Raw genomic sequence first — 55,242 nt, 5'->3', positions numbered from 1 at the left:
CGCCCGCCATGCCCGAGATCCAGGCAGAGGTGAGAATCACATCGTCGCCAAACCAGTCCCAGCGCGGGCCTTCTTCCAGCGTGTACTGCAGACAGCCGAGAAACAGCGCCATCAGCGTCATGCCGAGATAGTCGGCGCCGCGCACCAGCGACCAGTTGGGCTGGTCCACGCGCACCAGCAGCGGCACCGCCACCGTGATGAAGATGCCCGGCACCAGGTTGATGAAGAACAACCAGTGCCAGGAGTAGTTGTCGGTGATCCAGCCGCCCACGGTGGGCCCGAGCGTGGGCGCCAGCGAGGCCAGGGCACCGATGGTGGCTGCGGCAATCACGCGCTGCTTGCCGCCGAAGAAGGCGAAGGCGGTGGTGAACACCAGCGGAATCATCGAGCCGCCGAGGAAGCCCTGCATGGCGCGAAAGGCGATCATGCTCTGGATGTTCCAGGCGAGGCCGCACAGCAGGCTGGTCAGCGTAAAGCCCGCCGCCGAAACGGCAAACAGCCAGCGTGTGGACATCACGCGCGACAGCCAGCCCGACAGCGGAATCACGATGATTTCGGCGATCAGGTAGCTGGTCTGCACCCACACGGTCTCATCGGTGCCCGCCGACAACCCGCCGCCGATGTCGCGCAGCGAGGCCGAGACGATCTGGATATCCAGCAAGGCGATGAACATGCCCACGCACATGGTGGCAAAGGCCAGCACCTTGGCAGCCGTGCTCATGGAGGCCGCGGAATACGCCGGCGCAGACGGCTGCGCGGGCTCGGCTGGCTGCGTGGCCTGCCCGGGCCCGGCCAGGACGCTGCTGCTCATGGTTGCACCTGCGCGTCGGCGCGGGAATCGACTTGCGCCAGCACCGACAAGCCGGGCCGCAGCATGGCAAGCGCGGCCTCGTTGTCATCCAGCATGATGCGCACCGGCACGCGCTGGACGATCTTGGTGAAGTTGCCGGTGGCGTTCTCCGGCGGCAGCACGCTGAACTGTGCCCCCGTGGCCGGCGCCAGGCTGAGTACGCGGCCGTGGAACACGCGGCCGGGCAACACGTCGGCCTCCACGGTGGCACGCATGCCCGGGCGCAGATGCGCAAGCTGCCCTTCCTTGAAATTCGCATCGACCCACAGGCCGCGTGCCGGCACCACCGACAGCAGTTGCGCGCCGCCGGCGGCATAGGCGCCCACGCGGGCGCGGCGGTTGCCGATGGTGCCGTCGATGGGCGCGCGCAACTCCGTGTAGCCCAGGTTCAATTTGGCGATGTCGCGCTCGGCAACGGCTTGCGCGAGCGCCGCCTGCGCTTGCAGCTTCTGCGTGGCAATCACGTCGACCTGGCGCTGCGCCGCGAGCAGGCTGGCCTGCGCCTTCTGCGTGTTGGCGAGAGCTTGCTTGTAGTCCGAGTCAGCCTTCTGCGAGCTCTGGACCGATACGGCCGATTTGGCAGCCAGGCTCTGGTAACGAACCTGGTCGTCGCGCGAGCGCAGGGTGTCGGCATTCACCGCGGTGACCGCCGCCCGGGCCTGGCCGATCACCGCTTCCTGCAAGGAGCGGGTGGCATCCAGATTGGCCAGCAGCGCCTGCTGGGCGGCCACCGCCCCTTCTGCCTTGGCCAGCGCGGCGCGGTAGTCGCGGTCATCGATACGGGCCAGCAAGTCGCCGGCGTGCACCTGCTGGTTGTCGGTCACCAGCACTTGCGCCAGGTAGCCCGGCACCTTCGGCGCAATCACCGTGACTTCACCGCCAACATAAGCATCGTCGGTGCTTTGCAGGAAGCGGCCGTGCGTCCACCAGTGCTGGCCATAGGCGGCGGCGCCAAGGCCGGCGGCGATGAGCGCGCCGGTCATGATCAGCCGCTTGCGGCTGATGCGGGGCTTGCGGGTAACGGGGATGGGCGCCGGGCCTGCACGCTCGGCGGTGATATCGCTTGTCATGACGCTTCCTCTGGTTTTCGCTCTAACTTTTGCTTCAACACGCTAACGCTGCAGCGCTTTCACATATGGACAGTTGCCTGCGGGACATCGGGGATGGTGGCCGCGCGTGCCCGCGCCGACTTTTCAAGCTTGGCGCGGACGCCCTCGCTGGCGGCCGGGCCGGCCACGACCACGTGATCGGCATCGGTAATCGGATGCCCGGTCTGCGCATCCACCAGGATCGGGATAACGGTGGCGCCGGTCTGGCGGTCCACCAGCAGCACGCTCTCGCCCTCGGGTGAGAAGTGGCGGTTGCCCCAGGCCAGCAGCGCCAGCATCACCGGGCGGAATTCGCGGCCCCGGTCAGTCAGCAGGTATTCGAAACGCGGCGGCCGCTCGCAGTACTGGCGCCGCGCAAGCAGGCCCTCGCGCACCAGGGTTTCGAGGCGGCGCGCCAGCATGTTGGGCGCAATGCCCAGCTGCTTCTGGAATTCGTCGAAGCGGCTGTTGCCATAGAACGCCTCGCGCAGGATCAGGATGCTCCACGGCTCACCCACCCGCGCCAGGCTGCGGGCAATGGGGCAAGGCGCGTTGTCGAGCGGCTTTTTCTGCATGTTCGCCACCTCCAGGAAATCATGTTGCTATCAATATGAAAGTTAGTATAGAGTTGTAAATATCATCATGCAAGTAACTTGTTGAACAAAACCACTGGGGCGGCGATCAAGCCGCTTCCTGGTTTCCCTGAATCCCTGAAGGAGATGGACATGAGCCGTACCCCGCCCCGCCCCGGAATCGCGCCTGAACAGCCGCAGCCGCACCAGCACCTGCGCCGGCATGCGGCGCGGGCCACCGTGCTCTGCGCGGCAGCGCTGACGGCGCTGGGCCTGGCGGCTTGCGCCGCGGTAGGCCCGGACTACAAGACGCCCGCGGCCGACACCGCAGCCAGCTACCCGCATGCCGATGCGCTGGCTGCACGCGCCACGCGCCAGCCTGCGCCACCGCTGGATACCTGGTGGACGGGATTCGACGATCCCGCGCTCACGCGCATCGTCCAGCGCGCGCTGGACCAGAACCTGGACCTGGCCGCCGCGTTTGCCCGCGTGCAGCAGGCGCGGGCCGCTGCCGCCGAGGCCGGTGCGCAGTTGCTGCCCCAAGGCAGTTTGTCGGCGCAGGCGGCCAAGGTGCATCAGTCGCTGGAAAGCCCGCTAGGCAAGATCGCGAGCAAGTTCCCCGGCTACGACCGCAATGCCGCGCTCTACGATGTGGGCGCGGGCGCGAGCTGGGAGATCGACCTGTTCGGCGGCCTGCGGCGCGGCGCAGAGGCGGCCGACGCCGAGGCGCAGGCCGCGCAGGCCGACCAGCTCGGCGCGCGCATCTCGGTGGCGGCCGAGGCCGCCGATGCCTACTTCCGCGTGCGCGGCGCGCAGCAGCGCATTGCCATTGCGCAGGAGCAGGTGACGAACAACGGCAAGCTGCTGGACCTGGTGCAATTGCGCTTGCACGACGGGCTTGCGTCCAGCCGCGAGGTAGCCCAGGCGCAAGCGCTGGTGGCGCAGGCGCGCGTCACCATCCCCCCCTTGCGGATCGAGCTGCAAACCCAGTTGAACCGGCTCGATGTGCTGATGGGCGCGCAGCCGGGCACCTACGCCGCCGAGCTTGGCCCCCTGCCGAACGGCGTGGCCGTGCCGGCCATCTCCGTGGCCCAGGGTCCCGCCGACCTGCTGCGCCGCCGCCCCGACGTGATCGCGGCGGAGCGCAGGCTGGCCGCCAGCAGCGCGCGCATCGGCGCGGCCACCGCCGAGTACTACCCCAAGCTGTCCCTATCCGCGCTGCTCGGCTTTGAGAGCCTGAGCGGCGGCAAGCTGTTTTCCGCTGCCGCGTTCCAGCCGGTGGCGGCAGCGGGCTTGCGCTGGCGCCTGTTCGACTTCGGCCGTGTGGATGCCGAGGTGGCGCAAGCCAAGGGCGCCAACGCCGAGGCGCTGGTCAACTACCGCAAGGCCATGCTGCGCGCGACCGAAGACGTCGAGAACGCCATCGTCACGCTGACCGAGCTCGAATCGCAGGGCAAGGAGCTGAGCACCGAGATCGACGCCCACGAACGCGCGCGCGGCGCTTCCGAAGATGCGTACAAGGGCGGGGCCGTGAGCCTGTTCGAGGTGTTGGATGAGGAGCGCCAGTTGCTGGCCGCGCGCGACCAGCAGGCCCGCGTGCACGCCGACAACGCGCGTGCCGCGGTGGCGACGTTCCGCGCGCTGGGCGGTGGGTGGTGATCGGATCAGGCCAGGCTTGGCGCGAGAACCCGTTCCCTCAGCAAGGCGGAAACATCCTCCGATGCGAGCGGCCCGGAGAACAAGTAGCCCGCGCCGAAATCGTCGATGCTGATGCACATGCTCAGGCCGCGCAGCCCTTTCTCGGCAAGGGCCTCGGCCTCCACGCGCGCCTTGCACACGCAGCCTGAGCACTTTGCCGGCAGCGCTCGCCGCACCACTGCCGTGCACTTGCACTCGCCAGCGGCATAAGCCGCGCCCAACTGGTGCGCGCCCAGCCCGGGCCAAGGCCGTTTTGCGTACAAAAACTGCACATCACGCTTGTATATCAGTCTGGCATACCTCTTGCGTCTGAGGCTGGCATGACTTTCGCCGCTCCCTCCATGCCAGCCTTCAGCGATACCGCCGGCCACGCCCGCGGCAGCACTTCCGCCGAGATTGCCGAACGCATCACGCAATCGATCCTGGCCCAGCGCCTGGCGCCCGGCACGCGGCTGGGCGAGCAGGCGCTGGCCGGGCTGTTCAGCGTCAGCCGCACGCTGGTGCGCGAAGCCCTGACCCGGCTGGCGGCGCGCGGCATTGTCACGGTGTCCGCCCGGCGCGGCTGGTTTGTGATCGAGCCGTCGCGGCAGGAAGCCCGCCAGGCATTTGCCGCCCGGCGCGCGATCGAGCTTGGCTTGCTGCGCTATGCGGCGCCGGTCTCCGCCGCTGCCATCGGCCGGTTACAGGAGCACGTGGCGCAGGAGCAGCGCGCGCTGAGCGCCGACGACACCGCCCTGCGCAGCTACCTGCTGGGCGACTTCCATGTGTGCCTGGGCGAATGCGTGGGCAATGTGCTGCTGGCCGACACGCTGCGCGACCTGACGGCGCGCACCACGCTGATTGCCATGCGTTACCAGTCCAGCCACCAGGCCAACGAGTCCTGCGCCGAGCATGTGCTGATCGTGGCAGCGCTGGCCGCGGGCGATACCGAGCGCGCCATCGCGCTGATGGACGCCCACCTGTGCCACGTCGAGGCCGGCCTGAGCGCCGCCACGCCGGCGGACCCGCCCGATCCGCTGCGCCAGGCGCTGAGCCCGCTGGGGCATGCGGCTTGAGCACGCGGGCAACCGGTAGATAGCAACGACCCGCTTCTTCGATTTCGATTCTTTGAATTTCCTCCCTAACGGCAAGCTAGCAAGGACCCTTATGAAGCTCTCCAAACTCCTCCTCGGCCTCGGTGCCGCTGCCCTCGCCTTCTCGATGCAAACCGCCGGCGCCGAAGCGCTGGACGATGTGGTCAAGGCCGGCGTGCTCAAGGTCGCGGTGCCGCAGGACTTTCCGCCGTTCGGCTCGGTCAACGCCGAGATGAAGCCCCAGGGGCTGGACATCGACGTGGCGACACTGATCGCCAAGAAGATGGGCGTGAAGCTGGAACTGGTGCCCGTGACCAGCACCAACCGCGTGCCCTACCTGCAGACCAGGAAGGTGGACCTGGTGATCTCCAGCATGGGCAAGAACGCCGAGCGCGAGAAGGCCATCGATTTCAGCGAGGCTTACGCACCGTTTTATAACGGCGTGTTTGGCCCGGCCGACCAGAAAGTGACCGGTGCCGCCGAACTGGCCGGCAAGACCATCGGCGTGACGCGCGGCGCGGTGGAGGACCTGGAACTGACCAAGATCGCCCCGGCGACGGCCACCATCAAGCGCTACGAAGACAACAACGGCACCATCAGCGCGTTCCTGTCCGGCCAGGTGCAACTGGTGGCGACGGGCAACGTGGTGGCAGCCGCCATCCTCGCCAAGAACCCGCCCAAGAAGCCAGAGCCGAAGTTCCTGATCAAGAACTCGCCCTGCTTCATCGGCCTGAACAAGGGCGAGCCCAAGCTGCAAGCCAAGGTCAACGCCATCCTGGCGGAAGTGAAAAAGGACGGCGAGCTCAATGCGATCACGGTGAAGTGGCTGGGCATGCCGCTGCCGGCCACGCTTTGATGCGTTGATGCGTTGATGCATTGATGCACTGACGGCCCAAGCCACGGGAAGCCGTGCCCGGCGGGCAGCCGCTGCGGCATGGCGTACTGCGCCAGCTCCGCGCTCATGAGCGCCCCAACCGGGCGCCTCCACCGATCGCTACCGCATGTCCTACCAATTCGATTTCCTCTCGGCCTTCGACTACGCCGGCGTATTCGCGCACGGCGTCAAGGTCACGGCTGAACTCACCGCCATGGGCGGCGTGCTGGGGGTGACCCTCGGCATCGCCTGCGCATGGGCGCGCACCCAGGGCCCGGCCTGGCTGGCGGCCGTCGCGGGCGGCTATGTGGAGCTGATCCGCAATACGCCATTCCTGATCCAGCTGTTCTTTATCTTCTTCGGCCTGCCCAGCGCGGGCGTGCAACTGGGAGAAATGCAGGCCGCCATCCTGGCCATGGTGATCAATCTTGGCGCCTACAGCGCGGAGATTGTCCGCGCGGGCATCGCGGCCGTGCCGCGCGGCCAGCTTGAAGCGGGCGCCAGCCTGGCGATGTCGCCCTTCCTGGTGTTTCGCCACGTGGTGCTGCGCCCCGCCCTGAAGAAGATCTGGCCGGCGCTGTCCAGCCAGGTGGTGATCGTCATGCTGGGCTCGGCGGTGTGCTCGCAGATCGCGGTCGAGGACCTGACCTTTGCCGCCAACTTCGTCCAGGGCCGGAATTTCCGCGCGTTCGAGGTCTACCTGCTGACCACCGCCATCTACCTGCTGCTCGCCATCGGGCTGCGCCAGGTGCTGCGCGGCATCGGCGGCATGCTGTTCCGGAGGGCGTCATGACCGATTTTTCAACCTGGGACATCCTGCGCAACCTGCTGATGGCGGTGCGCTGGACCGTGGTGCTGTCGCTGGTGGCCTTTGCCGGCGGTGCCGTCATCGGGCTGCTGGTGCTGCTGATGCGCATCAGCCGGCGCGCGCCGCTGCGCCGCGCGGCGTGGGCCTTTATCGAAGTGTTCCAGGGCACGCCGCTGCTGATGCAGCTGTTCCTGGCGTTCTTCGGCCTGGCGCTGTTCGGCGTGGAGATCCCGGCCTGGCTGGCCGCTGGCCTGGCGTTATCGCTGTGGTCCGGCGCCTACCTGGCGGAGATCTGGCGCGGCTGCGTCGAGGCCATCCCCAAGGGCCAGTGGGAAGCCGCCGGCTGCCTCTCGCTGGGCCACCTGCAGCAGATGCGCTACGTGATCCTGCCGCAGGCGCTGCGCATTGCCATTGCGCCCACGGTGGGGTTCGTGGTGCAGATCATCAAGGGCACGGCGCTGGCGTCCATCATCGGCTTTGTCGAGCTGTCCAAGGCGGGCACGGTCATCACCAACGCCACCTTCAGCCCCTTTACCGTCTACGCGCTGGTCGCGCTGATCTACTTTGCGCTGTGCTGGCCGCTATCCCGCTACAGCCGTCACCTGGAAAGGAAGCTCAATGTCGCTCATCGCCATTGAAAACGTAAAGAAGCGCTTCGGCGCGAACGAAGTGCTCAAGGGCATCGACCTGAAGGTGGAGGCCGGCGAGGTGATTGCCATCATCGGCAAGAGCGGCTCGGGCAAGAGCACCTTGCTGCGCTGTATCAACGGCCTGGAGAGCATCGACGAAGGCAACATCACCGTGGCAGGCGCCAAGCTCGGCAGCAGCGAGCTGGAGCTGCGCGCGCTGCGGCGCAAGGTCGGCATGATCTTCCAGCAGTTCAACCTGTTCCCGCACCTGAGCGCGGGGCGCAACGTAATGCTGGCGCCCACCGTGGCGGCCGGCGTCAAAGAGCCGGAAGCATTGAGCCGCGCGCGCGAGTGCCTGGCCAAGGTGGCGCTGGGGGAGAAGTTCGACAGCTATCCCGACCAGCTTTCCGGCGGGCAGCAGCAGCGGGTGGCGATTGCGCGCGCGCTGGCCATGCAGCCACGGGCGCTGCTATGCGACGAGATTACCTCGGCGCTGGACCCGGAGCTGGTGGTGGAGGTGCTGAACGTGGTGCGCCAGCTGGCCAGCGAGGGCATGACGCTGCTGATGGTGACGCACGAAATGCGCTTTGCGCGCGAGGTGTGCAATCGGGTGGTGTTCATGCATCAGGGGCGCGTGCATGAGATCGGGCCGCCGGAGCAGCTGTTCAACAATCCGGCTACGCCGGAGCTGCAGCAGTTCCTGGGAATGGCAGCCTGAGTTGGCCTGCTGACAAACCAGAGGCATTCGCCGAAGCCGCCGAATGGGCCAACGCCGAGCGCCATGACGAAGGCTGTTTTCTCCCTCTCCCCTCATGGGGAGAGGGCCGGGGAGAGGGGCGGTTTGGCTAGGAGCCACTTGAAGCGAAGCCAACGGTATTATCCCGCCCGCCCTCTCCCCCCCTGCCCCTCCCACAAGCATCAACGTGCCAGCACGCCCCGGATCGTATCCGCCAGGTCCTTCGCCAGGAACTTCGACACGTAAGCATCGGCCCCCACCTTGCGCACGTGGTCTTCGCTGGCCGTCCCGGACAGCGAGGAGTGGATCACCACCGGGATCGACTTGAAGCGCGCGTCCGCCTTGATCTTGCGGGTCAGCGTGAAACCGTCCATCTCGGGCATTTCCAGGTCTGTCAGCACCAGCGCGATCTCGTCCTGCACGGTGCGGCCGTTGGCGGCGGCATGATCGGCGATCTCGCCCAGTTGCTGCCAGGCTTCCTGGCCGGTCTTGGTCATCAGCACCGGCACGCCCATGGCCTTGAGGCCTTGCTCGATCAGGCTGCGGGCAAAAGCGGAATCGTCGGCGGCCAGGATCTTGGTGCCGGGGCGCAGCGTCAGTTGCGGCCCGACCGTCTTGGGGTCCACTTCCGGCTGGCGGGTCGGCAGCACGTCGCGCAGGATCTGCTCCACGTCCAGCACCTGGACCAGGCGCGGGTTCGCGGGATCGGCCTCGTTATGGAGCTTGGCGATGCTGGTCACCATATCGCCCCGGACACTGGTCTCGGCCGAGACCACCTGGTTCCACTCCAGGCGCACGATTTCTTCCACGGCTTCCACGGCAAAGCCTTGCGTGGAGCGCGCGTATTCGGTCACCAGCAGGATGTTCAGGCCGCTGCGCGGCGTGCATCCCACCATCTTGGGCAGATCGATCACAGGAATCACCTGGCCGCGGATATCGGCCATGCCGAGCATGGCCGGGCCGCCGCCGACCACGGTGGTGACCTGGGGCATTACCAGGATTTCGCGGACCTTGAAGACGTTGATGCCGAACAGTTCGCTCTGCGCGGACTGGTCCGACTCGCCCAGGCGGAACAACAGCAACTCGAACTGGTTGTTGTTGGTCAGGTTGGTCCGTTCGTCGATGTCTCTCATCGAGCTGCTCATACGCTTCCTTTGTCCCCGCAATGCGCGGGCTCGCTGCGCGGTGTTGATCGTTTCCCCGGGCCCGGCATCGCCGCGTGGCTCCAGCGGTGCTTGGCGCTGGAGCGGCGCGCTGCAATGACGGGCCACTGCTCCGGCTAACGGCCAATCTTTGGGGAAATTTAGCGGCAACGCGGCAAAGGACTGACGAATTCGCGCCCCACCCCATTAAAGTGCGGAATCAGGCAGGCCGGCGGGGCGGCTGGCGTGCGCGATACCGGACTCCCCGCCGCCATGCTCTTCCACATGCCCGCCAAACCCAAAGCGCATGGCCGAGAGCAGCCGCTCGCCATAGGTGTGATCCTGCCGCGAGCGGAACCGCGCAAACAACGCGCTGGCTAGCACCGGCACCGGCACGGCCTGCTCGACAGCCGCGTCGATCGTCCAGCGCCCCTCCCCGCTGTCAGCGACTTCGCCAGAGAAACGCGAGAGCTTGACGTCGCTGGCAAGCGCCTGCGCGGTGAGATCGAGCAGCCACGAGGACACCACGCTGCCGCGCCGCCACACTTCGGCGATATCCGCCAGGTCGAGCTGGAAGCGCTCAGCCTCGGGCAAGCTTTCGGCGGCCTTGGTCTTGAGGATGTCGAAACCCTCGGCATAGGCCTGCATCAGGCCGTACTCGATGCCGTTGTGGACCATCTTCACAAAGTGGCCCGCGCCCGCCGGCCCGGCGTGGATATAGCCGCGCTCGGCGCGGTCGTTCGCGGGGTTGCGCCCCGGCGTGCGCGGTATGTCGCCATAGCCTGGCGCCAGCGTATCGAACAGCGGATCGAGCCGGCCGACGACCTCCTGCTTGCCGCCGATCATCAGGCAATAGCCGCGCTCCAGGCCCCAGACCCCGCCCGAGGTGCCTACGTCCACATAATGCAACTGGCGCGCCGCCAGCTCGCCAGCGCGCCGGATATCGTCCTTGTAGAAGGTGTTGCCGCCGTCGATGATGACGTCGCCGGGCTCGAGCAGGTCCGCCAGCGCCGCGATCATCTGCTCGGTGGTGTCGCCTGCCGGCAACATGACCCAGATCGCGCGCGGGGCGGCCAGCTTGCCAACCAGCGCCTCGATGCTGGTGACGCCGACGGCACCGTCCGCCGCCAGGGCCTGCACCTTGTCGGCGCTACGGTTGTACACCACCACCTCATGCTGCGCGCGCAGCAGCCGCCTTGCGATGTTCGCGCCCATGCGCCCGAGCCCTATGATTCCGAGTTGCATATCCGGTCCTCTCACTGAGTCATTGGTGATGAAACTGGTGGCGAACCCTGCTGCCACGAGGCATTGTCTACCTCTCCGAGTGCACTTGCACAGGCCTCGCTGCCCTCGTGAACGTGCCACTTAGCGCACTTCAGCCAGGCCTGCCCCGCGTTCGGGCGCACTCGGGGGGCTAAATTCCGCAACCCGGATTTACACCAACTAAACAGCCGCTTAAAATTGCCCAGCCAGCAGCGGCGGATTTGCATACGACCGGGCGGCTCCGATTTCACCGGCCAGCTTCTGGGGACACAGGCCGACTAACCGCCCCCTAGCCATGTCCCTGCTCATGCTGACAGCCCACCGCCTGCGCCCCGCCGTATCGACCCGCCGCCTCGAGTAGCGCCCGCATCACACCTTCGCTACCCGCTTCGCATTCGCCCCAAGACCGCACTCTCCCGCGCGCCCAAAGCATGGCGCGCCACGGTTCGTTGTCCGGGCTCTGCGCTTTCAGCGCCAAGACACTCGCCTTCGCATCGCCATGTCCGCAAACAGCACGACCCTCGCCGCCCCGGAATCCGGGGAACATCAGCAAGGCAGCATCAACCGGCGCATCGTCGCCATCGTCTTCTTCAACTTCATTGCCTACCTGACGGTCGGCCTGCCGCTGGCGGTGGTGCCCGGCTTTGTCCACGGCGATCTTGCCTATGGCACGGTCGTGGCCGGGCTGGCGGTCAGCATCCAGTACCTGGCCACGCTGCTGAGCCGCGCCTACGCCGGCAACCTGTGCGACCTGCAGGGTCCCAAGAAATCCGTCACGCTCGGGCTCACGCTGGTTGCCGCCAGCGGGTTGTTGGCCGTGGTGTCCAGCCTGTTCGTGTCGATCGGCTGGCTTAGCCTGGCGTGGCTGTTCGCCGGCCGGCTGATGCTGGGCGCGGGCGAGAGCCTGGTGACCACCGGCACCATTGCCTGGGGCATCGGCGACGTGGGCGCCCGCCATACCGGCAAGGTGATCTCGTGGAATGGCATGACCACCTACGGCGCGCTGGCGCTGGGCGCGCCGGTTGGCGTGCTGCTGGATGCGCGCTGGGGCTTTGCCTCGCTGGGCATCGTCACCACCGTCATGGCCCTGGCCGCGTTCACGCTGGCCCGGCGCAAGGCAGCGGTGCCCACGGTAAAGGGCGCGCGCATGCCGTTTCGCACCGTGTTCCGCCACATGACGCCGTTTGGCCTGTGCCTGGCGCTGGGCTCGGTGGGCTTTGGCGCCATCACGGCCTTTGTCACGCTGTACTACGCCAGCCACGGCTGGGACCATGCCGCGCTGGCGCTGACCAGCCTGGGCGTGAGCTTTGTGGTGGCGCGCCTGCTGCTGGCCGATAGCATCGGCCGCTTTGGCGGCTATCGGGTGGCGCTGTGCTCGTTTGCCGTGGAAGCCGCCGGCCTGGCCCTGATCTGGCTTGCGCCGACACCCGCGCAGGCGCTGATCGGCGCCGCCGTCACCGGCTTTGGCTTTGCCTTGGTGTTCCCGTCGCTGGGCATGGAGGCGGTCAAGCTGGTGCCCCAGAGCAATCGCGGCTCGGCGCTTGGCGCCTATGCGCTGTTCCTGGACCTGGCGCTGGGGCTGACCGGCCCGGTGGCCGGCGTGATCGCCAGCCATGCGGGCTATGGCTCGGTGTTCCTGTTCTCGGCCGCGGCGGCGCTGGGCGGGCTGGGCCTGAGCCAGGTGCTGGCGGCGCGGTCGCGGCGCGCTGCCGTGCCGGCGCCGACGCCGACGCACTGACTATCGCAACGCGCCAATCTCGCGGCACGCCAGATGAGGCCGCGAGATATTCCGATGCGATGAATTGATTCGGGAATTTCTTGATCTATTTTCAGACTTGTCCGATTGATTTTCAGGCAATCTACATGCATTCAACCTTCAAGATCGATTAATCGCAGGCATCCGCCGTTTTGTGCTTGACCCATTCAACTTGCGCCGCTACAGTACGCGGGTTCTTAATTCCAGGGCTACCCAGTGAGCACTTGTTCCGACGACAGTAGTCGATCCAGGATCGGCACCTCCGCCTGACGGGCCACGGTATCCCTAGCGACCGTGCCCCGCTTGCGGCACGGTGCTTTCGAGGCCAGACGTCCTGTCTCGCCTCTCTTCTTGAATACGGCTTCATTCTTCTGATCGCGCCTGCGTTGCAGCACGCCGCTGCCTGTGCTTGCCCGCGATTTGCACAAGACTCACCGGTGCTTCCTGCTCAATACGGGAGTTCTCATGGTGTGGCACGAATTTGCCCTGCGCTTGCTCGAAGCGCTGGCGCTGGGCGCTTGCATCGGTACCGAACGGCAGCTGCGCCAGCGCATGGCAGGGCTGCGCACAAACGCGCTGGTCGCCGCCGGCGCGGCCTTGTTTGTTTCGGTTTCCGCCTTTACGTTTGACCCGCAGGGGCATGCGCGCATTGCCGCGCAGGTCGTCTCGGGCATTGGCTTTCTCGGCGCCGGCGTCATCATGCGCGACGGCCTGAACGTGCGCGGCCTGAATACCGCTGCCACGCTGTGGTGCTCCGCCGCCGTCGGCGTGCTTGCCGGCCTTGGCCATGCGCTGGAAGCCGCCATCGGCACCGCCTGCATCCTGTGCGCCAACTTTGGCCTGCGCATGCTGGGCCAGCGCATCAATCGCAACGGCACGGCCACCGCGCCGGAAGTGGAGATGGTTTATCGCATCACCACGGTCTGCACCGCCCAGGAAGAAATCCGTGTGCGCGGCTTGCTGCTGCATGCACTGACCGAAATGCCCGCCCTGCTGCTGCAGTCGCTGCACAGCGAGGACACCGCCGCTGGCGGACACATCGAAGTCCGCGCCGATGTGCTGGCCGCGCCCGGCCATGAAGGCAAGCTGGAGCAGATCGTCAGCCGCATCAGCATGGAAAAGAGCGTTTCCCTCGTGCGCTGGGCCATTCCGGCCGGCGCGCTCGAATAACCCCAAGGAGAAGGAAAGGAGCTGGATATGCGTTTGTTCAACTGGATGCTCCCCCAGGCCCCCAACCGCCGCGCCGCCCAGGCGAGCCGCGGCACAGCCGCCCAGCTGTTCCAGGTGGTGCTGCTCTGCAAGGATGACTATGGCGCCCGGCTGGAGCGGCAGATCCGCCAGGAGCTGGCCGCGCGCGACCTCTCGCTGCAGCGCCTGCGCACCCGGCAGTGCGAGCGCCGCGAGCTGGTCGAGATGCGTGTGCTGGTGCATTGCCAGCCGGGCGGCAGGCCCGGCATGGTCAAGCTGGTGCAGCGCCTTGGCCTGGAGCCGCTGGTTCGCGCCGTGCGCTGGGAAACCGTGCCGCAGCCCGAGCGCGCGTTAGCCGCGGCCTGAGCGCAAGGCCCGCCCGCCAAGATCCACCCTGATTGCCTGAGGAAAAACATGGACCCAGACCCTTCTAGTAGGCAGCGCCGAAGGCACGGCGTGTTCCAGCTGGCCTGATTCCGCGCCCGGCATCCTGCCGGTGCCGCGGCACCGGCTACCTGGACCCGCCAGGCTCCCATTGCGTTTCGCGCCGTCCCGGCCGCGTGCGCGCCGGACCCGCCCCGCCTTCCGCGCCGCCTTCCCCCGTTAGCAAAGCGGGCGCTTTCGCCCATCACCGGTTACCTGCGTGGATTTGCCACCCCGCAGCGCCGGGGATGCGTCACGCCTGTCGAATCCTGTCGTCGGTGGATCCTGAACCTGCGATTCCACCGACGACGCACCGGCAACAAGCGGTGCCCCTGTCCTGGCTGCCGCCACGGCAAGTGCACCGACCGAGGAGAAAAATCCATGCAAACGCCCACCACCCGCCAAAGCTTGCCGCTGCGCCGGCAGCCAGGCCTTGCGCTCGCCGCCGTCTGCGCGGCATGTCTCGCACTGGCCGGCTGCGATGGCGCCAGCCTGTCTGGCGCCATCGCCAACACGCCCAAGCACAGTACCGAACCGGTCCGCGAGGGCAACTTCATCACGGTGCCCGAGGCCTCGCCATTGCGCACGCAGTTGCAGGTGCAGACCCTCGTCGAGCAAGCGCTGGAGCGTCCCATCGAGGTACCGGGCTCGATCGAGCCCGATGCCGCCAAGCTGGTCAAGATCGTGCCGCCAATGCCCGGGCGCATCGTTCGCCTGCACGCTGCCCTGGGCGACACAGTGCGCAAGGGAGACCCGCTCTTCACGCTGGATTCCGCCGAGCTGAGCGCGGCTCAGGGTGAGGCCAGCAAGGCGCGCGCGGCGCTCCTTGAAGCCAAGCTGAACCTGGAGCGCCAACGCACCCTGTTCGACGCGGAAATCGCGGCACGCAAGGACTATGAACAAGCCCAGCTGGCCTACGCGCAAGCCAACAGCGACGCCGTGACCACGGCCGCCCAGCTCGCGCAGCTTGGCGCCGGCACCGCGCCGCAATCGCACCGCCAGTACACCATGCACGCGCCGCTGTCCGGCCGGGTGATCGAGCTCGAAGGCGCGCAGGGCGGCTTCTGGAACGACAACGGCGCACCGGTCATGACGGTGGCCGACCTGTCCACGGTCTACCTCGCGGCCAGCGTGTCGGAGAAAGACATCGCCTCGATCTTCGTCGGCCAGCCCGCCGAGATCCTGCTCAACGCCTACCCCGGCAAGCCCGTGACCGGCAAGGTCCGCTACATCGGCGAGATCCTCGACCCCGACACCCGCACCGTCAAGGTCCGCGTGGCCATCGACAACGCGGACGGACGCTATCGCCCCGGCCTCTTTGCCAAGGTGACCTTCGCGGGCGAAAAGCATGCGGCACTGCTGGTGCCGCCCACCGCGCTGCTGCAAAGCGGGCTCTACACGCGCGTGCTGGTGGAGAAAGCCCCACTGCGTTTCGAGCCGCGCGTGGTCACCACGGGCGCGCATGCCGACGGGCAAGTCGAGATCCTGGCCGGGCTCAAGGCCGGCGAACGCATCGTCGTGAAAAACGGAGTGCTGCTACATGATTGACCGCCTCGTCACCCTATGCTTCAACCGGCGCGCCATCGTCTGGCTGGTCTTTGCGCTGGTGGCGCTGTACGGCGCCTACAGCTGGAAGCAGCTGCCCGTGGAGGCCTATCCGGACATTGCCGACGTTACGTCGCAAATCGTAACCCAGGTGCCAGGGCTCGGCGCGGAGGAAATCGAGCAGCAGATCACCATTCCGCTGGAGCGCGCGCTGCTGGCCACCCCCGGCATGCATGTGCTGCGCACCCGCAGCCTGTTCGCGCTGTCGCTGATCACCGTGGTATTCGAGGATGGCACCGACGGCTACTGGGCGCGCCAGCGCCTGCAGGAACGGCTGAACGAGGTCGACCTGCCCTACGATGCCAAGCCGGGGCTGGACCCGTACACCTCGCCTACCGGGGAGTTCTACCGCTACACGCTGGAGTCCACGACGCGCGACCTGCGCGAGCTATCCGAACTGCAGACATGGACCGTGATCCCGCGCCTGAAGAAGGTGCGCGGCGTGGTCGACGTGACCAATTTCGGCGGGCTCACCACGCAGTTCATGCTGGAACTCGACCCGGCGCGGCTGACGCAGTACAACCTGACGCTGACGCAGGTCACCGAGGCGCTCAACGCCAACAACGTCAATGCGGGCGGCAGCGTCATCGACCGCGGCGAACAATCGTACGTGGTGCGTGGCGTGGGCCTGCTGCGCTCGCTCGACGACATGGGCAACGTGGTGGTCACGAGCAAGGACGGCACCCCCGTGCTGGTCAAGGACCTCGGCACGCTGCGCTACGGCAACGTGGAGCGGCGCGGCATCCTGGGCAAGGACGACAACCCCGACACGATCTCCGGCATCACGCTGCTGCTCAAGGATTTCAACGCATCGGAAGCGCTTGCGGGCGTGCACGAGGCGGTGCGGGACCTGAACGACAACTTGCTGCCCAAGGACGTGAAGGTGGTCGCCTACCTCGACCGCACCTCGCTGATTGACGCCACCATGCGCACGGTGGGCTTCACGCTGACCGAAGGCATGCTGCTGGTGGGCATCGTGCTGCTGCTGTTCCTGGGCAGCCCGCGCGCGGCGCTGATCGTGGCGCTGACGATTCCGCTCTCGCTGCTGATCGCCTTTGTCTTCATGTATCACCTGCGCATCCCGGCCAACCTGCTGAGCCTGGGCGCGATCGACTTCGGCATCCTGGTGGATGGCGCGGTGGTGCTGGTGGAGAACATCCTGCGCCGGCGCGAGCAGGACAAGGACCGCGCGCTCACCCCGCGCGACGCCATCGAGGCCACCTTGCAGGTGGCACGACCGATGTTCTTCGGCATGCTGGTGATCGTTGCGGCCTACCTGCCCTTGTTCTCATTCGAGCGCATCGAGTACAAGCTGTTCTCGCCGATGGCGTTCGCGGTTGGCGCGGCGTTGATCGGTGCCTTGATCGTTGCGCTGGCGCTGGTGCCGGGGCTGGCCTGGATTGCCATGCGCAAGCCGCGCCACGTGTTCCACAACCCTGTGCTGGACTGGCTGGGCGTGCGTTACCGCGCGGCGCTGGAGCGCGGCATCGGCCGCATCCGCTGGGTGGCCGCCAGCTGCGCGCTGGCGCTCGCCTGCGTGCTGGCGCTTGGCGCCACCATCGGGCGCGACTTCCTGCCGTACCTGGATGAAGGCTCGCTGTGGCTGCAGGTGCAGATGCCGCCCGGCATCACCCTGGAGCGCGCCTCCGGCATGGCCAGCGAGCTGCGCCGGGTAACCCGCGAGTTCCCGGAAGTCTCCTACGTGGTGACGCAGACCGGCCGCAACGATGACGGCACCGACTACTGGACGCCCTCGCATATCGAGGCCAGCGTTGGCCTGCATCCGTACAAGACGTGGGCCTCGGGCATGACCAAGCAGCAGCTGATCGACAAGCTGGCGGCGCGCTACGCGCAGATGCCAGGCTACTCGGTGGGCTTCATGCAGCCGATGATCGACGGGGTGCAGGACAAGCTTTCCGGCGCCCATAGCGACCTGGTGGTCAAGGTGTTCGGCGAGAACCTGGGCGACGTGCGCCGCATTGCCGGCGAAGTGGCCACCGCGCTGCGCGGCGTGCCTGGCGCCGCGGATGTGGCAATCGACGTGGAGCCTCCGCTGCCCAACCTGAAGATCGACCTGGACCGCGCCGCCGCCGCACGCTACGGCATCAACGCAGCCGACGTGGCCGAGCTGATCTCCACCGGCATCGGTGGATCGCCGGTTGGCCAGCTCTATGTGGGTGAGAAGAGCTACGACATGACGGTGCGCTTCCCGCCGGCCATGCGTGCCAGCGCATCTGGCGTGGGCGACCTGATGCTGACCGCGGCCAATGGCGCCAAGGTGCCGCTGGCGCAGGTCGCACGCATCAGCACCGTGTCCGGCGAAAGCGTGATCGTGCGCGAGATGGCACGCCGCCACATCATCGTGCGCCTGAACGTGCGTGACCGCGACCTGTCCGGCTTCCTCAAGGAGGCCCAGCCCGCCATCGAGCGCGCCGTGTCCTACGACCACAAGCGCATCCAGATCGAATGGGGCGGCCAGTTCGAGAACCTGGAACGTGCGCAGGCACGGCTCGCCATCATCCTGCCGATGACGCTGGCGCTGATGTTCGTGCTGCTCTTTGCCGAATTCCGCAACCTGCGCCAGCCGGCGCTTGTGCTGCTGGCGGTGCCCCTGGCCACCATCGGCGGCCTGGCTGCGCTGCATCTGCGCGGCATGACGTTGAACGTATCCAGCGCGGTGGGCTTTATCGCCCTGTTTGGCGTAGCCGTGCTCAACGGCGTGCTGATGATCTCGCAGATCAACCGGCTGCGCGCGCAGAACGGCTTGAGCCTGCGCGAAGCCGTGATCGAAGGCGCGGCAAGCCGCATGCGTCCGGTGCTGATGACCGCCACCGTGGCCGCCATCGGGCTCACACCGGCGATGCTGGCGCGAGGTCTCGGCAGTGATGTGCAGCGGCCGTTGGCCACCGTGGTGGTTGGCGGGCTCTTTACCGCCACCTTGCTGACCCTGCTGTTGCTGCCCGCCCTTTACTACCTGGTTGAAGCCCGCGCGGAGCGTGCGGCGCAAGCGGCCAGGGGGTCGGAAACCGATGCCGAAGGCGATGCGGCGGCAACCAGCGCCGCCGGCCAGGCCTGAGGAGAATCCCATGCAAATCAAAGACAAGAACTTGCTAGCGGCACCCGCCCTGCGCCACCTCTTCCTGGCAACGTCGATGCTGGCGGCATCCGCATCCTGGGCGCAGGACGCGCCCGCCACCGCCACCGCCACGGCCCGCGCACCGGTCCGCTTCTCCTCCTATCTCGACACGGTGGAGCGGCAGAACATCGGCCTGTCCGCGCAGCAGGAAACCATCCGCGGCGCCCAAGCCGAGATCTCGATCGCCGGCGTGCGCCCGGACCCGGTGCTCAAGTACGGTCGTGGCAGCATCGAGACCAGCCGTGCGGTGTCGCCCAAGCCGCCGCGCACCCATGAGTTCGAAATCGAGATCCCCATCGAGCTGGGCGGCAAGCGCAGCGCGCGCATCCGCGCCGCCGAGAGCAACCTGCGCCTGACCGAGGCGAACCTGCAGGGCTTCAAGCACACGCTGTACCAGGAATCCGCCACAGCCTTTGTCGAAGCCTGCCGCAGCCGCGAGGCCCTGGTCCGGCAGGAATCAACGCTGTCCGCTCTGTCCAATGTGGTACGCGCCAACGAGATCCGCCGCAAGGCGGGCGACATCGGTGGCCTGGAGCTGTCGCAGTCGCGGGTCGAGCGTGACCGCTTCACCGCCGAGGTGAAATCGGCGCGCGCCGCCGCGCAGGCCGCCATGCAAAAGCTGTCCATCCAGCTTGGCGTGCGCGTGGCCGAGGCCTTCGGCAACGCGCCGCTGGCTTGCGAGTTCCAGCCCTATGATCCTGGCACCGACAGCGGCGCGCTGATCGCCCAGGCGATGGAAGCGCGCGACGAGGTCCGGATCGCCCGCGCCACGCTGGAGAATGCCCGCGACAAGTCGGGACTGGCGCGCGCCAACCGCTGGGTGGATCCCAGCGTGAGCTTCGCGATGACCATGACCCCCGGCGTGCGCGGCACCACGGACGATGAGGGCCAGCCCAACGGCGACGCCACGGCGCGCTCGCGCATGCTGGGCGTGTCGGTATCGATTCCCCTGCCCTTGTCGCGGCTGCAGCGCGGCGAGCTGATCCAGGCGGAGTCGGAGGTCACGCAGGCCATGCTGGCCCTGCGCGAGGCCGAGCTGAAAACCGAGGTCGACGTGCGCAACGCGCTCATCGCGTTCCAGGCTGCGCAGGACAACCTGCAACGTTACCGCGACTCGGTGATCGCCGACGCCGACCGGGTGCTGGACGGCATGCGCCAGTCGTACCGCCAGGGCTCTGCCTCCCTGCTGGAACTGCTCGATGCGCAACGCACCGCGGACGAGACCTACCTCGACTACCTCCAGGCCCAGGCGGACCTGGCGGGCGCCACGGTGGAGCTGCAACTTTCCACCGGCTTGCGGCCCGCGCTTTAACGGCCCGGCGCGCCCCGGCCACGGCCGGGCGCACCAGCTTCGATTGCCTCGTGTCGAAAGACAAAGGAGACCTGCCATGAAAGCCGTCAACCTTGCGCCGCCCGTCCAGCGGTGGCGCCTGTATCGCCTGAGCGTGATCGCGCGGCTTGACGATGCGCCCGCCGTACGCGTGGCCATGCGCTGCGCCGCCAGCGACTGCGGCCAGTACCCGTCCAACGAGCGGCAGATGCCGCTCGGCCTGCCGCCAATCAAGTGCATGCTGAGCTTCGAGATCCGGATGCCGCAAATGCGGGCCGGGCAGTTGCTGGTCACGCTGGAACGCGCCCTGGTGTCCGTGCCCATCATCCTGCTGCGCCTGGAGGTTATGGGCAACCATGCCGAGGCGGCACACGCCCCACGCCTGAAACGGGTGTCTTCGCCCGCGGGCGGCACCAGGTCCCGGGCCGCCGCGACCGCGCCGGCCGAGGTGGGGTGAGGCCCGGCCCATCCCGCCTGAAGGCGCGGCGATGGGCCGCTCAGCCGGCGCGATTGACCGAACTCCGGCGCAAAGCTACGATGGGCGCGGCGGAACCATCATCCCGCACCCTTGCGCCAAGCCCCAGACCAGCTCATGGTGATACCTCACGCGGCGGCCAGCGCCACCGCCACGCCGCCTACCGCCCCCTTGCGGATGGCGCGCATCCTGTTGCCCCAATCCCTGCTCACCGCAAAGCCACTGCTAGCGCTTGTGCTCTGGCTGCTGCTCACCTTGCCCGGTTCATCACCGCTTGCCGCCGGGCAGCTGCAAATCCTTGGCGAGGCCGCCATGATCACCGGCGACGGCACGCCGGCCACCGTCAGCCTGCCTTACTACTGGGACCGGTCCCGTCCCGGCCAGACGGGCGGCGCGCGATTTCTCCTGCGCTTCCCGGATTTGCCAGGCCGCCAGGGCATGGCCGCGCTGTACATCGAGCGGGCCGCCAATAGCTATGAGGTGCGGCTCAACGGCAGCCGCCTTGCCCACGCTGGCAGCCTGTCGGCCCCGGCGTCCTATGCCGGCCAGCAGCCATTGCTGATCCCGGTGCCGGCTGACCTGCTGCGCCCGGAGAACGAGCTGCTTGTCACGATCGCTGCCAGCGCCAGCTCGCGCGGCGGCCTGTCACGCGTGGAGTTTGGTGCGCCGGCACTGGTGGAGGCGCACTACCAGCGGGCGCTCTGGTTCAAGGTCATCGGCCCGATAGTCATCGCAGCGGCCAGCGTGCTGCTGGCGTGCCTGGCGGCGCTGGTGTGGTGGCGGCAGCGGGACCCCCTGTTCGGGTTATATGCCATCGCGGAGCTTGGCTGGTCTTTCGGACTGGCCGAGTACTTCGTTTCCGACGACGCCGGCGCGCCCGATGCATGGCTCGCGCTGGTGCTGGCCGGGCGGGCGGTCTTCATGTACGCGACCGCCAGGTTCGCCATCGTTGTGACCGGCCTGGAGGCGCGCTGGCTGCGCCGCGGGCTGCTGCTCTACCTGAGCATCAAGCTTCCGCTGATCGCGCTGATGGTGACGGCACACAGCACCCGCGCCATGGTGCTGGCCAATGTGGTCGTCAATGTTGCGATGGCGCTGTCGATCGTGGCCGTGCTGGTCCGCGCCGCCGTGACGCGTCCGGAGCGTGAGCGCACGGCGATTGCCGCCGCCCTTGGCCTCACCCTGCTCATCTCGGTGCTGGATTTGATCCATGTCTGGTGGATCGGGGATGCCTACTGGGACTCCTCCGTCACCCGCTACGTGTCGCTGATTTTCAGCCTGACCATGGGATGGCTGCTGGTCGACCGCTACACGCGCGCCACACGCATGCTGGCTGCCCTGAACCAGAAGCTGGACAGCGCGATCTCCCGCAAGGAGCAGGAACTGCATGCGATGTACCGCCACTCCCGCGAGATGGAGCGCGAGCAGGCCACCCTGCAGGAGCGCGGCAGGATCATGCGCGATATCCATGACGGGCTCGGCAGCCAGCTGGTGGGCATGCTCTCCATGCTGCGCTCCGGCAGCCCTTCCACGCACACGTTGCAGCAACAGCTGCAGCATGCGCTGGATGCCCTGAAACTATCCGTCGATGCGTTGCAGGACACCGGCGGCGACCTGGCCACCGTACTCGGCAACCTGCGCTACCGGCTTGGCCCGCGGCTGGAGGCGGCGGGATTGCGGGTGGACTGGCAGGTGGCGCGCCTGCCGGCGCTGCACGACCTGACGCCGCAGCGGGTGCGTGAGCTGCACTACCTGTTGCTGGAGGTGTTTTCCAATGCCATGCAGCATGCCGGCGGCAGCGCTATCCGGGTCTCGGCGCACCATGATGCCGCCCAGCAAGCCCTGGTCATCGAGATCCACGACAACGGCCGCGGCTTTACGCCCGAGGCTGCCGCGCACGGACGGGGATTGGGCAATATGCGCCGGCGTGCCGAGGCCATCGGGGCGGCGCTGGACCTGCGCTCTTCGGCGCAAGGGACGACCGTGCGGCTGACGTTCGCACTGGCGCCGCAGCCACCCGGCTCCGCCGTTTAGCCCCCCGCACCCGTTTGATGTCAACCCGGGCGCGGGTAGCTCCGTTATCGGATTGCCGGAATCAGACCTTGATGTCGATGCTCTGGCCAAGGTGAGGGGGATTGCTGGCCGGGACGCTGACTTGCGGCATCGAGCCCAGCAGGGTTGCCACGCTCTGCGCCTGCAGGTCCAGCGACTTGCGCAGCATCATGGTGGGCACGGGATCGCCGCCCGAGTTGCTAGCCGCACTGACGAGGGAAATATCCATTGAACGGTTTTCCAGGTTGAGGTTGAGGTTGAGATTGAAGCTACGTTCGAAGCTACGGTTGAAGCTACGATTGGCATTGAAGCCAGCGGGAAGGCGCACCTCCCAGCATCCATGTTGTCGGCCATCAACCGGGAATCTTTAGCGCGGCGGCCGCAATAGCGGGCCGCCCGCTTGGCATCCGGAACGTTTATCATAAGCAGCCCGGCCGCTTTGGCCGGGAAAGACCAGACAGCCAGCACCGTCAGGATGGCGGCTGAATCCGGCGAAACCAGTCACCAGAATGAACATCATGGGTCGGGCGCAGAACATTGCGGGAAGCTTCGCTATTTCGTGTTTGGCTTTTGGCATCTCGACGGATTGCCTGGCGCTGGATTCGGCCGAACTCTATGAGCGGGAATCGCCCAGCATCTGGGTGGTATCCGTCTTTGACGCGCAAGGCACGCGGTTCGGCCTGGGCAGCTCGGTGGTGATCGGGCCGGAGGAGCTGGTCACCAACTGCCACGTGCTCAAGAGCGGCAAGTCCATCAGCATCCGGCGCGAGAAGGTCACGTATGGCGCCAACCTGGTGCACGCCGATGTCGAGCGCGACCTCTGCATCCTGCGCGCCAAGGGCCTCACCGCCCCGGCGGTAAAGATCGCGCCGCTGGCCGCGCTCAAGGTGGGGCAGAAGGTCTACGCCATCGGCGCGCCGCGCGGCTACGAGCTGACGCTGAGCGATGGCCTGCTCTCCTCGCTGAACAAGGACGAGCGCGACCGCATCGTCCGCCTGCAGACCACCGCCCCGATCTCCCCAGGCTCCAGCGGTGGCGGCCTGTTCAACACGGACGGGCAACTCGTCGGCATTACCTACCTGATGCGGACCGACGCGCAGAACATCAATTTTGCCATTCCCGCGCAATGGATCAGCGAGGTGCCGGCACGGTCCGCGCTGGCGCTGCAGAAATTCCGTAGCGAGACGGCATCCACCGCCCCGCCTGCCATGGCGCTCCCGCCTGGCCAGCCTGGGCAGCCTGGCCAGGGCGCCACGGCCTACGCCCCGGCCCGGCCTGCGGCCGGCCCGCAGGGCAGGCAACTGACCGGGGTCGAGCTGGCCAGCCATTTCACGCATCTTGGCAGGATCAATGCCATCGCGCCTTCCGGCATTACGCTCTGGATGCAGGTCAGGGAAAGCGGCAGCCTGGATGTGACCAATTCCGTCAGCCGCGGCTATTCGTCCGGGCGCTACCGCATCGAGCCGGAAGCCAACCAAGTCTGCCTGGAGATGGCCAACCCGAGTTTCAGCGCGATGCAAACGTGCTATCGGCTGACCGAGGCCGACGGACGCTATGTCATGCGATCCGCCACCAGTCCCTATTACTTTTCATACACGAAGTAGCAAGCGGGCGCCGGCCGCAGCCGCTCGCCTCGCCATTTCTCTCAGGGCACAAGACATGGGAAACCGATATCGAAATAGCGCCCCCGCCGCGCTGGCCGTGGCGTCTATGCTGCTGGGCGGCTGCGCGCCGACCACCGTCGGCGTGACCAGCCGCGCCAGCGACTACACCGGCAAGCCCACCCGCATGTATGTGCTGGGCACTACCGGCATGGGTTGGAACAGCGACTTCTCCGCGGCGTTCGCGGCCAAGTTCCGCGAGGTCACCCGGCAGTGCGGCGTGGAATCGGCGTACGACGAGATCTCGGGGCTGGAGCTGGACTCGACCGCGCTGACCGGCAGGATGCGTACGTTCGCCGCCGATACGGTGCTGACCATCGCCAACGGCGGGGGCGTGGTCAACGCGTCCGGCGGCCGCCTGTCAATCAACTATGGCACGACGCTGACGGATGTCAGGCAGAACCGCGCGGTGTGGAAAGGCAAATACACGTTCAGCCGCGGCGGCACCCTCATCCCGATCGAGGAGCGCGCTGCAGTCCTGGCGATCGACATCACCAACAGCCTGAAGAAAGATGGCTTCCTCACCGGCTGCGCGCAGATCGCGCTGGGCCAGAATGGCCGGCTCGACCCGGCTGCCGTGCCGCATGCCGCCGGTGGCAGCACGAATACGATCAGCCAGGCCCGCCCGGCGCCACCCGTCTCCGCGCCTCCTGTCTCCGCACCTGCGGCCCCCGCTACCGCGGCAACCCTGCGGGACCTGCAAGACCTGCTGCCACCGAAGTGACAAGCGCGGGCCGCAACGGGATCAAGCGCCCAGCCCGGCCTCGTCCAGATCCGCGAACAGGATCGTCCCCGTTTCCGATTCGGTCACAAACACCTTGCGCGGCTGCCCCGGCTCAACGGCGGGCTGAAACGCCAGGTTGGTGGTGGTTGCGCCCGCCGGGCTGGCGAGGATCGCCTCGGGCTCGCCGCGCTTGCTCAGCACCCACACGCAGCCCAGGCTGGCATGCGCCACAAACAGCCGGTCACGGCTGTCGATGGCCATGCCGTCGGGGCCGCTGGTGCCGTAGAAGCTAAAGAACTGCCCTACCTTCGACACGCTGCCGTCGGCCTGCAACGGCACGCGCCACACGCAATTGCCGCGCGTGGCCGCAACGAACAGCACCTTCTCGTCGCAGGACAGCGCCAGGCCGTTGGGGCTGGGCACATTGCCCAGCAGCAGGTCCAGCTGCCCGCCGGCACGCAGGCGGTAGACGCGGCCCGTGGGATCGTGCAGGCCGGTCTGGCCCTGGTCGGTGAAATACAAGTCGCCATTACGGGAGATCACGAGGTCGTTCACGCCCTTGAACTGCTCCGCGTTGCGCCGTCCCAGCAAGGTGGTCACCTCGCCCGTGTCCACGTTGACGCGCAACAGGCCGTTGCGATAGTCCGCCACCACCAGTTCGCGCGCGTTCAGGAACTTCATGCCATTGGGCTCGCCCTTGTACTCGGCGACCAGCGACCATTCCCCGGCCGGCGAGATGCGCAGGATGCGCCCGAACGGAATGTCCGTCACGTACAGGTTGCCCGCGGGGTCGAATACCGGCCCCTCCAGGAAGCTGTCGATGCAGGCCCCGCCCTTGTTGGCATCAGCCCACTCGGAGCGCACGCCAGTCTTGCGCAAATGCGCGGGCATTGCCGTGAAGACCTGGAGGGATATCTCCCGGGGCATCGTTCTGAAGTACATGATCGTTCCTTGTTGTCCTGGCGCCGCGCAATGGCGGCGCTTGCCCATTTACTCGGCCTTCACATCGGCGGATTTTGCCACCTGGCTCCACAGCGCGGTGTCGTCCTTGATGCGCCTGGCGAATTCCGTAGGCGCAATGCCGCCCGGCTGGGCGCCCATGCTGGCCAGGCGCTCCTTCACCTCCGGGCTGTTCACGCTCTTGTGCACCTCCGCCTGCAGCTTGGCGACCAGCGCAGGGGGCGTGCCTTTGGGCGCCGCCAGGCCAAACCAGTTGATGACCTTGTAGTCCTTGAGGCCAGCTTCGGCAAAGGTCGGCACGTCCGGCAGCGCGGGCACGCGCGCGGCGCCCGTGACCGCCAGCGCGCGGGCCTTGCCGCCCTTGATCTGCGGCACCGCGGTTGGCGTGGCGGTGATCAGGATATCCACGTTGTTGCCGATCAGCCCCATCAGCGCATCGCCCGCGCCCTTGTACGGGATATGCGTGATCGATATCCTGGCGTCCTTCTTGAAGACCTCGGCGGACAAGTGGGTGGAGCTGCCGGCGCCGCCCGAGCCGAAGTTCAGCTTGCCCGGGTTTTGCCTGGCGAAGTCGATCAGTTCCTGCAGCGTCTTGAACTTCGAGCTCGCGGGCACGATCAGGATCACCGGCGTCTGCGCAATCGTGGTCACCGGCACCAGGTCGTTGTTGTAGTCCCAGGGCAGCGCCTTGAACAGCGACGGCAGCATGGTGTACGTGGTGTCGTTGGCCAGCAGCGTGTAGCCATCGGGCGCGGAACGTGCCACCTGCAGCGTGCCGATGGTGCCGCTGGCGCCGGGCTTGTTCTCCACGAAGAACGACTTGCCAGTGCTTTCGGTCAGCTTCTGCGCCACCTGACGGGCCACGAAATCGGTGGTGCCACCGGCGGTGTATGGCACAACGATGCGCACCGGCTTGTCGGGCCAGGTGCCGCCGTGGGCATAGGTAGTGGCCACGCTAAGGGTTGCCAGGGCAAGGCTGGCGCAAAGGCGGTGGTACATGGCTGTCTCCATTGATGTCTGACTGGTGTCCGGTGTCCGGTGTTCGCTATGCGTGGCTCACGCCAGCTCTCGGGGCGGCGGGTCGCTCTTCCGAAGTTGGTGCGCCTACTTGTTCTATTAGACGGAATAACATTCCGATTAATTGTAGGAGCCGTTGATTCGCCGGTCAATCCGGGGGCTTTCCCTAGCGAGCCTCGTCCCGGGCGCGGCGGATTTGCCATTGGCGGCAATGTGGGTGTTCGGCCGGGCAGCGCTGCCTGCGTTACCATGGCAGCGTACGTCTCACCTTGCGCATGCCCTCGCGCTGCCGCACCCACCTCGCGCCTTCGCCGCCATCACCCAATCGCCATGACCTCAGCACTGCTGCTTGAAAACATCCATGACACCGCCGTCGAGCGCTTCAAGGAAGCGCATGTCACCGTCGAGCGCCGCACCGGCGCGCTCGCTGGCGACGAACTGCATCGCGCTCCCGCGGCCCACCAGATTCTCGGCATTCGCTCCGCCACGCACCTTGGCGCCGCTGAAATCGAAGCCGCCAAGCACCTCGTGGCCATTGGCTGCTTTTGCATCGGCACCTCGCAGGTAGACCTCGACGCCGCAGCCCGCGCCGGCATGCCGGTGTTCAACGCGCCGTTCTCCAATACGCGTTCCGTGGCCGAGCTGGTTATCGCGGAGGCGATCCTGCTGCTGCGCCGCGTTCCGGAGAAAAACGCGCTGGCGCATGCCGGCAAATGGGCCAAGGGCGCAAGCGGGTCGTTCGAGGCGCGCGGCAAGACCATCGCCATCATCGGCTACGGCAATATCGGCTCGCAGGTTGGCGTGCTGGCAGAAGCCATGGGCATGCGCGTGGTGTACTACGATGTGCAGGCCAAGCTGTCGCTGGGCTCGGCGCGCGCGGCGCGCTCGCTGGCGGATGCGGTGTCGCAGGCCGACATCGTGACGTTGCACGTGCCGGCCACCGCGCAGACCAAGAAGATGATCGATGCCGACGTGCTCCGGCAGTTCCGGCGTGGCGCGATCCTGATCAATGCGTCGCGCGGCACCGTGGTGGATATCGAAGCGCTGCGCGCGGCGTGCGATGACAACCATATCGCCGGCCTGGCGATCGACGTCTTCCCCGAAGAGCCCAAGACCAACGCTGACCGCTTCACCAGCCCGCTGCAGGGCGTGCCCAACGCGATCCTGACGCCGCATATCGGCGGCAGCACGGAGGAGGCGCAGGAAAATATCGGCACGGAAGTCGCCACCAAGCTGATTGCCTTCCTCAGGACGGGCGACACGATTGGCGCGGTGAATTTCCCCGAGGTGAGCCCCGGCCCGCTAACGTCGCCGGCGCGGCTGCTCAACGTGCACGGCAACGCGCCGGGCGCGCTCGCCGCGCTCAATACGCTGCTGGCGCGCGACGGGGTCAACATCGTGGCCCAGCACCTGCAGACGCATGGCCAGATGGGCTATGTGGTGACCGACCTCGACAAGGTGCCCTCGCCGACGCTGGCCGCCGCGCTGGATGCGGAGACGACGTTTATCCGCTGCCGCACCATCATTAACCCGCTGGCCTGAACGGCAGCGACCAGGACAGCGGCCATCGGCCGCTGTCTTCAATTCACCCGGAAATGCTCCACCGACTGGCCCGCGTTGACTGCGCGCAGCAGCCATGCGGGCATGGGGCCCACGCCATCCCAGACCTGTCCCTCCGCATTGCGGTAGCGGCGTGCGGGCGCGCTCGCCTGCGCCAGTGCTGGCGCAGGTGCGGCCGCTGCCGGCGCGGCGGCGGCCTCGGCTACCTGTGCCGGCACCGCTGGAGGTGCCGCTGGTTTCACGGCTCCCGCTTTCTGCGCGGGCACGGACATGGTCACCCGTGCAGGCGCAGGAGCGGCGGCCAGGGCTGCCACCGGCTCGGCAACCAACGCTGCCGCCGGCTTTTCCGCGGGCACGGCGTCGGCAACTGCCACCGCATCTACGACAGGCGCGGCTTCCAGAGTTGCGACCGGCACAGCAGGTGGCGCTGATTGCCTGACAGGGGCAGGAACGCGTTTGCGCGCTACGGCCTTGCGCAATGGCGCAGGTGCGACTACCGGCGGTGCGGTGATTGGCCCGGCAGGCAACAGCGCGGGCGGTGCCGTGATCGGCCCTGCGGGCAACAGCGCCTGGGCGACATCTACATCCATTTCATTTTCCTTCACGATGGGTTCCTCGATCGGCGCCCTGGCGGGCGCCGCCTCCCAGTCAAAACAACCTGCCGCCTCCAATTCATCCATGGAGATGCCGAGCCGCTCCATCTGGACGCGGATCCAGACAATGGCGGCGACTTTCTTGACGTCGGCGGGATCAGAAGAAGGCATGGCAAAAGACACAATAAATGCAGGTAGAAGGGGCGGGGAAACGGTCGCGGATGCGGCGCTGGCCGCACACTGAAGATCCTGAGGATCGCACATGATAGCCGAGCGCGGGACCAGCCCCCGCCGAGCCTCGAATCCGGACGCAAAAGCCGGGCCAAAGGCCCCTCTCCTGCACCCCTTCAATGACCGCAAATCCGCCTCCGGGGGGCATCGGCCAGCCTGCGTCCATGCCCTGCCCCCAACGCTGCGCCATCATGCAAAACCCACACAAATTAAATGAGAACGATTATCATATGCGACTTCACGGTCACGATTTCCTAGCCGTCCCAGCCAACGGCCTGTGCGCAACACGGCACCGCCAGCCTCCCATCTTGAAAGGATGCATAGCCCATGAATCGCCTCATCACCTCGGCCCTGCTTTGCGGCGCCGCACTGAGCGGCACCGCTCAGGCTCACCAGGTCTGGCTTGAGCAAACGCCGGCGGCCGCCCAACTGTATTTTGGCGAATTCAACGAGAACCTGCGCGAAGTTTCGCCGGGACTGCTGGACCGGTTCGTGCAGCCCACCGCCGTGCTGGTAACGGCCAGGGGCGAGCAACCCCTCAAGGCCGACAAGACCACCAACGGCTTCGTGCTCTCGGGGCGCGCAGGCGCGGGCGAGACCATCGTCGCGCAGGACACGGGCTATGCGCTGCTGGAGCGCAAGGACGGCGACAAGGTGATCCGCACCGCCTGGACGCCGGCGGCTCGCTTGCTGGGCGCTGGCTCCACCACCGCTGTAACGCCCAAGCTCACGCTGGACATCGTGCCGACCGGCCGCGCCGGCGAGTACCAGGTGGTCTATGCCGGCCGCCCACTGCCCAAGGCCAAGGTGGGCGTGGCCGTGCAGTCCGGCTGGGGCCGCGAGCTGCGCACCGACGAGCAAGGCATCGTGCGCCTGGCGCAGCCGTGGCAAGGCACCTACGTGCTGGAGGTGCACCACATCGACAACACCGCCGGCGAGCGCAATGGCAAGCCGTACGACATCGCCAGCTACGTCACCACCCTGTCGCTGACGCAGGGCGATGGCCTCGCCGCGGTACCCGCAGTGCCGGCAGCCGCGCCCAGCAAGTAAGGGAGCGCTTGTCATGGGGTTGAGCCAGACCGGCCGCTATCGCCTTGGCGTTGCCTCGCGCGTGGTGGCCGCCATCGGGGGCGGCTATGTGCTCGCGGCCGTGGTCACCGGGCTGCTGGCCGTGGTGGTGCCCATGCCGCCGGACGAGGCGGTGATGACCGCCACGCTGCTGTCATTCTCGCTTTACGCGTGCGCGGTGCTGTGGGTGTTCGCCGCCGGCAGCGCGTGGCGCGCCTGGGCCGGCGTGGCGGTGCCTGCCGCGGTGCTCGGCCTCTTGCTGGCTGCCTTGCGGAGCGCGCCATGAGGGCCGGGCTGCGTCAATCGATGGCCTGGCTGCATAGCTGGTCCGGGCTGCTGGTGTGCTGGGTGCTGCTGCTGGTGTTCTGCGCCGGCACCGCCAGCTACTTCAAGGACGAGATCACGCTGTGGATGAAGCCCGAGCTGCACCGCTCGGCCGCCACGCAAGTCTCCAGCGCCGAGGCCGCCAGCCGTGCGGTAGCGTACCTGCAGCGCAACGCCTCGGACTCTCCCCGCTGGTTTATCGACCTGCCGGATGCGCGCAACCCCGCGGTAAACGTGCTGTGGATGCGCCCACCCGGCGCGCCGGCTTCAGGCATCGGGGGCGGCCGCGGCCGCTTCGAGAGCCGCACGCTGGATCCCGCCACCGGCGCCTTCCTGCAGACCGTGCGCGACACGCGCGGCGGCGAGTTCCTCTACCGCCTGCACTTCGACCTGTACTTCATGCAGGCGATCTGGGCGCGCTGGATCGTCGGCTTCTGCGCGATGTTCATGCTGGTGGCCATTCTCAGCGGCATCATCACGCACCGGCGCATCTTCCAGGACTTCTTCACCTTCCGGCCGCGCAAGGGCCAGCGCTCCTGGCTCGATGCGCACAATGCCACCGCCGTGCTGGCGCTGCCCTTCCACCTGATGATCACCTACACCGGGCTGGTCACACTGATGTTCATGTACATGCCGTGGGGCATCCAGACTGCGTACCAGGGCAACCAGCAGGCTTTCAACAACGAAGCCTTCGGCCGCGCGCCGCAGGGCAAGCCAAGCGGGCAGGCGGCGCCTCTGACGCCGGTCGCCCCGCTGGTGGAACAAGCCATGCGCCATTGGCATGGCGCGCAGCCCAGCCGCGTCGCCATCATGCTGGCGGGCGATGCCAACGCCACCATCACGGTGTCGCGCGGCACCGAAGGCTCGTTGTCCGCCAATGCGCCGTCGATGCGCTTTAACGGCGTCACCGGCGCGCTGGTATTGGCCACGGGCGACGCGCCCGGCGCGGCCAACCAGACGCGCGGCGTGATGGTGGGCCTGCACGAGGCGCATTTCGCCGGGCCCTTGCTGCGCGCGCTGTTCTTCGTGAGCGGGCTGGCAGGTTGCGCCATGGTGGCCACCGGCGCGCTGCTGTGGGGCGTAAAGACGCGCCAGGGCCAGGCCAAGGCACTGGCGGCCGGCGCCCGCCCGAGCTTTGGCTTGCGGCTGGTGGACGCGCTCAACCTCGGCGCTATTGCCGGCCTGCCGATCGCGTTTGCTACGTACTTCTGGGCCAACCGCTTGCTGCCCGCGGGCATGCCGCACCGCCCCGACGCGGAGATCCATGCCTTCTTCATCGCCTGGGGGGCGGCAGCCGTGCTGGCGCAGGTGCGGCCGACGCGCACCATGTGGCGCGTGCAGCTGTGGGCCGGCGCGCTGATGCTCGCTGCCATTCCCGTGCTCAACGCCTTCACCACGCAGACCCACCTGGGCGTGACGCTGTTGCAAGGCCAGGGGCCTGCTGCCGTGGCCGGGTTCGACCTGACGGTGCTGGCGCTGGGCATTGCGCTGGGCGCGGCAGCGCATATCCTGGGGCGGCGCGCCAAGGCGCGCGTACCCGTGCGGCGCCCGGTGCCAGCCAAAGACATCGGTATGCCATCGAGCGATGCGAAGGGAGCCGCATGAGCGCAAGCCTGGGTTTCTTCACCGCGCTGGCCTTCACCTATAGCGGTTTCACCGCGCTCAGCCAGACGCTGGACCGCCACTATGCCGATCGCCACGGCCGCGGCGCCGCGCCTTCGCCCGCCGAGCGCTTGCGCCTGCAGGGACTAGGCTGGGCCGCGCTGGCCCTTGCCCTGGCGGCTTGCGTGCGGCAGCTAGGCTGGCCGATGGGCAGCATCTCATGGATCGGCACGCTGACGCTCGGCGCGCTCGTGCTGGTGCTGCTGCTCAGCTACGCGCCGGCCATCGCGGTACGCGCCGCCCGCTGGGCGGGGATGCTGGGCGGATGCGGGCTGCTAATGATGGGCGCAATGCCCGCCTAGCCATCACTGGGGCCTGCGAACAGGATCAGGCGCACGGCAGACACATCTCGCCCGTCCCGTCGGAGAGCGTGACAGCGAAGCCGTCCAGATTGCCGCGGGCCGCTAGCGGCTATCATGACGGCCATTCCAACACACCGGCACAGTCCTTCGCTCGCCATGCCTGACAACACCCCCGCAAGCCAGCCATACGCGCTGGAGAATCCCTTTCTCGAATCGCTGAATCTCACCATCGTCGAGTGGCAGCCGGACCTGGTGCGCATGTCGCTGATGCCGCAGGCTGCGCACCTCAACAACACGGGCGTTGTGCAAGGCGGCATCCTGGCCACGCTGCTGGACGCGGCGGGCGGCTACGCCGGCCTGTTTCCCGAGAATGGCGTGCGCCGCGCCGCCACCACCATCTCGCTGAACGTCAACTATGTCTCGTCCGCGCAAGTGGAGCCGCTGCTGGTGGTTGGCCGGCGCGTGGGCGGTGGCCGCCGGGTATTTTTCTCCAACGCCGAGGTCACCGACAGCCAAGGCCGTCTGATCGCCACCGCGCAGGCCGCATTCCGCAGGAAGGATCCGGTCTGAGCAGACTAGACCGCGCCCGTGTTGCCGGCGCGCCATGCAAGGTGGGCTAATCGCGCGACGACAGCGGCGGCGCAATCTCTTCCAGCGGGCGCTTTTCCGCATTGACCGCATAACGCAGGGCAAACAAGCCCGCGACGATCACCAGCGCCGCGCCAATGCCATAGCCAACAGCCACCGCGGCGCGGCTGCCGCTCTCGATCAGCGCGCCGAACAGCAACGGCCCGATAAAGCCTCCGGTGCCCGTCCCCACGGCGTAGAACACCGAAATGGCGAGGGCGCGCGTCTCGATGGGAAAGACCTCGCTCACCGTCAGGTAAGCGGAACTGGCCGCCGCGGAGGCCAGGAAAAACACCGCCGACCAGCACAGCGCCTGGCTGCGCGCGTCAAGCCAGCCCTGCTCGAAGGCCCACCCGGTCATGGCCAGTCCCACGCCGCAGAGCACATAGGTAAGCCCGATCATGCGGCGCCGCCCGATATGGTCGAACAGCGGCCCCAGCAGCAGTGGCCCCAGCACATTGCCCAGCGCAAAGGGGAAGATATACAGCCCCACGCGGTTATCGGGCACGCCGTGAAAGCGCGTGAGCACCAGCGCATAGGTAAAGAAGATCGCGTTATAGAAGAACGCTTGCGAGACCATTAGCGCCAGGGCGACCGCGCTGCGCAGCCGGTAGCGCTTGAACAGCACATGCGCGACCTCGCCAAGCGTAGGCGCCGCGCGCCTGGAAAGCAGGATCGTGCCCGTGGCCGGCGGCAACGCGCCGTACTGGGCCACCACCTGCGCCTCGATGGCGGCGACGATGCGCCCGGCTTGCTCGCCACGCCCGTGCGTCAGCAGCCAGCGCGGGCTCTCCGGCACGTCCCGGCGCACCAGCAAGATGGCTAGCGCCAGCACTGCGCCGAGCAGGAACGCCGCACGCCAGCCCACGGCCGGGCCCAGCACGCGCGGATCCAGCAGCACCAGGCTCAGGCCCGCGCCAAGCGCGGCGCCGAACCAGAAGCTGCCGTTGATGGCCAGGCTGACGCGCCCGCGCACGCGCGCCGGGATCAGTTCGTCGATGGCCGAGTTGATCGCCGCGTACTCGCCCCCGATGCCAAGGCCCGTCAGGAAGCGGCACACCGCGAAGAAGACGAAACCCGTGGAAAAAGCGGTGGCCAATGTCGCCGCCATGTACACCGCCAGCGTCACCAGGAACAAGGCCTTGCGGCCAAGGCGGTCCGCAAGGCGGCCGAACACCAGCGCGCCCAATACCGCGCCAGCTATGTACAGCGACCCTAGCCACCCTACCTGCGCCGCATTGAGGCCCAGGCCATCCGGGCGCTCGAGCACGCCGCCCAGCGATCCCACCAGCGTCACCTCGAGCCCGTCGAGCACCCACGCCACCCCCAGCGCGACTACCACCCTCCAGTGCCAGCGCGACCACGGCAGGCGGTCCAGGCGGGCGGGGATATCGCTCTGAATGAGTGGCATGGCGGGTTCCGTCCCGGTGCGGCGAATGGCAAGCTGGCGCTGCGACCCGCGCCTGAGAGGCGCTTCCGGCATCAGCTCAGCCGTTCACGATGTTTCCGTCATGGATCTGCACGACCAGGTCGCTGAAGTAGCTAGCCAGCTAGCCGCGCTGGAGGCCAGGAACACCTAGCCGCCAGCGCCCAGCACGCCAGGCGCACGAAGCCTACAATGAATCATGGCCACCATAAAAGGGAACCGCCATGATCGCCTATATGCTCTTCCTCGGGGCAGTCGTCCTGCTCTACGCCTTCGTCATTCGCGCAGGCTTTTTCCACAAGTCGGTGCTCTATCCGGAACACGCCCATCCGTTCCATTACTGGTGGGACCGGATCGTCCATCACCAGAAGAAAGAGAAAGCCAGCTAAGGCGCTTGGACCCCGCAAGGCCTGACCAGGCCGCCCAGCCCGCCGATCGGCGGGCTGTTTCATGCCGGTGACTGGCACCGGGCGCCGGACGTGGCCCCGGAACGGAAAATGGAAAACGAGCGCCCCGACAAAGAGGCCCTTGCTGCTCATGACTGCCTGCCCGGGTGCTAAACTGGCCGCCCTTCTTATCCGGCCGTTGCTCCCTATCCATGCGCATTTCCCGCCTCGCTACCCGAGCTGCACTCCTCTCTGTCTGCCTGGCGTCCGCCAGCGCCGGCGTCATCGCCGCCGAGGCCCCGCCCGCGCCCACGCCCGACCAGGTCACCGCCGCCATCCAGCAAGCGGAGGCCGAGCGCCTGAAGCAACTGGAGCAGACTGACCCGGCCGCGGCCGAGCGTGCGCGCTCGCCGTTTGTGGCAGGGATCATGGCTTCCATCAAGGCGCATACGGTCAAGGGCTGCCTGCCCGCCAGCGGCGGCGAGATCGTCTGCATCGTCGGGGTCAAGGCCGGCCGCCGCGACGGCTACCGCGCACTGGCCTTCGGCGGCAATCCGGAGCCGTGGGTACTGGTGCGCCGTGAAGAACCCGCCATCAGTGGCCCGGACGCCGCGCAAGCCACCGCATCGATGCGCGAATTTGCCCGTGGGCAATTGCAGACCCAGACGGATGCGCAGGCAGTCGCGGAACTGACCGCAATGGCCACATCGCTGACGGTCAAGCAGCTCGACGAGTGCAGTCTGAGCCACGAGAGCGGCAACGTGCGCTGCTCCGCCATGATCTCCACCGGCGGCAAGCCCGACCAGCGCGTCACCGGCTTTGCCTTTGCGCTCGAAGCCGGCGGCTGGCGGTTTGTGCCACGCGAGCAGTAAGCAGGCCGCTGCGGCCATCGCGGGCCACTGCCCCGCAGGGAGCGGAGATCACATCTCATAGCTTTTAATGTTGATCCAAGTCAAGTGAGTGATGGAGCACAATCCCCACGCTATTGGGGCAGATGCCCAGCGCCCACGGTGAGACACTGCGTGCGGGCGGGAAAAGCGTCTCGCCCAATGTCACTTCTTCATGCCCTCCATTTACCTGGCGGGCATTTTTTTTGGCCTTGCTGCCGCGATTCATTGAGCCGTGAACCTTGTTCGCTCAATGTTGAACCGCCTGCTTAGGCCGGCAGGCTCGATTCACCCGACTCCGATGGATACAGGACCGGGGGATGTTCCATGTCCTTTGGCCATGAATTTACGGCCATGAATTTACAAATTGTCCAGATATAGATAATATGTACAGATTGATCGCACCTCTGAGTACCCGCAAGCAGCAAGAGCTGCTCGAGCAGGAACAGGGAAGGGAAAGCGGACCACGGTTTGATTGAGACTTTCGCACCAGTTGCAATCTGACCGACATGGCGCCGCAGGCCATGACGATGGCACGCCTGCCCAGCGGCGTGCTATCGATACTCAAGGGCCCCAGCATCCATCGGCCCTGACAGCGCCTTCAATCTAACAAGACTTAACGATGATCCTGAATCTTCCAACCTTCGATGACGTGTTAGCGGCCGCGCGCCGGATTGAAGGCTTTGCCCACCGGACTCCCGTGATGCGCTCCCAGACCGCCGACAAGGAACTGGGCGCCGCTTTATTCTTCAAGTGCGAGAACCTGCAGCGCACTGGCGCCTTCAAGTTCCGTGGTGCCTTCAATGCGCTGGCGCGCTTCGATGCCGCGCAGCGCCGCCGGGGCGCTCTCGCCTTCTCCGGCGGCAACCACGCGCAGGGCATCGCACTGTCGGCGGCATTGCTGGGGATACCGTCGACGATCCTCATGCCGCACGATGCGCCGGCTGCCAAGGTGGCGGCGACCAAGGGCTACGGGGGCAAGGTGGTGCTCTATGATCGGTACACCGACGACCGCGAGGCAATCTGCCACAAGCTGGCGGAGGAACAGGGCCTGACGCTGATCGGGTCCTATGACCAGCCGGACGTGATTGCCGGCCAGGGAACCGCCGCCAAGGAATTGTTCGAGGAAACGGGCGAGCTCGATGCCCTGTTCGTCTGCCTGGGCGGCGGCGGCCTGCTCTCCGGCTCCGCACTGTCCGCGCGCGCACTGGCGCCGCGGTGCAAGATCTACGGCGTAGAGCCCGCCACCGGCAACGATGGCCAGCAATCGTTGCGCTCCGGCGCGATCGTGCATATCGATACGCCGAAGACCATCGCCGACGGCGCGCAGGCGCAGCACCTAGGCCGTCACACGTTCGAGATCATTCGCCGTGATGTCGACGATATCCTTACCGCCAGTGACGAGGAGCTGGTCGATGGCATGCGCTTCTTTGCGTCACGCATGAAGCTGGTCGTGGAGCCAACCGGCTGCCTGGGCCTCGCCGCCGCACGCGGCATGAAGGCCGAACTGATGGGCAAGCGCGTGGGCATCATCGTTAGCGGCGGGAACGTGGACATTGACCGTTTCGCGGCGCTTCTTGCAGGCTGAGTTGCGTGATTCGCGCGTGTACACCCGAAACACCGGGCCCTGCGCGAAACGTCCTCGCTGCAATGGCCTATGGCGCTCATCCGCATCATCCCGATGGTGGATCGCCGGGCGTCGGCACGGGCGCTTTTCCGCCGTCAATAGTCCTTCACGATTACCCCAACAAGGGGGATCGTCCCCACGCAAGATGGGTGCACAATCCGGCCTGAAACAGCAACCGCAGGCCTCGAATCCCATGCTAAACGACGCGAAACCACAGATCGATACGGCCCGCCGCGGCGAAACCGTGAAGGAGTTGGGCGCCGGTGCGCTCACGGATATGGGGATCCCTGGCGCTCTGGCCACGGTGCAGCAGATCGCGGAACGCCGGACGCGGGCCCTCGCGGATTTGCTCGAGGAGGCGATTCGGAGCGGGACGCCGCGGGCGCTGCGCAGCCATCGCAGGCGGTAACTTTCTCCCTTCCACCCGTTCTCCCTTCCGCCCGTTCTCCCTTCCGCCCGTTCTCCCTTTCGCCCATTCTCCCGCTCGCCGGCGTCCAGGACCGGCGCGACTGGCGCACCGGTCATAGCCGGCACCGTGATCCTCCTGGCCCCTGCCGCGGTCGTCATCGGCACCTTGATTACCTGCCGCGTAATTGGCGCGCAGCCCCCCAGCTCCCACACTGAGCTTGCCTGGACTCGCCAGGTAACCGCCACCGGAGCTGTCTCATGCCTGCCGCCGCCATTTCACATTCCGCCCCGTCCCTGCGCCATCCCGGCGCATCAATCCCCGCTCGGCTCCATTCCACACAGCCCGGCCATGTGCTGACCCGTGACGGCGTGTCGCTGTTCGTGCGCGACTGGCACGACGGCAATCCGGCGGCGGACGTGGTGCTGTTCGCGGCCAGTTGGGCGCTGCCATCGGACGTCTGGGGCGGGCAGATGCGGGCGCTGCATGCTGCAGGCGTGCGCTGCATCGCCTACGACCGCCGGGGGCATGGCCGCTCCAGCGATCCCGGGCATGGCTATGACTTCGATACGCTGGCCGACGATCTCGCGGACGTCATCGACGCGCACGGCCTGCGGCGCGTGACGCTGGTCGGCCATTCGATGGCTGCGGGAGAAATCGTGCGCTACCTGTCGCGCCACGGCGCGGGCCGCGTCGCCGGCATCGTGCTGGTGGGCTGCACCACGCCGTGCGTGCCGCGCAGCGAGGACAACCCGGACGGCATCGATCCCGCGCTGCTGGCGCAAGCGGCGGCCGAGCTGGCGGACGACTTTCCGCTCTGGGTGGAGAACAATCTCGCTGCGTTCGGCGGCGGCCTGTGCTCGGCGCCGCGGCTTGCGTGGGTGCGCGCCATGGCCCTGCAGACTTCGCTGCAGGCGCTGCTGGGCTGCAACCACGCCAGCACCCATGCGGATTTCCGCGCGGAACTGCCGGCCATCAAGGTGCCCGCCCTGCTGGTCCACGGCGACAACGATGCCTCCTGCCCGCTTGCGCTGACCGCCGAGCGCACAGCGGCCCTGCTGCCCGACGCCCGCCTCGCCGTCTACGCTGGCGCGCCGCACGGCCTGCCGTTCACGCATGCGCAGCGGCTGGGCGCGGACATCCTGGCGTTCGTGCGCGAACTCGGCTAAGGCCCCTTGCCAAGGACTCCAGCCATGACCTCCTCGAGCCTGAACCGCGCCGAGAGCGCGCCCGTCCCGCACCACGCCGCCGCATCGTCCCCGACCCCCATGGACCACCTGGCCCTGTTGGTGATGCTAAGCGGCACCTTCATGGTGGTGATGGATTTCTTTATCGTGAATGTGGCGCTGCCGGCCATCCAGCACGAATTGCACGCCAGCGCCGGCGCGCTGCAGTTCGTGGTGGCGGGCTATGGCCTGGCCAATGCCACCGGGCTGATCACCGGCGGGCGGCTGGGCGACATGCTCGGGCGGCGCCGCATGTTCATGCTGGGCCTGTTGCTGTTCGCGCTCGCCTCCGCCGCTTGCGGGCTTGCCCCGTCCGCTCCCGTTCTGGTCGCGGCACGCGTGGCGCAGGGCCTGGCGGGCGCGCTGCTCCAGCCGCAGGTGCTGGCCATGCTCTCGCTCACCTACACCGGCCCCGCGCGGGCGCGGGCATTCGCCGCGTACGGTCTCACGCTAGGCCTGGCGGCGCTGCTCGGCCAACTGGTGGGCGGCGCGTTGATCCGGGCCGACCTGGGCGGGCTCGGCTGGCGCACCTGCTTCCTGATCAACGTGCCCGTGGCAATCATTGCGCTGCTGCTGGCGCCACGCGTGTTGCGCGCATCGCCGCCCACCAGCGGCAGCAAGCCGGACGTGCCTGGCATGGCGCTGTTGGCGGCGGCACTGGGTGCGCTGGTGTGGCCTCTGGTAGAAGGCAGGCAGCAAGGCTGGCTGGCCGCCCGCCGCCCTGCTTACGCTGGCCATGGCGCCCGTGTTGCTCGCCGTGTTCGCCTGGCATCAGCGCTGGCTGCATGCGCGCGGCGGGCAGCCGCTGGTGAGCCCGGCGCTGTTCGCCGCGCCAGGCTTTGCGCGCGGCCTGGCCGTGACGGTCGCCTTCTACGCCGGCAATGCCTCGTTCTACTTCGTGCTGGCGCTCTACCTGCAAGACGGCCTTGGCCTGAGCCCGCTGCAAGGCAGCGGCGCGTTCACGATGCTGGCGCTGGGCTTCTTCGCCACCTCACTGGCCGCGCCGCGCATCGCCGCCCGCCTGGGGCGCTCGTCCATCGCCTATGGCGCCATGCTGCTGGCGGCGGGCCACTGGCTGCAACTGGCGAACACGCTGCTGCCATGGCAGGCGCAAGGCACCGGCTTGATGACCGTGATGCTGATCCTGCTGGTGGTAGAGGGCGCGGGCATTGGCATGGTGATGGCGCCGCTGGCCTGCGCCGTGCTGGCGGGAACGGCGCAACACCATGCCGGCGTGGCCGCCGGTGTGCTGGCCACGGTGCAGCAGGTGGGCAACTCAGTTGGCGTGGCGCTGCTCGGGAACCTGTTCTATGCGCGGCTGGAAAGCGCCGGCACGGCGCATGGCTACGGCAGCGCCTTTGCCTGGTGCCTGGGATGCCTGCTCGGCCTTGCGCTGCTTGTCACCCATCTTTGTCGCGGGCGGCGGCTGGCCGCGGCCCTGTAGACCCCGCAAGTCCCGCAGGCCGAAGGGGCATTCGGTGGCATCCCCCGGCAGGATGGGGGGGGCCAAGGCTGCCGCGCCAGAATCGGCTGGATTTCGCCTCTTCCGGCATCTAGAGTTACCAGCATCCTTCCCTACGCCCCGGCGCCCGGGTATCCAGGTATGCGCCGGCGGCGGCGACGAGGTGACTTATGCAGAACGGAAAAGACGTCGCCCGCGGCCCTAAGCCTGCCAGCCCATGGCAGGTGCCGGACCTGACACCGGAGCGGGTGTTGCAGCTCGGGATGGGCTTCTGGGCTTCCAAGACCTTGCTCAGCGCGGTGGAGCTTGGCGTGTTCACGCAACTGGCGAAGGCGCCGCAGCCGGCCGGCCCCCTGGCCGCCGCCCTTGGCCTGCATCCACGCGGCGCGGTGGATTTCCTCGATGCGCTGGTGGCCCTGCACCTGCTCGAGCGCGAAGACGCCGAGGCGCCCAGCCGGTACAGCAACACGCCCGACACGGACCTCTTCCTGGACAAGGCCAAGCCCAGCTATGTAGGCGGCCTGCTGGAGATGGCCAATGCGCGGCTGTACCCCAGTTGGGCGTCGCTGACCGATTCACTGCGCTCCGGCCTGCCGCAGACCCAGGCCGACGAGCATGGCGACCTCTTCGCCGCAATCTATCGGGACGAACAAGGCTTGCGCGGATTCCTGCAAGCCATGACCGGCGTCAGCCTGGCCGCCGCCCAGGCGATGGCGCGCAAATTCCCCTGGGCGCAGTGCCAGACCTTTATCGATATCGGCACGGCGCAGGGCGCCCTGCCGGTACAGATCGCGCTGGCCCACCCGCACCTGCGCGGCGGCGGCTTCGACCTGCCCGCGGTTGGCCCGGTCTTCGAGGAATATGTCGCCTTGCATGGCTTGCAGGATCGGCTGCGTTTTTATCCCGGCGACTTCTTCAACGACCCCTGCCCGCAAGCAGACGTGCTTGTCATGGGGCATATCCTGCACGACTGGGATCTCGAGCAGAAGCTATACCTGCTGGAAAAATGCCACGCCGCGCTGCCCGCCGGCGGCCGCCTGATCGTCTACGACGCCATGATCGACGACGCGCGCAAACAGAACGTGTTTGGCTTGCTGATGAGCCTGAACATGCTGATCGAAACTCCGGGCGGCTTCGATTACACCGGGGCGCAGTGCTGCGCCTGGGCCAGGCAAGTGGGCTTTGCGCAAGCGCGGGTGGAACCGCTCACCGGGCCGGACTCCATGATGATTGCGACCCGCCAATGACGTAGCAGCGCCAACCCATCGGAGAGGACGTGCCATGGCTGAGATGGAAAAGGAACAAGTGGTCAGCGTGCTGAACCGGATCCTCGAAGCCGAGCTTGCGGGGGTGGTCCGCTATACCCATTACTCGCTGCTTGTGTTCGGCTTCGGCCGCATCCCGATCGTTTCCTGGCTGCGCGAGCAGGCCAACGAATCGCTGCTGCATGCCCAGCAGGCGGGAGAATGGATTACCACGCTGGGCGCCTATCCGTCGCTGGCCATCGGCAAGCTGCTCGACAGCCACACCTTCGATATCGCTGCCATGCTGCGTGAGTCGCTGGACGCGGAAAACGCTGCCCTCAAGCTGTATCGCGAGTTGCTGGCGCTGGTGGAGGATCGCTCCGTGGCACTGGAGGAATTCGCGCGCCAGATGATCCAGATCGAGGAACTGCATGCCGGCGAGGTCGACAAGATGCTGCGCAAGCCGGGGCAGGCCGCAGCCTTCGCACCGCCGCCAAAAGCCTGACGCGCCATCCGCGTGGCCGCCGGACCGCGTATCCCCCACGCCGTCGCCATGGCAAACAACACGCCGTTCGGCCTGGCCGCGCACTTCCATACCGGCAGCCACGCCCGCTCCTGGCGCGTGACCGATGCACTGGATTGCGCCATCATCGCCTGAATGCAGGCATCATCTCCACCGCGGTGGCGCCGTTTGCGCCGTTTGCGCCGTTTGCGCCGCGAGAAGACGCCCGGCGTTGGCTCCGAGAGCCCAAAATACGGGATCGAGGATGACCTGGAATCAATTAAATCGGAGCCGGCAGCGCCTGGCGGCAAGCGCGGCCGGGCGCTGCCGGACTCGGATATTCGCACCTGGCAGAAAACACAAGATCGGAGACAACATGAAAACAATCGGCATGATCGGCATCGGCATGATGGGCCATGGCATCGCCACCAACATCGCCAGGCACGGCCACCCGCTGGTGCTGCTCGACCATCCCGGCAACCAGCCGGTGGACGACCTGCTGGCGGCCGGCGCCACCACGGCCGCCACCCCGGCCGAGCTAGCGCGCGCGGTCGATATCGTGATCCTGTGCGTCACGGGCACCCCGGAGGTGGAGGACGTGCTGTTCCGCCCGGACGGTGTGCTTGCCGGCCTGCGCCAGGGCGCCGTGGTGATCGACTGCTCCACCGCCATTCCCTCGTCCACGGAGCGCATTGCCGCAGCGGTGGCCAAGGCCGGCGCACGCTTTCTTGACGCGCCCATGACGCGCACGCCCAAGGAAGCCGAGGAAGGCCGCCTCAACCTGATCGTCGGCGGCGACCGCGCCTTGTTCGAGCAATGCCGGCCACTGCTGTCGTGCTTCGCGGAGAACATCGTGCACGCCGGGCCCGCCGGCTCGGGCCACCGGCTCAAGCTGCTGCACAACTTTGTCTCGCTGGGCTTCTCCGCCGTGCTGGCCGAGGCCGCTGCCTGCGCTGAGCGCTCAGACGTAGACCCGGGCGTGCTGGTGGAAGTGCTGGCCAAGGGCGGCGCAGACGGCGTGATCCTCAACCGCATGCGCCCCTACATCGAGTCGCAGGACAAGTCCGGCTTCCGCTTCTCGATTGCCAACGCGCTCAAGGACATGGGCTACTACACCACGATGGCGCAGGAGCTTGGCGCCGCGCGTGCCACGGCGGAGGCGGTGCGGGATACCTACGAGCGCGCCAGCCACACCGCCCGGCCGCAGCCGACGGTGCCGGAGCTGATTTCGATCCTGGCGGACGAGGCAGGCAAGGCGGCCTGATCCTCGCTCAGATCGCCCGCAGGTCGGGCAGCAGGCGATCGCACTCGCGCTTGACCACGGCATAGCACTCGCACACGCGCTGCTCCAGCCCTGGCCGATCGAGCACTTCGATATGCCCGTGGTGATAGCGAATCAGGCCGGCATTCTGCAGTTTCAGCGCTGCCTCCGTCACGCCGGAACGCCGCACGCCAAGCATGTTGGCGATCAGCTCCTGCGTCATCTTCAATTTGTTGGTTGGCAAGCGGTCCATGCTGAGCAGCAGCCAGCGGCACAGCTGCTGTTCGATGGAGTGATGCCGGTTGCACACGGCCGTCTGCGCCATTTGCGTGATCAGCGCTTGCGTATAGCGCAGCAGCAGCCGCTGCATGGGGCCGGCGCGATTGAATTCCGCCTTCACCGTGGCGCTGTCAAGCCGATAGGCCGTGCCGGCGCTCTGGACGATGGCACGGCTTGGCGTGGTCTCGCCCCCCATGAACAGCGCAATCCCGACCATGCCCTCGTTGCCAACGATGGCGATCTCCGCCGATGCGCCGTTTTCCATCACGTAGAGCAAAGATATGATCGACGTGGTTGGAAAATACACATGATTGAGCCGGTCCCCAGACTCATAGATCACCTGCCCCAGCGGCAAATCCACCAGCACCAGCTGCGGCGCCAGGCGCGCCCATTCTTCTTCCGGCAACACCGCCAACAGATGATTGGCTCTGGCGTATTCCTGTGTCTGCATGGGTATGCCCCGTAGGTTCAGGACCTGCCTCTTGCCGGCATCTGCCATGGCAAATCGGGGTCAGGACCGCCATCTGAGCCCCAGTGTAAACCAGCCGCATGGCGCGCTTGCCGAAGCCGCCAGACACTGGCGCCATAAAAAGAGAACCCGACTTGCACGCTAGCGTACCGACTTGCCATAGGCCCCCGCCTAAGATGCCCCAGATGTCGATCGGCCAGATGCCATAGGGCTGCAGGCCGCATCACAGCCAAGGCATGCCTCTCCCTCCCCTTGGGGCATACGGTAACTAGTGGCGCTCGACCCACTTGGCAGGGGAAACGTTTTGGAGGGCGCATGCAAGCCCAAGCTAATGGTCACAGTGTGATCGTCTATCCCGACATGGTCGGTGGATGGTACTTCGCGGAAATCGACAGGAAAGCTGTCTACCGCTTCGGGCCATTCGAGTCGCACAAGCTCGTCAGGGAGCTGGTCGTGGTGTTGTTCCCGGAGATTCCAGTGCTTGAGTTGGTAGAACCGTCGCCAGAAATGGATGACAGCGCCCTGATGATCCTGGGCAATGGGGAACGGGTATCACAAGTCACAGAAGAGCAGGGAACTGCCAGGCAGTAGACGCGGCTGCAACCGGGCAGGGGTCGTGCAGCCGACCGGCGATGGCGGCAAACGCAAGCCAACGCTGAACGCTATTCCTTTCATGCCCTTGGCCTTCGGGCCGAGGGCTTTTTTTTTGCATGGCGCGCCGCATCGGATTCCGTGTCCGCCATCGTACCGACTTCGCAGCCGATCCATGTCAGTCTCAGCCTGTCGCGGCGCCGCATTGCGGGCCTTCGCCATGTAGCGAGCGCGATGCGATGGATCTCGAGGTGACATCATGCGCAGCGTCCTTTATTTCCGGCTTAGCGGCATCGCCGCCGCGAGAAGCATGCAATCGTCGTTGCAGGCGTTACCTGTTGCCCCTGTCCATATCGGCGGGCCCTGGTTCATCCAGCGCGACGACCAGCCCTTGGAAGGGTTGCCCCGAGCCGCGTCCAAGCAAACAACGTATCGCCAGGAATGGGCGATAGCGGGCACTGTGGCCGGCGCCATATTGGCCATTGCCGCGACGCTGCATCTTGGCACCTCGGCCGGCACCTTTGCCAGCATCCTGGCCTGCGTGGCGAGCGGGGCGCTCGGCGGCTTGTGCGGCGCCTGGCTCGCGGGCCAGCTTGGCGCGCGCATCCTGCGCGGCAAGGTTGCCCGGGAACGCGCGCAGCTCGCGCAAGGCGAAATGCTGCTGGTCGCGAGCTGCGCCGGGGACGCGAAGGATTCCGTCAAACGCATGATCAATGAACTGGGCGGCGTGAGCGTCGAGGAGCACAGTGACGTCATGCCAGGTTTCCGGTGGGCGTGACGCATTGCGGATGACCGCTGCAGCGCATCACGCCTGCGGCGTGGTATCGATAGGAGCATGTCATGCGAACTCGTCTTATTATTTGCGCTGCTGCGCTCGCGCTCACCCAAACGGGGTGCTTGTGGGTACCCGGCGGCGAAGGCCGCACCGGTGGCGATGGCGGCTATCGCGGTGCGGACCGGCATGACGGCCATCCAGGCAATGAGTGGAACAACGATCATCGCTCCGGCGATCGCGGACAGCCGTACGGCACGGAGCGCAACGGCGACAACCGGGAGCGCGACTATTCGCCAAGAGGCGGCTGGACGCAATGACGTTGCCGGATAGCACGCGCGCAAAAATGCGGCACAGCGCGGGTGCTATCATCCAACGGCTCTAGCCTCCCCCAATCGCGCCGATGCCGCCGGACCCCGCACCAGACAAGCCCACTACCGCCAACGCGCTCCCTGATATCCACCGCCTGCGCGCCCGCTTTGTCGCCATTTCCTGGCGCGACCTGGCCGTATCCTTCGGCCCCGTGCTGGCCCTTGCCCTGGCAGCCATCTGGCTCGCAGTATGGCTGGTGCAGCCGGCGCCGCCGAGCACCATCTCCATCAGCGCGGGCCCCAAGGGCAGTTCCTTCTACAACGCCGCCGAGAAGTACGCAAGGGTCCTCGCACGCAATGGCATCACGTTAAATGTGCTGGCCTCCGAAGGCTCCCGCCAGAACGTGCAGAGGCTGGCCGATCGCAAGCAGGACGTTGACCTGGCGCTGGTGCAGGGCGGTGTCTCCAGCGATGTGGATACCGAAGGGCTGGTCTCGCTGGGCAGCGTGTTCTACGCGCCCATCACGGTGCTGTACCGCGGCAAGGAGCAGCACAAATTGTCCGACTTCCACAAGTCGCGCATCGCCATCGGACGCGAAGGCAGCGGTGCCCGCGCGCTGGCGCTGACGCTGCTCAAGGCGAACGGTATCGAGCCGGGCGGCAGTGCCGAGCTCATCGCGTTCGATGGCGACGACGCCGCCCAGGCGCTGGTCGACGGCAAGATCGACGTGGCCATGCTGACCGGCGATTCCGCCACTGGCCCGATCATGCGCAAGCTGTTTCGCATGCCGGGCATCCGCCTGCTGGATTTCGCGCAGGCCAATGCTTATACGCGGCGCTTTCTCTATCTGCAGGAGCTGGTGTTGCCCGCCGGCGTATTCGACCTGGGCAAGAATCTCCCGGCGCATCCCATCCGCCTGATCGGCCCGACGGTGGAACTGGTGGCGCGCGATTCGCTGCATCCCGCGCTGTCCGACCTGCTGATCGAGGCCGCGCGCGAGGTCCACGGCAAGGCCGGCCTGCTGCAAAGCGCCGGGCAGTTTCCCTCGGCCACCGCGCATGAGTTCCCGCTGAGCGACGACGCCACACGCTATTACGCGTCGGGCAAGGGCTTCCTGTACCGCCACCTGCCCTTCTGGCTGGCGAGCCTGCTCTCCCGTGCACTGGTGCTCGTGCCGGTGATCGTGATCCTGATTCCGGCCTTCCGGCTGGTGCCTTCGCTCTACAGGTGGCGGGTCAAGTCCCGTATCTATCGCTGGTACGGCACCCTGATCGACATCGAGCGCGTGGCACTGGTGAACCCCTCCGAGGAAGAAAAAGCCGCCCTGGCCCAGCGCCTCGACCACATCGAAGACGCGGTCAACAAGATGAAGATGCCGCTTGCCTATGCCGACCAGTTCTATGTGCTGCGCGAGCATATCGTCTTTGTGCGGCGCAGGCTGACGGGCGCGCTCTAAGCTGGCGCAAGACATCCTCCGCATCGACACCGTGGTTGCCATAGTGCGATCTGGGCGCTCTACCACACCAAACCACGACACCGAAGCGCAGAAAACGAAATAGAATCGACGCCTGAGACCATTCAAGGATTCTCATGGCGGGAAAGACAAAGCGGTTCGGTGAACTGGCTACCGCGTTGGCGGCGCGACATGCGACAGCTTTCCTTGCGGCATGGCGCAATGCCCTATCCACTGCCTGCGCTGCCTGCGCGGCGCTAGCCGGCGTTTCTTATCTCCCGCCCGCTGCCGCCGCGCCCCTCACCTTCGCATCGCCTCCCGCCGAAATCGCCAAGGCCGTGCTCGACGATGAACCCGGCACCGTGGCCGTGGGCATCTGGCGGAACCAGCAAGGCCGCTTCGCGCTGCAACGCAATCCAGTGGGTAGCGTCGGCGAGGTTGTGGAGGGCGGCAGCGCGGACGCGCAGCCGTTCTTCGAGATCGGCTCCATCAGCAAGGTATTCACCGGCTTGCTGCTCGCGCAGGCCGTGGAGCGCGGCGAGCTGTCGCTGGACGACACGCTAGGCAAGCTGCTCGAGGCAAAGGCCACCTTGAAGCCCGAAACCGCCGCCATCACCCTGCGCCAGTTGGTGACGCACAGCGCCTGCCTGCCCCGCGAGCCACAGGACTTTCCCGGCTACGGCACACCAAATCCCTTCTCCCGGCACGACCGCTGGAAAATCTACGCCGGTCTTTCCGGCATGACGCTGGAACATGCGCCACCCTGCGGCGCGGCGTACAGCAACCTGGGCATGGGCCTCCTCGGCCAACTGCTCTCCGACCGCTACGCAAAGCCATGGGATGTGCTGGTGCGCGAGAACATCACCGGGCCGCTGGGCATGCGCGACACGATGCAATACCTCGGCCGGCAGGCCAGCCGCCTGGCCACCGGATATCAGCACGAGGCGTTCCAGGCACCATGGGATTTCGAGGCGCTGTCAGGCGCCGGCGCACTGCGCTCGACGGCCCCCGACCTGCTCCTGCTGGCGCGCGCCCTCATGGCTGGCCGGGCCGGCCCGCTTGGCCCGGCGGCAGAACGGGCGCTCACCCCCCTGGGCCACTTCCGTGGAGAAGAGATCGGCTACGCCATCCTGATCCGCGGGCCGGCCGGGCATCGAACGTATCACCACGACGGGCTTACCGCGGGCTACCGGACACTGCTGGCGTTTGCGCCGGATACCCAGGAAGCTGCGGCGATACTGGCCAGTAACTCGCACGCCAACCCGGTTAAGGTTCTGACAGGCATTGCGGCTAGCCGCTACCCGATCGCCCCGGCTACCCAAATGGCTCCGGCAGCTGCGGATTTGGCCGAATATGGCGGCAACTACCAGGCAGACAAGGACACCCGCTTCACCTTCGTGCCGCAGGATGGCAAGCTCTATCGCCGCTCGACGGGCACAGGGTTTCGCGCGCTCTCGCCCGGCGGGCCAGACACCTTTGTCGACGCCGATGCCGGCACGCGGTACGTGTTCAGGCGCGAGGCCGGCGAGATCGTTCGGGTCGACTACTACCTGGGTGATGGCGGCTTTGGCGGCTTTAGCGGCTTTGCGGGGCTACGCACGAAGGAAGCCGCGCCGCCGGTTGCCGTCGTGCCGCTCGACAGGCAACTGGACTACGCCGGCCGCTACCGCGCCCGCCGCATCATTCGCACAGATCTGGACCTTGATGTTCGCGCGGAGAACGGGCAACTTGGCGTGCGCGCCGGAAACTGGTTTCGCCGCCCTGTGTTCCCCGTCGCCGACAAGCCGGATCGGTTCGCCTACGAAAACGGCAGCAGCCAGCTCCAGTTCGAGCGCGATGCGACCGGGCGCGTCGCAGGCGTCGTCCTGTATGAGAATGGCGCGATTCGGCTGCGCCGGGTGCCTTGAGGCTGGCACGGCTGCATGGCGGCCATCACTTGCGTTGCGGCCTCTGCTGCCCAACCAGCTTGTCATGGTCTTTGCAAGCGCCTCGGCCAGCGCTGGTTGGTTCAGTCTCGCAAGGCAGCGCCCGGGCAGGCGATCATGGTGCCGGATGAGGATACAATCCGGCAGCGCCGACTTGTCCATCACGACCCGACCCCATCCATGCCTAACCCTACCCGGGCCTTCCTTCTTGGCCCGCTGCTCAAAGGCGTTTCACGCTCTTTCTATCTCACCCTGCGGGTGCTGCCTGCAGGGATGCGCGATCCGATCGGCCTGGCTTATCTGCTGGCGCGCGCCGCCGACACCATCGCGGACACCTCGCTGATTCCTCCGCAGCAACGGCTGGAACTGCTGCTGTCGCTGCGTGATCAGGTCAACGGCGCCACGGACGATGGCACGCTCATGCGGCGGCTGGCGGCAGAGGTCGCCGGGCAACAAGCGCTATCGGACGAGAAGGTTCTGCTCGAATCGCTCGGCCCGGCGCTGACGGCGCTGTCCCAGCTGAGCGCGGCCGATCGGACGGCGGTTCGCGAGATCGTGTCGACCCTGGCTTCCGGCATGGAGTTTGATCTGCGGACCTTCCCCGACGAAAGGTCCGGGCAGATCGGCGTGCTGCGCGAATGGGAAGAGCTGGACCGGTACACCTACCTGGTCGCGGGATGCGTGGGGGAATTCTGGACCAAGATGACCTACGCCCATATGCCCGGGACGCTCAAGGGAGAATCCGAGGCGATGCTGCTGCGAGGCGTGCGCTTTGGCAAGGCGCTTCAGATGACCAATGTGCTGCGGGACTGCGCCAAGGACCTGCGAATCGGGCGTTGCTACCTGCCGGGGGCGATGCTGGACCAGTATGGACTGACGCCGCAAGATTTGCTGTTGCCAGGCAATTCGGCGCGTGCGAAACCACTTCTGCTCGCGCTGATCCGCACGACGCTGGGTCATTTCCGTGAGGCGGTGGATTACACGTTTGCCATTCCTGCGTTCTCTGTTCGATTGCGCCTGGCGTGTTTGTGGCCAGTGCTTATCGGGCTGGAGACGCTGCTGCTGCTTGCAAGCAATGACGATTGGCTGGATCCGGCGAAGGTGCCCAAGATACGGCGGAGCGAGGTGTATCGGATTGTGGGATATTCGGCGTTGATGGCACCGTCCAATGGCTTGCTGCGGATCTGGGTTGAGCGGTTGATTGGAGGGATCGAGGCGCGGCTGGAACGTTAATGGCGAAGGAAGCCTTCCGCATCTGCGGGGCGAACCCCTAGGCCATTGCGCGCCTTTGCCCCCACCGCGCGACGGGCCATGGACGCGACTCGCGCCTGAGCCACGCACCGCACAGCGTTTTTTAAGGCCGCAATCACTTGCTGCTGGAGTGGTCGTCGCCCCCAAGCGGATCGACAATGATCATGGTGCGGTCCAGCACCCCGCGATCGTCAAAGTAAGCGCTGAAGTGGGCCGGCTGGTAAGCGCCGATGTAGAGCCGGTACGACCATGCCTCACGCTTCATCAGCGGGTAGTACTGGACCGGCTCGCGCGGCAGGCCGAAGCGTTGGGCCACGTCCTGCTTGGTCCAGGTACCCGGGCGCGCCTCATAGATCTCCTTCTCGGTCAGCATCTGGCGGAAACTGGTGAGGTTTCCGCTGGCGTCGAAATCCGCCGCGTAGACTTCGAACCCGAGCGGCTGCTTCGAGTAGATCCAGCGGCTGGTGCCGCCGGCGAGCTGGTAGGTCTCCGTGGGCTTGCCGAAGGTGTCGCGCACGGCGCTCTCCGGGCCACCGATCATTTTTTGCGCGGTCTCGACCGGCTGCAGGAACGCGCAGGCACACAGCGCGAGCGCAGCGGCGGTAGCCCCCATCCATCTGGCGAAGCGATATTGCATGACCATTCTCCATCGTTGGCGCGGGTGGTGTTCTCGGGCCAGGAACCCTTCCAGCATAGTGCAAGCGTGCGCGCACGCCGCGCACCCGGCCCTTACGGTAAACGCTTCGGGCAGCGGGATTATTCCACTGGTTTCCACTAACCCGGCCGACAGTGGGACAGTGGCAAAGTTGGCCTCAACAAACGTACCCCTCGATATAGCAGAACGCCGCCGTGCCGCTCCCGTACTCGGTGTCGCGCAGCGTGAATGAACCGGACAGGCAGATGAACGCGGTCATGCAGGCCAGGAGAACAAGCAGGCAAATTGCCAGAATGGACAGCTTTTGCATGGCAAACCCTTCCCTCAGAGAAGCAGCGGACGCCGACACGATGAGCCGACGCATGGGGAAAACCGGGGAGCCAGTCGCAAAGGCGGCGCTGATGCACCCGTTGTTCACCATTACGCATTTCCCATGCCCGTGCCAGCACGGCGGAAAAGCGCCCGATTGTGCTTCGGAAGGAAGCCGCGCCGCTAGCGCTGTTGGGCTGTGCCACACACCGGGGTTGGCGCTGCCCGAACTATTACCGGAGCGCTCTACTTCGCGTTCCCCACTTCGCGCGCCCTATTCCGCGCGCCCGTCCACTCGCCGCAACGCCGCCCCCACATCCCCATAAAACTCCCGCAGCGCCGCCACCTCCAAGTCCGGCGGCAGTAGTGCTGGCCAGAGCAGCGCCACGATATCCTTGGCGGTCCGCTCGATATCCACCGGCCGCTGCCTGGCGATTGCGTCCCAGAGAATGTGCTCCATCGGCCCGAAGATCGCCGAGCGCAGCAAGCTCAACGGCAGGTCGGCCCGGATCTCCCCACTCTCCCGCGCGCGCGCCAGCATATCCATCAGCGGCGCGGTGTAGCGCCGTTGCAGCGGCACGAACACCTCGCCCAGCCCCGGCCCCCTGGCGCGGCCTTCGGAGAGCACTAGCGCGCATAGCCCGGTGCCCTGGATCAGGAACAGCCGAAGATGCGTGCGCACGAAGAACTCGAGCTGCGCCTTGGTGCTCTGGCCGCGCGGCATGCCTTCTTCCACCGCAGCGATGATCTCGTCGTACCAGTCCTCGATCACCCGCACGCAAAGCTCGCGCTTGCCGTGGAAATAGGTGAACACCGTGGCTTCGGAGATGCCCAGGCGCTGGGCGATCTCGGTGGTGGTGGTGCGCTCGTAGCCCATCTCGGCAAAGACTTCGCGGGCCACGCGCAGGATGTCGCGGATGCGTTGCTCCGCCTTGGCGCTCGCGGGGACGCGGCGCCGCACCATGATGTCGTCCATCGACGTGTTACCTCGCTTGCCGGAAGCCGGCGATTATAGTGCGGCGCAACATAAAACAGATGCCCGGGCACGCCTTGGGGCGCAACTCGCCCCCGTCACGGGATTGTAATTGATCTTTACTCAACTCATGGTTGCAATTTTTCGGGTCTGCGTGTACTTTTCCAGTCAACGCCACTGCCCCGATGCTACATAGGACGGGACAAGGGCCAGAATATATGCGCACTCCCCGACTTGAGCCACACTCAACAAAGTTGAATAACCCTCAAGAAACCGGGATACGGACAATATTGCGACAGCGCTTTGGAGACGAGTTATGACGATGCAGGGTGCGGCTAGCCCAACGATCTTGCCCATTGGCGGGCTCTCCCACGTCAGGGGCAGTACCGACATTCCCTTGTCCGAGCTGACGGTGCCGGCGCTGCTAGCCGAAACCGTAGCGCGTTTCCCGGATCGCGAGGCGGTGGTGTTTCGCGAGCAGGGCATCCGCTGGAGCTGGCGGGAATTTGCACAGGTGGTGGACGCCATGGCCGGGGGCTTGCGCCTGCTGGGCCTGGAGCGCGGGGACCGCATCGGCATCTGGTCGCCGAACCGGGTGGAGTGGCTGGTGACGCAGTTCGCCACCGCACGCCTTGGGCTGGTGCTGGTGAACATCAATCCGGCTTACCGCCTGGCGGAGCTGGAATATGCGCTGAACAAGGTGGGCTGCAAGGCGATCGTGGCGGCGGAGTCGTTCAAGACGTCGCGCTACCTGGAAATGCTGCAGACGCTGGCGCCGGAGTTGCAAAGCTGCGAGCCGGGCGCGCTGCAGGCAGCGCGCCTTCCCGCGCTGCGCTGGGTGATCCGCATGGGCGGCGAGCGCACGCCGGGCATGCTGAACTACGACGCGCTGCTCGCGCATGGCACGCATGCCCTGACCGGGGAGCTGGACGCGATTTCCGCTCAGCTGGACCGCTACGACCCAATCAATATCCAGTTCACCAGCGGCACCACCGGTGCGCCCAAGGGCGCCACGCTGACGCACCGGAACATCGTCAATAACGCGCGCTTCATCGCCATGGCGATGCGCTTCTCCGAGCAGGACAAGCTGTGCATCCCGGTGCCGTTCTATCACTGCTTCGGCATGGTGCTGGCCGTGCTGGCCTGCGTATCCACCGGCGCCTGCATGGTGTTCCCCGGCGAGGCGTTCGAGCCGGCGGCAACCATGGCGGCGGTCAGCGAGGAGCGCTGCACGGCCTTGCACGGCGTGCCGACCATGTTTATCGCCCAGCTGGATCATCCGGATTTTGCCAAGTACGACTTCTCCACGCTGCGCACCGGGATCATGGCGGGTTCGCCCTGCCCCATCGAGACGATGAAACGCGTGATCTCGCAGATGCACATGGCGGAAGTGACGATCGCCTATGGCATGACCGAGACCAGCCCGGTTTCCTTCCAGAGTTCCACCACCGATCCGCTCGACAAGCGCGTGACCACCGTGGGGCTGATCCAGCCGCATCTTGAGGTCAAGCTGGTGGACGGCACCGGCGAGATCGTGCCCGTTGGCGAAAAGGGCGAGCTGTGCACGCGCGGCTACTCGGTGATGCAAGGCTATTGGGACGACGAGCCTCGCACCCGCGAAGCGATCCGCGATGGCTGGATGCACACGGGCGACCTCGCCACCATCGACGCCGAGGGTTACTGCAACATCGTTGGCCGCGTGAAGGACATGCTGATCCGCGGCGGCGAGAACGTCTACCCCCGCGAAATCGAGGAATTCCTGTTCCGCCACCCGAAGGTGCAGGCAGTGCAGGTGTTTGGCGTGCCCGACCCCAAGTACGGCGAGGAAGTCTGCGCGTGGATCGTGCTCAAGCCGGGCGATACGGCCACCGAGGACGATATCCGTGCCTTCTGCCGCGACCAGATCGCGCACTACAAGATTCCGCGCTACATCCGCTTTGTCGACGAAATGCCCATGACCATTACCGGCAAGGTGCAGAAGTTCGTGATGCGCGAGCGCATGACGCTGGAGCTCGGGCTTGGCGACAAGACCACGTGACGACCCAACCGAATCCCATCTGACATCGGGCCGCCGTCTGCCGCGGCCGTATTCCACTAGATAACGAGCACTCAACCATGAACGAACTCCCCGGCCTCAATTTCCACCTTGGCGAAGATATCGACATGTTGCGCGAAACCGTGCGCAACTGGGCGCAGGCCGAACTGGCGCCGCGCGCGGCCGAGATCGACCGTACCGACCAGTTCCCGATGGACGCCTGGAAGAAGATGGGCGACCTCGGCGTGCTCGGCATCACGGTGGCGGAGGAATACGGCGGCGCCAACATGGGCTACCTGGCCCACATGATCGCCATGGAAGAAATCAGCCGCGCCTCGGCATCGGTCGGCTTGTCGTACGGCGC

54 protein-coding genes and 1 pseudogene (1 of these 55 only partly in view) are annotated in these 55,242 nt (G+C 66.7%); 40 read left to right on the top strand and 15 right to left on the bottom strand.

Annotated features, from left to right (window positions below):
• From AC1RQK_RS35535 to AC1RQK_RS35525, 3 genes are all read right to left on the bottom strand, one after another.
• Positions 1-721: the 5' portion of a DHA2 family efflux MFS transporter permease subunit gene (locus tag AC1RQK_RS35535; protein ID WP_492814095.1), read on the bottom strand. It extends 824 nt beyond the left edge of the window; 721 of the gene's 1,545 nt are visible here — the first part of the coding sequence; its start codon is at positions 719-721; its stop codon lies beyond the left edge, outside the window.
• A gap of 86 nt (positions 722-807) precedes the next feature.
• On the bottom strand, positions 808-1,920 hold the full coding sequence (locus AC1RQK_RS35530) for an HlyD family secretion protein (RefSeq protein ID WP_416052190.1): 1,113 nt from the start codon (positions 1,918-1,920) through the stop codon (positions 808-810).
• Between the two features lie 59 nt (positions 1,921-1,979).
• The gene (locus AC1RQK_RS35525) at positions 1,980-2,513 is read right to left on the bottom strand and encodes a winged helix-turn-helix transcriptional regulator (protein ID WP_492814075.1); all 534 of its coding nucleotides are present in this window, start codon (positions 2,511-2,513) and stop codon (positions 1,980-1,982) included.
• A 150-nt stretch (positions 2,514-2,663) separates the two neighbouring features.
• Between AC1RQK_RS35525 and AC1RQK_RS35520 the strand changes: the two genes are divergently transcribed.
• A complete protein-coding gene (locus AC1RQK_RS35520) occupies positions 2,664-4,169 on the top strand; it encodes an efflux transporter outer membrane subunit (RefSeq protein ID WP_492814073.1) in 1,506 nt (501 codons plus the stop codon).
• 5 nt (positions 4,170-4,174) lie between these two features.
• On the opposite strand, the gene AC1RQK_RS35515 is transcribed toward AC1RQK_RS35520, so the two are convergent.
• A complete protein-coding gene (locus AC1RQK_RS35515) occupies positions 4,175-4,333 on the bottom strand; it encodes a hypothetical protein (RefSeq protein ID WP_492814071.1) in 159 nt (52 codons plus the stop codon).
• A 195-nt stretch (positions 4,334-4,528) separates the two neighbouring features.
• Here AC1RQK_RS35515 and AC1RQK_RS35510 point away from each other — a divergent pair, with 195 nt between their 5' ends.
• The 5 genes from AC1RQK_RS35510 to AC1RQK_RS35490 all read left to right on the top strand — a co-directional run bounded on the left by AC1RQK_RS35510 (position 4,529) and on the right by AC1RQK_RS35490 (position 8,310).
• Positions 4,529-5,263 (top strand): GntR family transcriptional regulator, encoded by a 735-nt coding sequence (locus tag AC1RQK_RS35510; protein WP_492374612.1) that lies wholly within the window; start codon positions 4,529-4,531, stop codon positions 5,261-5,263.
• Positions 5,264-5,354: 91 nt separating this feature from the next.
• Positions 5,355-6,137: a transporter substrate-binding domain-containing protein gene (locus AC1RQK_RS35505; RefSeq protein ID WP_492814069.1), complete on the top strand. Its 783-nt coding sequence runs from the start codon at positions 5,355-5,357 to the stop codon at positions 6,135-6,137.
• A 145-nt stretch (positions 6,138-6,282) separates the two neighbouring features.
• Positions 6,283-6,948 carry an amino acid ABC transporter permease gene (locus AC1RQK_RS35500; protein ID WP_416052185.1) on the top strand — a complete coding sequence of 222 codons (666 nt, stop codon included), beginning with the start codon at positions 6,283-6,285 and terminating at the stop codon, positions 6,946-6,948.
• The gene (locus tag AC1RQK_RS35495) at positions 6,945-7,601 is read left to right on the top strand and encodes an amino acid ABC transporter permease (protein ID WP_174424714.1); all 657 of its coding nucleotides are present in this window, start codon (positions 6,945-6,947) and stop codon (positions 7,599-7,601) included. Before AC1RQK_RS35500 ends, AC1RQK_RS35495 begins: the two co-directional genes overlap by 4 nt.
• The gene (locus AC1RQK_RS35490) at positions 7,582-8,310 is read left to right on the top strand and encodes an amino acid ABC transporter ATP-binding protein (protein WP_492814066.1); all 729 of its coding nucleotides are present in this window, start codon (positions 7,582-7,584) and stop codon (positions 8,308-8,310) included. The genes AC1RQK_RS35495 and AC1RQK_RS35490 overlap by 20 nt, the downstream gene beginning before the upstream one ends.
• A 200-nt stretch (positions 8,311-8,510) precedes the next feature.
• On the opposite strand, the gene AC1RQK_RS35485 is transcribed toward AC1RQK_RS35490, so the two are convergent.
• Positions 8,511-9,473, bottom strand: coding sequence for a chemotaxis protein (locus AC1RQK_RS35485; RefSeq protein ID WP_416052184.1), 963 nt, complete (start codon positions 9,471-9,473; stop codon positions 8,511-8,513).
• Positions 9,474-9,677: 204 nt separating this feature from the next.
• Positions 9,678-10,715, bottom strand: coding sequence for a phosphogluconate dehydrogenase (NAD(+)-dependent, decarboxylating) (gene gnd / locus AC1RQK_RS35480; RefSeq protein WP_492376663.1), 1,038 nt, complete (start codon positions 10,713-10,715; stop codon positions 9,678-9,680).
• Between the two features lie 517 nt (positions 10,716-11,232).
• Between gnd and AC1RQK_RS35475 the strand changes: the two genes are divergently transcribed.
• The 8 genes from AC1RQK_RS35475 to AC1RQK_RS35440 all read left to right on the top strand — a co-directional run bounded on the left by AC1RQK_RS35475 (position 11,233) and on the right by AC1RQK_RS35440 (position 22,680).
• On the top strand, positions 11,233-12,471 hold the full coding sequence (locus AC1RQK_RS35475; protein WP_492814063.1) for an MFS transporter: 1,239 nt from the start codon (positions 11,233-11,235) through the stop codon (positions 12,469-12,471).
• Between the two features lie 486 nt (positions 12,472-12,957).
• A complete protein-coding gene (locus AC1RQK_RS35470) occupies positions 12,958-13,659 on the top strand; it encodes an MgtC/SapB family protein (protein WP_463322600.1) in 702 nt (233 codons plus the stop codon).
• Positions 13,660-13,686: 27 nt separating this feature from the next.
• Positions 13,687-14,043: a hypothetical protein gene (locus AC1RQK_RS35465; protein ID WP_492376661.1), complete on the top strand. Its 357-nt coding sequence runs from the start codon at positions 13,687-13,689 to the stop codon at positions 14,041-14,043.
• Positions 14,044-14,481: 438 nt separating this feature from the next.
• Positions 14,482-15,648 (top strand): efflux RND transporter periplasmic adaptor subunit, encoded by a 1,167-nt coding sequence (locus AC1RQK_RS35460; RefSeq protein ID WP_492376660.1) that lies wholly within the window; start codon positions 14,482-14,484, stop codon positions 15,646-15,648.
• Entirely contained in the window at positions 15,641-18,781 is a 3,141-nt protein-coding gene (locus tag AC1RQK_RS35455) for an efflux RND transporter permease subunit (protein ID WP_492376659.1), read from the top strand. Before AC1RQK_RS35460 ends, AC1RQK_RS35455 begins: the two co-directional genes overlap by 8 nt.
• A gap of 10 nt (positions 18,782-18,791) precedes the next feature.
• The gene (locus tag AC1RQK_RS35450) at positions 18,792-20,153 is read left to right on the top strand and encodes a TolC family protein (RefSeq protein WP_492814060.1); all 1,362 of its coding nucleotides are present in this window, start codon (positions 18,792-18,794) and stop codon (positions 20,151-20,153) included.
• Between the two features lie 76 nt (positions 20,154-20,229).
• Positions 20,230-20,628 carry a hypothetical protein gene (locus tag AC1RQK_RS35445; RefSeq protein ID WP_492814058.1) on the top strand — a complete coding sequence of 133 codons (399 nt, stop codon included), beginning with the start codon at positions 20,230-20,232 and terminating at the stop codon, positions 20,626-20,628.
• 135 nt (positions 20,629-20,763) lie between these two features.
• Positions 20,764-22,680 carry a sensor histidine kinase gene (locus AC1RQK_RS35440; protein ID WP_492814056.1) on the top strand — a complete coding sequence of 639 codons (1,917 nt, stop codon included), beginning with the start codon at positions 20,764-20,766 and terminating at the stop codon, positions 22,678-22,680.
• Between the two features lie 61 nt (positions 22,681-22,741).
• Here AC1RQK_RS35440 and AC1RQK_RS35435 read toward each other — a convergent pair whose 3' ends face one another.
• Complete coding sequence (locus tag AC1RQK_RS35435) at positions 22,742-22,927, bottom strand: YjfB family protein (RefSeq protein WP_492387276.1); 186 nt, start codon at positions 22,925-22,927, stop codon at positions 22,742-22,744.
• Positions 22,928-23,261: 334 nt separating this feature from the next.
• On the opposite strand from AC1RQK_RS35435, the gene AC1RQK_RS35430 reads away from it, so the two are divergent.
• Together AC1RQK_RS35430 and AC1RQK_RS35425 are read left to right on the top strand one after the other, a co-directional pair.
• Positions 23,262-24,302, top strand: a complete 1,041-nt coding sequence (locus AC1RQK_RS35430) for a S1C family serine protease (RefSeq protein ID WP_492814054.1) — start codon at positions 23,262-23,264, stop codon at positions 24,300-24,302.
• A 55-nt stretch (positions 24,303-24,357) separates the two neighbouring features.
• Complete coding sequence (locus AC1RQK_RS35425) at positions 24,358-25,083, top strand: hypothetical protein (RefSeq protein WP_492814052.1); 726 nt, start codon at positions 24,358-24,360, stop codon at positions 25,081-25,083.
• Positions 25,084-25,104: 21 nt separating this feature from the next.
• On the opposite strand, the gene AC1RQK_RS35420 is transcribed toward AC1RQK_RS35425, so the two are convergent.
• Positions 25,105-26,025 carry an SMP-30/gluconolactonase/LRE family protein gene (locus AC1RQK_RS35420; RefSeq protein WP_492814050.1) on the bottom strand — a complete coding sequence of 307 codons (921 nt, stop codon included), beginning with the start codon at positions 26,023-26,025 and terminating at the stop codon, positions 25,105-25,107.
• A gap of 48 nt (positions 26,026-26,073) precedes the next feature.
• Entirely contained in the window at positions 26,074-27,042 is a 969-nt protein-coding gene (locus AC1RQK_RS35415) for a Bug family tripartite tricarboxylate transporter substrate binding protein (protein ID WP_492375690.1), read from the bottom strand.
• 348 nt (positions 27,043-27,390) lie between these two features.
• Here AC1RQK_RS35415 and serA point away from each other — a divergent pair, with 348 nt between their 5' ends.
• Positions 27,391-28,602, top strand: coding sequence for a phosphoglycerate dehydrogenase (gene serA, locus AC1RQK_RS35410; protein WP_174424696.1), 1,212 nt, complete (start codon positions 27,391-27,393; stop codon positions 28,600-28,602).
• Positions 28,603-28,640: 38 nt separating this feature from the next.
• Here serA and AC1RQK_RS35405 read toward each other — a convergent pair whose 3' ends face one another.
• Complete coding sequence (locus AC1RQK_RS35405; protein ID WP_492814048.1) at positions 28,641-29,384, bottom strand: H-NS family nucleoid-associated regulatory protein; 744 nt, start codon at positions 29,382-29,384, stop codon at positions 28,641-28,643.
• Between the two features lie 387 nt (positions 29,385-29,771).
• On the opposite strand from AC1RQK_RS35405, the gene AC1RQK_RS35400 reads away from it, so the two are divergent.
• From AC1RQK_RS35400 to AC1RQK_RS35380, 5 genes are all read left to right on the top strand, one after another.
• A complete protein-coding gene (locus tag AC1RQK_RS35400) occupies positions 29,772-30,494 on the top strand; it encodes a cobalt ABC transporter substrate-binding protein (RefSeq protein WP_492814046.1) in 723 nt (240 codons plus the stop codon).
• 13 nt (positions 30,495-30,507) lie between these two features.
• Positions 30,508-30,798: a DUF3649 domain-containing protein gene (locus AC1RQK_RS35395; protein ID WP_492814044.1), complete on the top strand. Its 291-nt coding sequence runs from the start codon at positions 30,508-30,510 to the stop codon at positions 30,796-30,798.
• Complete coding sequence (locus tag AC1RQK_RS35390) at positions 30,795-32,441, top strand: PepSY-associated TM helix domain-containing protein (protein WP_492814042.1); 1,647 nt, start codon at positions 30,795-30,797, stop codon at positions 32,439-32,441. Before AC1RQK_RS35395 ends, AC1RQK_RS35390 begins: the two co-directional genes overlap by 4 nt.
• Complete coding sequence (locus tag AC1RQK_RS35385; RefSeq protein ID WP_492814040.1) at positions 32,438-32,800, top strand: DUF3325 domain-containing protein; 363 nt, start codon at positions 32,438-32,440, stop codon at positions 32,798-32,800. The genes AC1RQK_RS35390 and AC1RQK_RS35385 overlap by 4 nt, the downstream gene beginning before the upstream one ends.
• A gap of 156 nt (positions 32,801-32,956) precedes the next feature.
• A complete protein-coding gene (locus AC1RQK_RS35380) occupies positions 32,957-33,370 on the top strand; it encodes a PaaI family thioesterase (RefSeq protein ID WP_174424783.1) in 414 nt (137 codons plus the stop codon).
• Between the two features lie 46 nt (positions 33,371-33,416).
• Here the strand turns inward: AC1RQK_RS35380 and AC1RQK_RS35375 are convergent, their stop codons facing one another.
• The gene (locus tag AC1RQK_RS35375; protein WP_492375683.1) at positions 33,417-34,838 is read right to left on the bottom strand and encodes an MFS transporter; all 1,422 of its coding nucleotides are present in this window, start codon (positions 34,836-34,838) and stop codon (positions 33,417-33,419) included.
• A gap of 239 nt (positions 34,839-35,077) precedes the next feature.
• On the opposite strand from AC1RQK_RS35375, the gene AC1RQK_RS35370 reads away from it, so the two are divergent.
• The 10 genes and pseudogenes from AC1RQK_RS35370 to AC1RQK_RS35325 all read left to right on the top strand — a co-directional run bounded on the left by AC1RQK_RS35370 (position 35,078) and on the right by AC1RQK_RS35325 (position 43,857).
• Positions 35,078-35,242, top strand: coding sequence for a hypothetical protein (locus AC1RQK_RS35370; RefSeq protein ID WP_253931542.1), 165 nt, complete (start codon positions 35,078-35,080; stop codon positions 35,240-35,242).
• 209 nt (positions 35,243-35,451) lie between these two features.
• Complete coding sequence (locus AC1RQK_RS35365) at positions 35,452-36,111, top strand: hypothetical protein (protein WP_492375682.1); 660 nt, start codon at positions 35,452-35,454, stop codon at positions 36,109-36,111.
• Positions 36,112-36,748: 637 nt separating this feature from the next.
• Positions 36,749-37,714, top strand: coding sequence for a threo-3-hydroxy-L-aspartate ammonia-lyase (locus AC1RQK_RS35360; RefSeq protein WP_492375681.1), 966 nt, complete (start codon positions 36,749-36,751; stop codon positions 37,712-37,714).
• A 184-nt stretch (positions 37,715-37,898) separates the two neighbouring features.
• On the top strand, positions 37,899-38,162 hold the full coding sequence (locus AC1RQK_RS35355; RefSeq protein ID WP_492375680.1) for a hypothetical protein: 264 nt from the start codon (positions 37,899-37,901) through the stop codon (positions 38,160-38,162).
• 257 nt (positions 38,163-38,419) lie between these two features.
• A complete protein-coding gene (locus AC1RQK_RS35350) occupies positions 38,420-39,328 on the top strand; it encodes an alpha/beta fold hydrolase (RefSeq protein WP_492375679.1) in 909 nt (302 codons plus the stop codon).
• 24 nt (positions 39,329-39,352) lie between these two features.
• Positions 39,353-40,006, top strand: a pseudogene (locus AC1RQK_RS35345) (MFS transporter); the annotation flags it as partial.
• Between the two features lie 115 nt (positions 40,007-40,121).
• Positions 40,122-40,829 (top strand): MFS transporter, encoded by a 708-nt coding sequence (locus AC1RQK_RS35340; protein ID WP_492375678.1) that lies wholly within the window; start codon positions 40,122-40,124, stop codon positions 40,827-40,829.
• Between the two features lie 188 nt (positions 40,830-41,017).
• Positions 41,018-42,094, top strand: coding sequence for a methyltransferase (locus tag AC1RQK_RS35335; RefSeq protein ID WP_492375677.1), 1,077 nt, complete (start codon positions 41,018-41,020; stop codon positions 42,092-42,094).
• A 34-nt stretch (positions 42,095-42,128) separates the two neighbouring features.
• On the top strand, positions 42,129-42,596 hold the full coding sequence (locus AC1RQK_RS35330; protein ID WP_492375676.1) for a ferritin-like domain-containing protein: 468 nt from the start codon (positions 42,129-42,131) through the stop codon (positions 42,594-42,596).
• A 373-nt stretch (positions 42,597-42,969) separates the two neighbouring features.
• Complete coding sequence (locus AC1RQK_RS35325) at positions 42,970-43,857, top strand: NAD(P)-dependent oxidoreductase (protein ID WP_492375675.1); 888 nt, start codon at positions 42,970-42,972, stop codon at positions 43,855-43,857.
• A gap of 7 nt (positions 43,858-43,864) precedes the next feature.
• Here AC1RQK_RS35325 and AC1RQK_RS35320 read toward each other — a convergent pair whose 3' ends face one another.
• Positions 43,865-44,584, bottom strand: coding sequence for a Crp/Fnr family transcriptional regulator (locus tag AC1RQK_RS35320; protein WP_416052156.1), 720 nt, complete (start codon positions 44,582-44,584; stop codon positions 43,865-43,867).
• A gap of 333 nt (positions 44,585-44,917) precedes the next feature.
• Between AC1RQK_RS35320 and AC1RQK_RS35315 the strand changes: the two genes are divergently transcribed.
• From AC1RQK_RS35315 to AC1RQK_RS35290, 6 genes are all read left to right on the top strand, one after another.
• Positions 44,918-45,193 (top strand): hypothetical protein, encoded by a 276-nt coding sequence (locus tag AC1RQK_RS35315; RefSeq protein WP_253931532.1) that lies wholly within the window; start codon positions 44,918-44,920, stop codon positions 45,191-45,193.
• A 259-nt stretch (positions 45,194-45,452) separates the two neighbouring features.
• Positions 45,453-45,971: a hypothetical protein gene (locus AC1RQK_RS35310; protein WP_492814035.1), complete on the top strand. Its 519-nt coding sequence runs from the start codon at positions 45,453-45,455 to the stop codon at positions 45,969-45,971.
• Between the two features lie 62 nt (positions 45,972-46,033).
• Positions 46,034-46,285 (top strand): hypothetical protein, encoded by a 252-nt coding sequence (locus AC1RQK_RS35305; protein ID WP_492375673.1) that lies wholly within the window; start codon positions 46,034-46,036, stop codon positions 46,283-46,285.
• An 83-nt stretch (positions 46,286-46,368) separates the two neighbouring features.
• The gene (locus AC1RQK_RS35300) at positions 46,369-47,733 is read left to right on the top strand and encodes a TAXI family TRAP transporter solute-binding subunit (protein ID WP_492375672.1); all 1,365 of its coding nucleotides are present in this window, start codon (positions 46,369-46,371) and stop codon (positions 47,731-47,733) included.
• 134 nt (positions 47,734-47,867) lie between these two features.
• Entirely contained in the window at positions 47,868-49,637 is a 1,770-nt protein-coding gene (locus AC1RQK_RS35295; protein WP_492375671.1) for a serine hydrolase, read from the top strand.
• Between the two features lie 198 nt (positions 49,638-49,835).
• A complete protein-coding gene (locus AC1RQK_RS35290; protein WP_492375692.1) occupies positions 49,836-50,888 on the top strand; it encodes a phytoene/squalene synthase family protein in 1,053 nt (350 codons plus the stop codon).
• 133 nt (positions 50,889-51,021) lie between these two features.
• Here the strand turns inward: AC1RQK_RS35290 and AC1RQK_RS35285 are convergent, their stop codons facing one another.
• The 3 genes from AC1RQK_RS35285 to AC1RQK_RS35275 all read right to left on the bottom strand — a co-directional run bounded on the left by AC1RQK_RS35285 (position 51,022) and on the right by AC1RQK_RS35275 (position 52,846).
• On the bottom strand, positions 51,022-51,543 hold the full coding sequence (locus AC1RQK_RS35285; protein ID WP_492375670.1) for a hypothetical protein: 522 nt from the start codon (positions 51,541-51,543) through the stop codon (positions 51,022-51,024).
• Positions 51,544-51,718: 175 nt separating this feature from the next.
• The gene (locus tag AC1RQK_RS35280; protein WP_492814032.1) at positions 51,719-51,982 is read right to left on the bottom strand and encodes a hypothetical protein; all 264 of its coding nucleotides are present in this window, start codon (positions 51,980-51,982) and stop codon (positions 51,719-51,721) included.
• Positions 51,983-52,144: 162 nt separating this feature from the next.
• Positions 52,145-52,846 (bottom strand): TetR/AcrR family transcriptional regulator, encoded by a 702-nt coding sequence (locus AC1RQK_RS35275; protein WP_492375668.1) that lies wholly within the window; start codon positions 52,844-52,846, stop codon positions 52,145-52,147.
• Positions 52,847-53,159: 313 nt separating this feature from the next.
• On the opposite strand from AC1RQK_RS35275, the gene AC1RQK_RS35270 reads away from it, so the two are divergent.
• On the top strand, positions 53,160-54,881 hold the full coding sequence (locus AC1RQK_RS35270; RefSeq protein ID WP_492375667.1) for an AMP-binding protein: 1,722 nt from the start codon (positions 53,160-53,162) through the stop codon (positions 54,879-54,881).
• A gap of 77 nt (positions 54,882-54,958) precedes the next feature.
• A partial coding sequence (locus AC1RQK_RS35265) for an acyl-CoA dehydrogenase family protein (RefSeq protein ID WP_492814029.1) occupies positions 54,959-55,242 on the top strand: 284 nt, incomplete at its 3' end.

The sequence above is a fragment of the Cupriavidus sp. GW822-FHT02D05 genome (assembly GCF_058802485.1).
The sequence above is the reverse complement of the archived record's forward strand: the minus strand, read 5'-3'. Positions and strand labels throughout refer to the sequence as shown.

What these genes read in the sequence shown, in the direction of transcription:
- AC1RQK_RS35495 (WP_174424714.1), top strand. Translation starts at nt 6,945, where the DNA reads ATGACCGATTTTTCAACCTGGGACATCCTGCGCAACCTGCTGATGGCG.
- AC1RQK_RS35285 (WP_492375670.1), bottom strand. Translation starts at nt 51,543, where the DNA reads ATGCAATATCGCTTCGCCAGATGGATGGGGGCTACCGCCGCTGCGCTC.
- AC1RQK_RS35340 (WP_492375678.1), top strand. Translation starts at nt 40,122, where the DNA reads ATGGCGCCCGTGTTGCTCGCCGTGTTCGCCTGGCATCAGCGCTGGCTG.
- AC1RQK_RS35270 (WP_492375667.1), top strand. Translation starts at nt 53,160, where the DNA reads ATGACGATGCAGGGTGCGGCTAGCCCAACGATCTTGCCCATTGGCGGG.
- AC1RQK_RS35365 (WP_492375682.1), top strand. Translation starts at nt 35,452, where the DNA reads ATGCGCATTTCCCGCCTCGCTACCCGAGCTGCACTCCTCTCTGTCTGC.
- AC1RQK_RS35485 (WP_416052184.1), bottom strand. Translation starts at nt 9,473, where the DNA reads ATGAGCAGCTCGATGAGAGACATCGACGAACGGACCAACCTGACCAAC.
- AC1RQK_RS35360 (WP_492375681.1), top strand. Translation starts at nt 36,749, where the DNA reads ATGATCCTGAATCTTCCAACCTTCGATGACGTGTTAGCGGCCGCGCGC.
- AC1RQK_RS35335 (WP_492375677.1), top strand. Translation starts at nt 41,018, where the DNA reads ATGCAGAACGGAAAAGACGTCGCCCGCGGCCCTAAGCCTGCCAGCCCA.
- AC1RQK_RS35475 (WP_492814063.1), top strand. Translation starts at nt 11,233, where the DNA reads ATGTCCGCAAACAGCACGACCCTCGCCGCCCCGGAATCCGGGGAACAT.
- AC1RQK_RS35500 (WP_416052185.1), top strand. Translation starts at nt 6,283, where the DNA reads ATGTCCTACCAATTCGATTTCCTCTCGGCCTTCGACTACGCCGGCGTA.
- AC1RQK_RS35405 (WP_492814048.1), bottom strand. Translation starts at nt 29,384, where the DNA reads ATGCCTTCTTCTGATCCCGCCGACGTCAAGAAAGTCGCCGCCATTGTC.
- AC1RQK_RS35385 (WP_492814040.1), top strand. Translation starts at nt 32,438, where the DNA reads ATGAGCGCAAGCCTGGGTTTCTTCACCGCGCTGGCCTTCACCTATAGC.
- AC1RQK_RS35370 (WP_253931542.1), top strand. Translation starts at nt 35,078, where the DNA reads ATGATCGCCTATATGCTCTTCCTCGGGGCAGTCGTCCTGCTCTACGCC.
- AC1RQK_RS35320 (WP_416052156.1), bottom strand. Translation starts at nt 44,584, where the DNA reads ATGCAGACACAGGAATACGCCAGAGCCAATCATCTGTTGGCGGTGTTG.
- AC1RQK_RS35510 (WP_492374612.1), top strand. Translation starts at nt 4,529, where the DNA reads ATGACTTTCGCCGCTCCCTCCATGCCAGCCTTCAGCGATACCGCCGGC.
- AC1RQK_RS35355 (WP_492375680.1), top strand. Translation starts at nt 37,899, where the DNA reads ATGGGTGCACAATCCGGCCTGAAACAGCAACCGCAGGCCTCGAATCCC.
- gnd (WP_492376663.1), bottom strand. Translation starts at nt 10,715, where the DNA reads ATGCAACTCGGAATCATAGGGCTCGGGCGCATGGGCGCGAACATCGCA.
- AC1RQK_RS35395 (WP_492814044.1), top strand. Translation starts at nt 30,508, where the DNA reads ATGGGGTTGAGCCAGACCGGCCGCTATCGCCTTGGCGTTGCCTCGCGC.
- AC1RQK_RS35325 (WP_492375675.1), top strand. Translation starts at nt 42,970, where the DNA reads ATGAAAACAATCGGCATGATCGGCATCGGCATGATGGGCCATGGCATC.
- AC1RQK_RS35350 (WP_492375679.1), top strand. Translation starts at nt 38,420, where the DNA reads ATGCCTGCCGCCGCCATTTCACATTCCGCCCCGTCCCTGCGCCATCCC.
- AC1RQK_RS35310 (WP_492814035.1), top strand. Translation starts at nt 45,453, where the DNA reads ATGCGCAGCGTCCTTTATTTCCGGCTTAGCGGCATCGCCGCCGCGAGA.
- AC1RQK_RS35275 (WP_492375668.1), bottom strand. Translation starts at nt 52,846, where the DNA reads ATGGACGACATCATGGTGCGGCGCCGCGTCCCCGCGAGCGCCAAGGCG.
- AC1RQK_RS35315 (WP_253931532.1), top strand. Translation starts at nt 44,918, where the DNA reads ATGCAAGCCCAAGCTAATGGTCACAGTGTGATCGTCTATCCCGACATG.
- AC1RQK_RS35375 (WP_492375683.1), bottom strand. Translation starts at nt 34,838, where the DNA reads ATGCCACTCATTCAGAGCGATATCCCCGCCCGCCTGGACCGCCTGCCG.
- AC1RQK_RS35440 (WP_492814056.1), top strand. Translation starts at nt 20,764, where the DNA reads ATGGTGATACCTCACGCGGCGGCCAGCGCCACCGCCACGCCGCCTACC.
- AC1RQK_RS35525 (WP_492814075.1), bottom strand. Translation starts at nt 2,513, where the DNA reads ATGCAGAAAAAGCCGCTCGACAACGCGCCTTGCCCCATTGCCCGCAGC.
- serA (WP_174424696.1), top strand. Translation starts at nt 27,391, where the DNA reads ATGACCTCAGCACTGCTGCTTGAAAACATCCATGACACCGCCGTCGAG.
- AC1RQK_RS35445 (WP_492814058.1), top strand. Translation starts at nt 20,230, where the DNA reads ATGAAAGCCGTCAACCTTGCGCCGCCCGTCCAGCGGTGGCGCCTGTAT.
- AC1RQK_RS35415 (WP_492375690.1), bottom strand. Translation starts at nt 27,042, where the DNA reads ATGTACCACCGCCTTTGCGCCAGCCTTGCCCTGGCAACCCTTAGCGTG.
- AC1RQK_RS35290 (WP_492375692.1), top strand. Translation starts at nt 49,836, where the DNA reads ATGCCTAACCCTACCCGGGCCTTCCTTCTTGGCCCGCTGCTCAAAGGC.
- AC1RQK_RS35520 (WP_492814073.1), top strand. Translation starts at nt 2,664, where the DNA reads ATGAGCCGTACCCCGCCCCGCCCCGGAATCGCGCCTGAACAGCCGCAG.
- AC1RQK_RS35435 (WP_492387276.1), bottom strand. Translation starts at nt 22,927, where the DNA reads ATGGATATTTCCCTCGTCAGTGCGGCTAGCAACTCGGGCGGCGATCCC.
- AC1RQK_RS35330 (WP_492375676.1), top strand. Translation starts at nt 42,129, where the DNA reads ATGGCTGAGATGGAAAAGGAACAAGTGGTCAGCGTGCTGAACCGGATC.
- AC1RQK_RS35465 (WP_492376661.1), top strand. Translation starts at nt 13,687, where the DNA reads ATGCGTTTGTTCAACTGGATGCTCCCCCAGGCCCCCAACCGCCGCGCC.
- AC1RQK_RS35455 (WP_492376659.1), top strand. Translation starts at nt 15,641, where the DNA reads ATGATTGACCGCCTCGTCACCCTATGCTTCAACCGGCGCGCCATCGTC.
- AC1RQK_RS35380 (WP_174424783.1), top strand. Translation starts at nt 32,957, where the DNA reads ATGCCTGACAACACCCCCGCAAGCCAGCCATACGCGCTGGAGAATCCC.
- AC1RQK_RS35390 (WP_492814042.1), top strand. Translation starts at nt 30,795, where the DNA reads ATGAGGGCCGGGCTGCGTCAATCGATGGCCTGGCTGCATAGCTGGTCC.
- AC1RQK_RS35280 (WP_492814032.1), bottom strand. Translation starts at nt 51,982, where the DNA reads ATGGTGAACAACGGGTGCATCAGCGCCGCCTTTGCGACTGGCTCCCCG.
- AC1RQK_RS35490 (WP_492814066.1), top strand. Translation starts at nt 7,582, where the DNA reads ATGTCGCTCATCGCCATTGAAAACGTAAAGAAGCGCTTCGGCGCGAAC.
- AC1RQK_RS35460 (WP_492376660.1), top strand. Translation starts at nt 14,482, where the DNA reads ATGCAAACGCCCACCACCCGCCAAAGCTTGCCGCTGCGCCGGCAGCCA.
- AC1RQK_RS35420 (WP_492814050.1), bottom strand. Translation starts at nt 26,025, where the DNA reads ATGTACTTCAGAACGATGCCCCGGGAGATATCCCTCCAGGTCTTCACG.
- AC1RQK_RS35305 (WP_492375673.1), top strand. Translation starts at nt 46,034, where the DNA reads ATGCGAACTCGTCTTATTATTTGCGCTGCTGCGCTCGCGCTCACCCAA.
- AC1RQK_RS35300 (WP_492375672.1), top strand. Translation starts at nt 46,369, where the DNA reads ATGCCGCCGGACCCCGCACCAGACAAGCCCACTACCGCCAACGCGCTC.
- AC1RQK_RS35530 (WP_416052190.1), bottom strand. Translation starts at nt 1,920, where the DNA reads ATGACAAGCGATATCACCGCCGAGCGTGCAGGCCCGGCGCCCATCCCC.
- AC1RQK_RS35295 (WP_492375671.1), top strand. Translation starts at nt 47,868, where the DNA reads ATGGCGGGAAAGACAAAGCGGTTCGGTGAACTGGCTACCGCGTTGGCG.
- AC1RQK_RS35425 (WP_492814052.1), top strand. Translation starts at nt 24,358, where the DNA reads ATGGGAAACCGATATCGAAATAGCGCCCCCGCCGCGCTGGCCGTGGCG.
- AC1RQK_RS35450 (WP_492814060.1), top strand. Translation starts at nt 18,792, where the DNA reads ATGCAAATCAAAGACAAGAACTTGCTAGCGGCACCCGCCCTGCGCCAC.
- AC1RQK_RS35400 (WP_492814046.1), top strand. Translation starts at nt 29,772, where the DNA reads ATGAATCGCCTCATCACCTCGGCCCTGCTTTGCGGCGCCGCACTGAGC.
- AC1RQK_RS35505 (WP_492814069.1), top strand. Translation starts at nt 5,355, where the DNA reads ATGAAGCTCTCCAAACTCCTCCTCGGCCTCGGTGCCGCTGCCCTCGCC.